Source organism: Streptococcus pacificus, from assembly GCF_016481305.1.
GTDB lineage: Bacteria > Bacillota > Bacilli > Lactobacillales > Streptococcaceae > Streptococcus > Streptococcus pacificus.
On sequence record NZ_JAENBO010000008.1, the window covers coordinates 1 to 57,671 of the forward strand.

The 57,671-nt window shown below is 36.4% G+C and carries 64 protein-coding genes and 5 tRNA genes (1 of these 69 running past the window's edge); 2 read left to right on the forward strand and 67 right to left on the reverse strand.

All coding sequences use genetic code 11. From position 1 onward, the window contains the following. Nucleotides 1-498: 498 nt before the first annotated feature. From rplQ to rpsJ, 29 genes are all read right to left on the reverse strand, one after another. A complete protein-coding gene (rplQ, locus tag JHK62_RS07445) occupies nucleotides 499-885 on the reverse strand; it encodes a 50S ribosomal protein L17 (protein ID WP_199576140.1) in 387 nt (128 codons plus the stop codon). Between the two features lie 14 nt (nucleotides 886-899). Further along, complete coding sequence (locus tag JHK62_RS07450; RefSeq protein WP_199576141.1) at nucleotides 900-1,838, reverse strand: DNA-directed RNA polymerase subunit alpha; 939 nt, start codon at nucleotides 1,836-1,838, stop codon at nucleotides 900-902. Nucleotides 1,839-1,889: 51 nt separating this feature from the next. Next, nucleotides 1,890-2,273 carry a 30S ribosomal protein S11 gene (rpsK, locus tag JHK62_RS07455; RefSeq protein ID WP_199568284.1) on the reverse strand — a complete coding sequence of 128 codons (384 nt, stop codon included), beginning with the start codon at nucleotides 2,271-2,273 and terminating at the stop codon, nucleotides 1,890-1,892. Nucleotides 2,274-2,297: 24 nt separating this feature from the next. After that, nucleotides 2,298-2,663: a 30S ribosomal protein S13 gene (gene rpsM, locus JHK62_RS07460; RefSeq protein WP_199568283.1), complete on the reverse strand. Its 366-nt coding sequence runs from the start codon at nucleotides 2,661-2,663 to the stop codon at nucleotides 2,298-2,300. Nucleotides 2,664-2,683: 20 nt separating this feature from the next. Continuing rightward, nucleotides 2,684-2,800, reverse strand: coding sequence for a 50S ribosomal protein L36 (gene rpmJ / locus JHK62_RS07465; RefSeq protein ID WP_000868345.1), 117 nt, complete (start codon nucleotides 2,798-2,800; stop codon nucleotides 2,684-2,686). Between the two features lie 24 nt (nucleotides 2,801-2,824). Further along, a complete protein-coding gene (gene infA, locus JHK62_RS07470; RefSeq protein ID WP_001040189.1) occupies nucleotides 2,825-3,043 on the reverse strand; it encodes a translation initiation factor IF-1 in 219 nt (72 codons plus the stop codon). Nucleotides 3,044-3,161: 118 nt separating this feature from the next. After that, nucleotides 3,162-3,800 (reverse strand): adenylate kinase, encoded by a 639-nt coding sequence (locus JHK62_RS07475; protein WP_199576142.1) that lies wholly within the window; start codon nucleotides 3,798-3,800, stop codon nucleotides 3,162-3,164. A 76-nt stretch (nucleotides 3,801-3,876) separates the two neighbouring features. Next, nucleotides 3,877-5,184, reverse strand: a complete 1,308-nt coding sequence (secY, locus tag JHK62_RS07480) for a preprotein translocase subunit SecY (protein ID WP_199576143.1) — start codon at nucleotides 5,182-5,184, stop codon at nucleotides 3,877-3,879. Between the two features lie 16 nt (nucleotides 5,185-5,200). Further along, entirely contained in the window at nucleotides 5,201-5,641 is a 441-nt protein-coding gene (rplO, locus tag JHK62_RS07485; RefSeq protein WP_199576144.1) for a 50S ribosomal protein L15, read from the reverse strand. A gap of 123 nt (nucleotides 5,642-5,764) precedes the next feature. Then, a complete protein-coding gene (rpmD, locus tag JHK62_RS07490) occupies nucleotides 5,765-5,947 on the reverse strand; it encodes a 50S ribosomal protein L30 (protein ID WP_199576145.1) in 183 nt (60 codons plus the stop codon). A 13-nt stretch (nucleotides 5,948-5,960) separates the two neighbouring features. Beyond that, entirely contained in the window at nucleotides 5,961-6,455 is a 495-nt protein-coding gene (rpsE, locus tag JHK62_RS07495) for a 30S ribosomal protein S5 (RefSeq protein WP_199576146.1), read from the reverse strand. Between the two features lie 18 nt (nucleotides 6,456-6,473). Next, nucleotides 6,474-6,830 (reverse strand): 50S ribosomal protein L18, encoded by a 357-nt coding sequence (gene rplR, locus JHK62_RS07500; RefSeq protein ID WP_199576147.1) that lies wholly within the window; start codon nucleotides 6,828-6,830, stop codon nucleotides 6,474-6,476. A gap of 96 nt (nucleotides 6,831-6,926) precedes the next feature. Continuing rightward, the gene (rplF, locus tag JHK62_RS07505; RefSeq protein ID WP_199576148.1) at nucleotides 6,927-7,463 is read right to left on the reverse strand and encodes a 50S ribosomal protein L6; all 537 of its coding nucleotides are present in this window, start codon (nucleotides 7,461-7,463) and stop codon (nucleotides 6,927-6,929) included. Nucleotides 7,464-7,532: 69 nt separating this feature from the next. Next, complete coding sequence (gene rpsH / locus JHK62_RS07510; RefSeq protein WP_199576149.1) at nucleotides 7,533-7,931, reverse strand: 30S ribosomal protein S8; 399 nt, start codon at nucleotides 7,929-7,931, stop codon at nucleotides 7,533-7,535. A gap of 66 nt (nucleotides 7,932-7,997) precedes the next feature. Continuing rightward, nucleotides 7,998-8,183 (reverse strand): type Z 30S ribosomal protein S14, encoded by a 186-nt coding sequence (locus JHK62_RS07515; protein WP_001085699.1) that lies wholly within the window; start codon nucleotides 8,181-8,183, stop codon nucleotides 7,998-8,000. Nucleotides 8,184-8,200: 17 nt separating this feature from the next. Continuing rightward, nucleotides 8,201-8,743, reverse strand: a complete 543-nt coding sequence (gene rplE, locus JHK62_RS07520; protein ID WP_018369830.1) for a 50S ribosomal protein L5 — start codon at nucleotides 8,741-8,743, stop codon at nucleotides 8,201-8,203. A gap of 23 nt (nucleotides 8,744-8,766) precedes the next feature. Next, the gene (rplX, locus tag JHK62_RS07525) at nucleotides 8,767-9,072 is read right to left on the reverse strand and encodes a 50S ribosomal protein L24 (RefSeq protein ID WP_199576150.1); all 306 of its coding nucleotides are present in this window, start codon (nucleotides 9,070-9,072) and stop codon (nucleotides 8,767-8,769) included. Between the two features lie 74 nt (nucleotides 9,073-9,146). Beyond that, nucleotides 9,147-9,515 (reverse strand): 50S ribosomal protein L14, encoded by a 369-nt coding sequence (rplN, locus tag JHK62_RS07530; RefSeq protein WP_199568274.1) that lies wholly within the window; start codon nucleotides 9,513-9,515, stop codon nucleotides 9,147-9,149. 24 nt (nucleotides 9,516-9,539) lie between these two features. Continuing rightward, nucleotides 9,540-9,800: a 30S ribosomal protein S17 gene (gene rpsQ / locus JHK62_RS07535; protein WP_018369827.1), complete on the reverse strand. Its 261-nt coding sequence runs from the start codon at nucleotides 9,798-9,800 to the stop codon at nucleotides 9,540-9,542. Between the two features lie 27 nt (nucleotides 9,801-9,827). Further along, entirely contained in the window at nucleotides 9,828-10,034 is a 207-nt protein-coding gene (gene rpmC, locus JHK62_RS07540; protein WP_199568273.1) for a 50S ribosomal protein L29, read from the reverse strand. 9 nt (nucleotides 10,035-10,043) lie between these two features. Then, nucleotides 10,044-10,457, reverse strand: coding sequence for a 50S ribosomal protein L16 (gene rplP / locus JHK62_RS07545; protein ID WP_199568272.1), 414 nt, complete (start codon nucleotides 10,455-10,457; stop codon nucleotides 10,044-10,046). A 3-nt stretch (nucleotides 10,458-10,460) separates the two neighbouring features. Then, a complete protein-coding gene (gene rpsC, locus JHK62_RS07550; RefSeq protein ID WP_199576151.1) occupies nucleotides 10,461-11,114 on the reverse strand; it encodes a 30S ribosomal protein S3 in 654 nt (217 codons plus the stop codon). A 12-nt stretch (nucleotides 11,115-11,126) separates the two neighbouring features. Then, entirely contained in the window at nucleotides 11,127-11,471 is a 345-nt protein-coding gene (rplV, locus tag JHK62_RS07555) for a 50S ribosomal protein L22 (RefSeq protein ID WP_199568270.1), read from the reverse strand. A gap of 15 nt (nucleotides 11,472-11,486) precedes the next feature. Then, nucleotides 11,487-11,768: a 30S ribosomal protein S19 gene (gene rpsS, locus JHK62_RS07560; RefSeq protein ID WP_000533766.1), complete on the reverse strand. Its 282-nt coding sequence runs from the start codon at nucleotides 11,766-11,768 to the stop codon at nucleotides 11,487-11,489. A gap of 83 nt (nucleotides 11,769-11,851) precedes the next feature. After that, nucleotides 11,852-12,685 carry a 50S ribosomal protein L2 gene (rplB, locus tag JHK62_RS07565; RefSeq protein ID WP_199576152.1) on the reverse strand — a complete coding sequence of 278 codons (834 nt, stop codon included), beginning with the start codon at nucleotides 12,683-12,685 and terminating at the stop codon, nucleotides 11,852-11,854. Nucleotides 12,686-12,702: 17 nt separating this feature from the next. Then, nucleotides 12,703-12,999: a 50S ribosomal protein L23 gene (locus JHK62_RS07570; protein ID WP_199568268.1), complete on the reverse strand. Its 297-nt coding sequence runs from the start codon at nucleotides 12,997-12,999 to the stop codon at nucleotides 12,703-12,705. Next, complete coding sequence (gene rplD, locus JHK62_RS07575; RefSeq protein ID WP_199576153.1) at nucleotides 12,999-13,622, reverse strand: 50S ribosomal protein L4; 624 nt, start codon at nucleotides 13,620-13,622, stop codon at nucleotides 12,999-13,001. The genes JHK62_RS07570 and rplD overlap by 1 nt, the downstream gene beginning before the upstream one ends. Before the next feature lie 25 nt (nucleotides 13,623-13,647). Next, nucleotides 13,648-14,274 (reverse strand): 50S ribosomal protein L3, encoded by a 627-nt coding sequence (gene rplC, locus JHK62_RS07580; protein ID WP_199576154.1) that lies wholly within the window; start codon nucleotides 14,272-14,274, stop codon nucleotides 13,648-13,650. 75 nt (nucleotides 14,275-14,349) lie between these two features. Continuing rightward, nucleotides 14,350-14,658 carry a 30S ribosomal protein S10 gene (rpsJ, locus tag JHK62_RS07585; RefSeq protein WP_018369818.1) on the reverse strand — a complete coding sequence of 103 codons (309 nt, stop codon included), beginning with the start codon at nucleotides 14,656-14,658 and terminating at the stop codon, nucleotides 14,350-14,352. Between the two features lie 506 nt (nucleotides 14,659-15,164). Here rpsJ and JHK62_RS07590 point away from each other — a divergent pair. Further along, on the forward strand, nucleotides 15,165-15,701 hold the full coding sequence (locus tag JHK62_RS07590) for a hypothetical protein (protein WP_199576155.1): 537 nt from the start codon (nucleotides 15,165-15,167) through the stop codon (nucleotides 15,699-15,701). A 5-nt stretch (nucleotides 15,702-15,706) separates the two neighbouring features. Beyond that, entirely contained in the window at nucleotides 15,707-16,252 is a 546-nt protein-coding gene (locus tag JHK62_RS07595; RefSeq protein WP_199576156.1) for a hypothetical protein, read from the forward strand. 168 nt (nucleotides 16,253-16,420) lie between these two features. Here the strand turns inward: JHK62_RS07595 and JHK62_RS07600 are convergent, their stop codons facing one another. The 38 genes from JHK62_RS07600 to JHK62_RS07785 all read right to left on the reverse strand — a co-directional run. Next, nucleotides 16,421-17,716 (reverse strand): MATE family efflux transporter, encoded by a 1,296-nt coding sequence (locus JHK62_RS07600; protein WP_199576157.1) that lies wholly within the window; start codon nucleotides 17,714-17,716, stop codon nucleotides 16,421-16,423. Nucleotides 17,717-17,736: 20 nt separating this feature from the next. After that, entirely contained in the window at nucleotides 17,737-19,221 is a 1,485-nt protein-coding gene (gene thrC / locus JHK62_RS07605) for a threonine synthase (protein WP_199576158.1), read from the reverse strand. Between the two features lie 138 nt (nucleotides 19,222-19,359). Further along, a complete protein-coding gene (gene adhE / locus JHK62_RS07610) occupies nucleotides 19,360-21,942 on the reverse strand; it encodes a bifunctional acetaldehyde-CoA/alcohol dehydrogenase (protein ID WP_199576159.1) in 2,583 nt (860 codons plus the stop codon). Nucleotides 21,943-22,378: 436 nt separating this feature from the next. After that, nucleotides 22,379-24,415: an extracellular solute-binding protein gene (locus JHK62_RS07615; RefSeq protein ID WP_199576160.1), complete on the reverse strand. Its 2,037-nt coding sequence runs from the start codon at nucleotides 24,413-24,415 to the stop codon at nucleotides 22,379-22,381. A 243-nt stretch (nucleotides 24,416-24,658) separates the two neighbouring features. Beyond that, nucleotides 24,659-25,363: an MgtC/SapB family protein gene (locus tag JHK62_RS07620; protein ID WP_199576161.1), complete on the reverse strand. Its 705-nt coding sequence runs from the start codon at nucleotides 25,361-25,363 to the stop codon at nucleotides 24,659-24,661. Beyond that, nucleotides 25,363-27,057 (reverse strand): ABC transporter permease, encoded by a 1,695-nt coding sequence (locus JHK62_RS07625; RefSeq protein WP_199576162.1) that lies wholly within the window; start codon nucleotides 27,055-27,057, stop codon nucleotides 25,363-25,365. Before JHK62_RS07625 ends, JHK62_RS07620 begins: the two co-directional genes overlap by 1 nt. A 2-nt stretch (nucleotides 27,058-27,059) precedes the next feature. Next, complete coding sequence (locus JHK62_RS07630; protein WP_199576163.1) at nucleotides 27,060-28,073, reverse strand: ABC transporter ATP-binding protein; 1,014 nt, start codon at nucleotides 28,071-28,073, stop codon at nucleotides 27,060-27,062. Between the two features lie 26 nt (nucleotides 28,074-28,099). After that, the gene (locus tag JHK62_RS07635) at nucleotides 28,100-29,161 is read right to left on the reverse strand and encodes an extracellular solute-binding protein (RefSeq protein ID WP_199576164.1); all 1,062 of its coding nucleotides are present in this window, start codon (nucleotides 29,159-29,161) and stop codon (nucleotides 28,100-28,102) included. Nucleotides 29,162-29,174: 13 nt separating this feature from the next. Continuing rightward, complete coding sequence (locus JHK62_RS07640; protein WP_199576165.1) at nucleotides 29,175-30,005, reverse strand: glycerophosphodiester phosphodiesterase family protein; 831 nt, start codon at nucleotides 30,003-30,005, stop codon at nucleotides 29,175-29,177. Between the two features lie 457 nt (nucleotides 30,006-30,462). After that, nucleotides 30,463-32,238 (reverse strand): acyltransferase family protein, encoded by a 1,776-nt coding sequence (locus JHK62_RS07645; protein WP_199576166.1) that lies wholly within the window; start codon nucleotides 32,236-32,238, stop codon nucleotides 30,463-30,465. Further along, nucleotides 32,235-32,624 carry an MORN repeat-containing protein gene (locus tag JHK62_RS07650; protein ID WP_199576167.1) on the reverse strand — a complete coding sequence of 130 codons (390 nt, stop codon included), beginning with the start codon at nucleotides 32,622-32,624 and terminating at the stop codon, nucleotides 32,235-32,237. The genes JHK62_RS07645 and JHK62_RS07650 overlap by 4 nt, the downstream gene beginning before the upstream one ends. Nucleotides 32,625-32,647: 23 nt before the next feature. Continuing rightward, nucleotides 32,648-33,082, reverse strand: a complete 435-nt coding sequence (locus tag JHK62_RS07655) for an arsenate reductase/protein-tyrosine-phosphatase family protein (RefSeq protein WP_199576187.1) — start codon at nucleotides 33,080-33,082, stop codon at nucleotides 32,648-32,650. 136 nt (nucleotides 33,083-33,218) lie between these two features. Then, nucleotides 33,219-34,217, reverse strand: a complete 999-nt coding sequence (gene ruvB / locus JHK62_RS07660; RefSeq protein ID WP_199576188.1) for a Holliday junction branch migration DNA helicase RuvB — start codon at nucleotides 34,215-34,217, stop codon at nucleotides 33,219-33,221. A gap of 194 nt (nucleotides 34,218-34,411) precedes the next feature. Beyond that, nucleotides 34,412-35,314 (reverse strand): helix-turn-helix domain-containing protein, encoded by a 903-nt coding sequence (locus tag JHK62_RS07665; RefSeq protein ID WP_199576168.1) that lies wholly within the window; start codon nucleotides 35,312-35,314, stop codon nucleotides 34,412-34,414. A gap of 84 nt (nucleotides 35,315-35,398) precedes the next feature. Beyond that, nucleotides 35,399-36,694: an adenylosuccinate lyase gene (purB, locus tag JHK62_RS07670; protein ID WP_199576169.1), complete on the reverse strand. Its 1,296-nt coding sequence runs from the start codon at nucleotides 36,692-36,694 to the stop codon at nucleotides 35,399-35,401. Further along, on the reverse strand, nucleotides 36,691-38,007 hold the full coding sequence (locus JHK62_RS07675) for a hypothetical protein (RefSeq protein WP_199576170.1): 1,317 nt from the start codon (nucleotides 38,005-38,007) through the stop codon (nucleotides 36,691-36,693). The genes purB and JHK62_RS07675 overlap by 4 nt, the downstream gene beginning before the upstream one ends. A gap of 16 nt (nucleotides 38,008-38,023) precedes the next feature. Further along, complete coding sequence (gene purK / locus JHK62_RS07680; protein ID WP_199576171.1) at nucleotides 38,024-39,106, reverse strand: 5-(carboxyamino)imidazole ribonucleotide synthase; 1,083 nt, start codon at nucleotides 39,104-39,106, stop codon at nucleotides 38,024-38,026. Then, nucleotides 39,093-39,581: a 5-(carboxyamino)imidazole ribonucleotide mutase gene (gene purE / locus JHK62_RS07685; RefSeq protein ID WP_199576172.1), complete on the reverse strand. Its 489-nt coding sequence runs from the start codon at nucleotides 39,579-39,581 to the stop codon at nucleotides 39,093-39,095. The genes purK and purE overlap by 14 nt, the downstream gene beginning before the upstream one ends. Then, the gene (gene purD / locus JHK62_RS07690) at nucleotides 39,578-40,831 is read right to left on the reverse strand and encodes a phosphoribosylamine--glycine ligase (RefSeq protein WP_199576173.1); all 1,254 of its coding nucleotides are present in this window, start codon (nucleotides 40,829-40,831) and stop codon (nucleotides 39,578-39,580) included. The genes purE and purD overlap by 4 nt, the downstream gene beginning before the upstream one ends. 140 nt (nucleotides 40,832-40,971) lie before the next feature. Continuing rightward, complete coding sequence (purH, locus tag JHK62_RS07695) at nucleotides 40,972-42,516, reverse strand: bifunctional phosphoribosylaminoimidazolecarboxamide formyltransferase/IMP cyclohydrolase (protein ID WP_199576174.1); 1,545 nt, start codon at nucleotides 42,514-42,516, stop codon at nucleotides 40,972-40,974. Nucleotide 42,517: 1 nt separating this feature from the next. After that, on the reverse strand, nucleotides 42,518-43,069 hold the full coding sequence (gene purN / locus JHK62_RS07700; protein ID WP_199576175.1) for a phosphoribosylglycinamide formyltransferase: 552 nt from the start codon (nucleotides 43,067-43,069) through the stop codon (nucleotides 42,518-42,520). Further along, complete coding sequence (gene purM, locus JHK62_RS07705; protein WP_199576176.1) at nucleotides 43,066-44,085, reverse strand: phosphoribosylformylglycinamidine cyclo-ligase; 1,020 nt, start codon at nucleotides 44,083-44,085, stop codon at nucleotides 43,066-43,068. Before purM ends, purN begins: the two co-directional genes overlap by 4 nt. Before the next feature lie 12 nt (nucleotides 44,086-44,097). Next, a complete protein-coding gene (gene purF, locus JHK62_RS07710; protein WP_199576177.1) occupies nucleotides 44,098-45,543 on the reverse strand; it encodes an amidophosphoribosyltransferase in 1,446 nt (481 codons plus the stop codon). 9 nt (nucleotides 45,544-45,552) lie between these two features. Next, nucleotides 45,553-49,284, reverse strand: a complete 3,732-nt coding sequence (locus tag JHK62_RS07715; protein WP_199576178.1) for a phosphoribosylformylglycinamidine synthase — start codon at nucleotides 49,282-49,284, stop codon at nucleotides 45,553-45,555. Nucleotides 49,285-49,293: 9 nt separating this feature from the next. Further along, complete coding sequence (gene purC / locus JHK62_RS07720) at nucleotides 49,294-50,001, reverse strand: phosphoribosylaminoimidazolesuccinocarboxamide synthase (protein ID WP_199576179.1); 708 nt, start codon at nucleotides 49,999-50,001, stop codon at nucleotides 49,294-49,296. A 107-nt stretch (nucleotides 50,002-50,108) separates the two neighbouring features. After that, the gene (locus JHK62_RS07725; RefSeq protein WP_199576180.1) at nucleotides 50,109-50,351 is read right to left on the reverse strand and encodes an acyl carrier protein; all 243 of its coding nucleotides are present in this window, start codon (nucleotides 50,349-50,351) and stop codon (nucleotides 50,109-50,111) included. Beyond that, entirely contained in the window at nucleotides 50,344-51,351 is a 1,008-nt protein-coding gene (gene plsX / locus JHK62_RS07730; protein ID WP_199576181.1) for a phosphate acyltransferase PlsX, read from the reverse strand. Before plsX ends, JHK62_RS07725 begins: the two co-directional genes overlap by 8 nt. A gap of 86 nt (nucleotides 51,352-51,437) precedes the next feature. Then, complete coding sequence (gene recO, locus JHK62_RS07735) at nucleotides 51,438-52,199, reverse strand: DNA repair protein RecO (protein ID WP_199576182.1); 762 nt, start codon at nucleotides 52,197-52,199, stop codon at nucleotides 51,438-51,440. Then, complete coding sequence (locus tag JHK62_RS07740; protein WP_199576183.1) at nucleotides 52,189-53,364, reverse strand: pyridoxal phosphate-dependent aminotransferase; 1,176 nt, start codon at nucleotides 53,362-53,364, stop codon at nucleotides 52,189-52,191. Before JHK62_RS07740 ends, recO begins: the two co-directional genes overlap by 11 nt. Nucleotides 53,365-53,468: 104 nt before the next feature. Next, nucleotides 53,469-54,431, reverse strand: a complete 963-nt coding sequence (locus JHK62_RS07745; protein WP_199576184.1) for a ribose-phosphate diphosphokinase — start codon at nucleotides 54,429-54,431, stop codon at nucleotides 53,469-53,471. Nucleotides 54,432-54,556: 125 nt separating this feature from the next. Beyond that, the gene (gene pcsB / locus JHK62_RS07750; protein ID WP_199576185.1) at nucleotides 54,557-55,792 is read right to left on the reverse strand and encodes a peptidoglycan hydrolase PcsB; all 1,236 of its coding nucleotides are present in this window, start codon (nucleotides 55,790-55,792) and stop codon (nucleotides 54,557-54,559) included. 100 nt (nucleotides 55,793-55,892) lie between these two features. After that, on the reverse strand, nucleotides 55,893-56,393 hold the full coding sequence (gene mreD / locus JHK62_RS08005) for a rod shape-determining protein MreD (RefSeq protein ID WP_199576186.1): 501 nt from the start codon (nucleotides 56,391-56,393) through the stop codon (nucleotides 55,893-55,895). Between the two features lies 1 nt (nucleotide 56,394). Next, nucleotides 56,395-57,207, reverse strand: coding sequence for a rod shape-determining protein MreC (gene mreC, locus JHK62_RS07760; protein ID WP_199576189.1), 813 nt, complete (start codon nucleotides 57,205-57,207; stop codon nucleotides 56,395-56,397). A 76-nt stretch (nucleotides 57,208-57,283) separates the two neighbouring features. Further along, nucleotides 57,284-57,371: transfer RNA gene (locus JHK62_RS07765), tRNA-Ser, on the reverse strand. 9 nt (nucleotides 57,372-57,380) lie between these two features. Further along, nucleotides 57,381-57,454: transfer RNA gene (locus JHK62_RS07770), tRNA-Ile, on the reverse strand. 35 nt (nucleotides 57,455-57,489) lie between these two features. Further along, nucleotides 57,490-57,560, reverse strand: a tRNA-Gly gene (locus JHK62_RS07775). A gap of 5 nt (nucleotides 57,561-57,565) precedes the next feature. Beyond that, nucleotides 57,566-57,638: transfer RNA gene (locus JHK62_RS07780), tRNA-Phe, on the reverse strand. An 11-nt stretch (nucleotides 57,639-57,649) separates the two neighbouring features. Beyond that, nucleotides 57,650-57,671, reverse strand: a tRNA-Met gene (locus JHK62_RS07785) (it continues 52 nt past the right edge of the window).

The following is a 57,671-nucleotide window of genomic DNA, read 5'->3' on the forward strand; positions in this document are numbered from 1 at the left end:
GACAGATTTATTGCTTTTTTACTTTTTGACAGGTTACTTTCATAACCCTGCACGTTTGGTTTCTTGTCTTGTTCAGTTTTCAAAGGTCAAGCCTCTTTCGAGACAACTATTATATTCTAGCACCTCAACTTTAATTTGTCAATAACTTTTTCTTAAAAATTATAGTTTTATTTCTACCCGACCAACAGTAATAGCTGAGTCGTCAAAAACAGTGCACTTTTACGATGATTGACATTATAAAAGGTGACACTTAACATTATACTATAAACAAACGATTATTAACACTAAAACAATTATTTAAGTTTAATAAGACGCCTGCTTACGACATTCTTTTATATATTGATAAAAAAATGACGTAAACAAGCGTAAGCGCTATGTAAGAGTATAGCTTTTTTTACAATATGATGAGTGTTACCGCCGAAAAATCGGCGGTAGACCAGAGCTAGACTAAGAATACTATTATTCCATCATCATAACACTCAACAAAATTGATAAAAATTATACTAATTCAATAATTGCCATTGGTGCAGCATCCCCACGGCGTGGTTCAGTTTTAAGAATACGAGTGTATCCTCCATTACGTTCTGCATAACGTGGTGCAATTTCATTGAATAATTTTTGCAAAGCAGAAGTAGATGTATACTTTTCAGTTGATTCATCAAAGTTTTCTGATGCAATTTCGTTGCGAACAAATGCAGCTGCCTGGCGACGAGCGTGTAAATCACCACGTTTACCAAGAGTAATCATTTTTTCAACGGTTTTACGAATTTCTTTTGCACGTGCTTCTGTTGTCACAATAGATTCATTGATGAGAAGATCTGTCGTCAAATCACGAAGCATTGCTTTACGTTGTGAGCTAGTGCGTCCTAGTTTACGGTAAGCCATTTTTTCCTCCTGTTTTATTTATCGTTTTTTAATCCTAGACCAAGTTCAGACAGTTTTAATTTCACTTCTTCCAAACTCTTACGACCAAGATTTCTAACTTTCATCATTTCTGGTTCAGTTTTTTCTGTTAAATCATAGACGGTATTAATACCAGCGCGTTTTAAACAGTTATATGAACGAACAGATAAATCAAGTTCTTCAATGGTACGATCGAATACTTTTTCATTAGATGCTTTTTCTGTTTCTTTCATGACTTCAGTTGTTTTTGCAATTTCGGTTAAGTCAGTGAAAAGGTTTAAGTGTTCAATCAAAACACGAGCCGATAAGCCTAAAGCATCTTCAGGTATAATTGTCCCATTTGTCATAATTTCAATCGTTAATTTATCAAAGCCATCATTACTACCGACACGGGCAGGTTCAACTTGATAGTTAACTTTTTTAACAGGCGTATAGATTGAATCTACTGCCAATGTTCCAACAGGTGCATTTTCTTTTTTATTCTCTTCAGCAGCAACGTAACCTCTGTTAGTTTCAACGGTTAGGCTCGCTCTAAAACTCGCCCCTTCGAGAATAGTAAATAAATAATGATCTGGATTAATAATTTCAATATCACTATCTGTTAAAATGTCTCCTGCGGTAACTTCCATAGGTCCTTGAACATCAAGTTCAATTGTCTTTTCGTCTTCAACGTGAGATTTTACAGCAAGTCCTTTAATATTAAGAATAATTTGCATCACATCTTCACGCACACCAGGAATAGTATCAAATTCATGGAGTACTCCATCAATTTTAATTGATGTTACTGCTGCACCTGGAAGTGAAGATAAAAGAACTCGACGAAGTGAATTACCTAGAGTTGTTCCATAACCACGTTCAAGTGGTTCGATTACAAATCTGCCGTAATCTTTATTTTCATCAATTTTTGTTATTTTTGGTTTTTCAAACTCAATCATGTCGTTACTCCCTTTTAAACGAAAAGTTGTGTACTAAGTTGTTTTTTACGATTATACACGACGACGTTTTGGAGGGCGAGCACCATTGTGTGGTACAGGTGTCACGTCACGAATAGCTGTCACTTCTAGTCCTGCAGCCGCAAGAGCACGAATAGCAGATTCACGACCTGAACCAGGGCCTTTAACAGTTACTTCAACTGTTTTTACGCCATGTTCTTGTGCTGACTTTGCCGCTGCTTCTGCAGCCATTTGTGCAGCAAATGGTGTTGATTTACGAGAACCTTTAAAACCAAGTGCACCAGCTGATGACCATGCAAGAGCATTACCATGCACATCAGTAATCATAACAATTGTATTGTTAAACGTTGCATGAATATGAGCGATACCAGATTCGATATTCTTTTTCACACGACGCTTACGTGTTGGTTTAGCCAATTTCTTTACCTCCTATTTTATTTCTTATTTTTTCTTACCAGCAATCGCAACGGCTTTACCTTTACGAGTACGAGCATTATTTTTTGTGTTTTGTCCACGGACAGGCAATCCACGACGATGGCGGATACCACGATATGATCCAATTTCCATCAAACGTTTGATGTTCAAGTTCACTTCACGACGAAGGTCACCTTCAATTTTGATTTTATCCACTTCACGACGGATAGCATCTTCTTGATCTGATGTTAAATCTTTAACACGAACATCTTCTGAAACACCTGCAGCTTCTAAAACTTTTTTAGAGGTTTGCAAACCAATGCCATAAATGTATGTTAATGAAATGACAACACGTTTATCATTTGGTATATCAACTCCAGCTATACGAGCCATTTTGTCTCCTTTCTATTTTTTTATCCTTGACGTTGTTTGTGTTTTGGATTTGTAGGACAAATTACCATAACACGGCCATTACGGCGAATAACTTTACAGTATTCGCAAATTGGTTTAACCGATGGTCTTACCTTCATTTTTAATCCCTCCAATTATTTCGATTATTTAAAGCGGTATGTGATACGTCCTCTTGTTAAATCATACGGACTCATCTCTACAGTAACTCTATCACCTACTAAAATACGAATATAATTCTTTCGGATTTTTCCTGATACAGTTGCTAGAATTTGATGCCCATTCTCCAATTCAACAGTGAACATTGCATTAGGCATTGTTTCAACAACTTTACCTTCAATTTCAATCACATCTTCTTTTGCCATGCAAAAGCACCCCCTAAATTTCGATTTGATTCCCTCTGAAATAGAGGTAACAGTTATAAGTCAGACTAGCCTATTATATCACGTCTTAAGGTCTTATGCAAGTATGTTTAATCATTTGTTACAAAGATGAAACAACCTCTACGATGTCTTTGAAAACAAGATCAATTTCATTGTTTCCTGCAATATCATAGACAAGATCTTTTTGGCGATAGTGCTCAATAATTGGCGCCCCTTGTTCAATATTAATGTCTAAGCGACGCTTAACAGTTTCTGGCTTGTCATCTTCACGTTGGTAATAATCGTTTTCATCATATCCAGCTGCTGGAGGATTGAACACTTTATGGAAAGTTTCTCCAGTTTCTTTGTGGATAATACGACCACTTAAACGTTCTAACAATAATGATGGATCAACATCAATGTTAATAACTCCATCTAACACCATGTTTAAGTCTGTCAAAATATCATCTAAAGCATTCGCTTGTTCAATTGTTCTTGGGTAACCGTCAAGCAGAAAACCTTTTTCAGAAACATCAGCTTGTGCTAGTCGTTCTTTGACAATGCCATTAGTTACTTCATCAGGAACTAACTCTCCCTTGTCCATATACGATTTAGCCAAGATCCCCATTTTAGTCTGGTTAGCAATAGCTGATCTAAACATATCTCCTGTTGAAATATGAATAATACCAAACTCTTCAACAATTTTAGCTGCTTGTGTCCCTTTTCCGGCACCCGGAAGTCCCATAATTAAAAGATTCATTGTTTTCTCCATCTATTTTGTCATTCACTAGTGACCTATTAAATAAAATAGAAGGTTGACAAAGTCAACCTGTATTTTATTCAGTTATGTTAATGAAACCAACATATTTCTTCTTCAAAAGATAGCCCTCAAGTTGTTTCATGCCTTCAATACCTGTTGAAATGAGGATTAACAAACTTGTTCCTCCTAAAGCAACAGTTGACGAAAGGCCTAAAAGTTGTTGAGCGGCAATTGGTGTTAACGCAACGAACGCTAAGAACAGCGAACCTACTGTAGCCAATTTTTTGAGTAAAGAAGTCATGTAATCTTGAGTCTCACGTCCAGGTCTAACACTTGGTATATAAGACGCCCCTTTTTGTAAGTTCTCCGCTGTTTTTTCAGGATTGACCTGAACAAAAGTATAAAAGAACGAGAATAACACAATCAAGATCGCATAAACAACCATACCAGCTGGGTTTTGGAAGTTTAGCGCTTGACTAAGGGTGTTTAACCAAGGAATATCTTGGTTTCCTGTTTGTAGGAATTGGACCAAGGTTCCTGGAATAGTTGTGATAGAACTCGCAAAAATGACTGGAATCACACCTGCTGGATTAACCTTTAAAGGCAGGTATGAACTAGTTGGTGCTCCTTGAGCTCTTTTGGTATATTGTATCGGAATCTTATACTCTGCTTGTTGTACAAACGTTGTAAAGAAAACAATTGCAAGTACAGCTAAGATAAAGATACTGATAAATATTATAGAGTTCGTCAATTCGCTAGGACGAATATTGACAAAGTAATCTTCGTAGATAGTTGAGATGGACCCGGGGATGGCAGAGATAATCCCTGAAAAGATTATCATTGAAACGCCATTACCAAATCCTTTATCTGAGATTTGTTCTCCCAACCAAGTAACAATTAAGCTTCCTGTCGTTAATATGCATCCAATAAGAATATATGTTTGTGCGTTAGGTGTTTCTACTAAAGCAACCGATGACAGGGCACTAAAGCCCGCAGTGATTCCCACGGATTGAAAGAAAGCAAGAAACAAGGAAATATAACGGGTGGCTTGATTTAATTTTCTTCTTCCAACCTCTCCTTGTTTGCCCCATTCAACAAACTTAGGTAAAATATCCATTTGAAGCAACTGCACCACAATCGAAGCGGTAATATAAGGACTCACTCCAAGTGCAAACACAGAAAAGTTTCTCATGGCATTACCACTCACAAGATTAAGCATATTTAAGAAAGGTAAATCGCTCAACTGTTCAAGGCTTTTAGCGTTAATTCCTGGTACTGTAATATGAGTACCAACTCGGAAAACAAAGATAATAAAGATAGTAAAAAGAATTTTTTTCCTAACATTTTTTATCTTTAAAGCATCTTTCAGTAATTTAAAAAACATAATGAGCTACCTCTCATTAGATGACTTCAACAGAACCACCTTTAGCAACAATCGCAGCTTCAGCACTCTTAGAAAACTTAGAGGCTTTAACTGTCAATTTTTTAGTTAATTCGCCATTACCAAGAATTTTAATTCCTGATTTTTCAGCTTTTACAAGCCCTGATTCAACTAGAACCACTGGTGTTACTTCTGTACCATCTTCAAAAACATTCAATTGGTCAAGATTAACTAACGCATACTCTTTTGAATTAATGTTAGTAAATCCACGTTTTGGCATACGACGGAACAATGGTGTTTGTCCACCTTCAAAACCTAAACGCACTTTACCACCACTACGAGCTTTTTGACCTTTTTGACCACGTCCAGATGTTTTACCATTACCAGATGATGAACCACGTCCAACGCGGTTACGGACTTTACGAGAACCTTCAGCAGGTTTCAATTCATGAATTTTCATTTTTTCTCCTTTTTGTAAAATGCTAACGCCTTTGTAGAAATAAGGTTCTCTCTACAAAAACTCGCCTATACTTTAATTCAGTTCAAGACACTATGAAAAATCAAAGTGTCTTGGTTACTATTTTTAGTTTGCTTCTTCTACAGTGACTAAATGAGATACTGCGTTGACCATACCGCGAATAGCAGGTGTGTCTTCTTTAACAACAGAACTATTTAGTTTGCTAAGTCCAAGAGCAACAACTGTTTTACGTTGTGCTGGAAGGCGTCCGATTGGAGACTTAGTCAAAGTAATTTTAATTTGAGCCATGATATCTCCTTTCTTATCCTAACTCTGATACAGGAAGACCACGAAGCGCGGCAACCTCTTCAGCGCGTTTTAATTGTTTTAATCCTTCAACAGTTGCACGAACAATGTTGATAGGAGTATTAGAACCTAATGATTTAGAAGTAACGTCAGCAACTCCAGCCAACTCGACAACGGCACGAACCGCACCACCTGCAGCCACACCGGCACCTTCAATAGCTGGTTTTAACAATACACGAGCGCCACTGTAATTAGAGCGAACCTCATGTGGAATTGTTGTGCCAACCATTGGTACTTCAATCATATTTTTCTTAGCAGCTTCTACTGCTTTACGAATAGCTTCAGGCACTTCTTGGGCTTTCCCTGTACCAAAACCTACGTGACCATTACGATCACCGACAACTACTAGAGCAGCAAAGCGAAGACGACGTCCACCTTTTACAACTTTTGTAACACGGTTAATTGCAACAACGCGTTCTTCAAGTTCTACTGCATTATCTTTAAATGCCATTATTAAGTGTCCTCCCTATTAGAATTTCAATCCGTTTTCACGAGCTGCATCAGCTAAAGCTTTAACACGGCCGTGATAGAGATATCCACCGCGGTCAAACACCACTTCAGAAATACCTTTAGCTACTGCGCGTTCAGCAATCAGTTTACCAACAACAACGGCTTGTTCAGTTTTAGTTCCTTTTGAAACGTCTTTATCAAGAGTTGAAGCGCTTGCGAGCGTGACACCCGCTACGTCATCAATCAATTGAGCGTAGATGCCTGTATTAGAACGAAATACGTTCAAACGTGGGCGATCCGCAGTTCCAGAAACTTTACCGCGTACGCGACGACGGCGTTTTTGGCGGATTTTATTTTTATCTGGTTTCGAAATCACAATTTTCACCTCTTATTTTTTTATGATAGAAAACAGTAATCATAATCAGGTGGCAAGACCTTTGTAAACCAATGTTTACAAAGATACCACACCTCATTATTTACCTGTTTTACCTTCTTTAAGTCGAACAAATTCTCCAACGTAACGAATCCCTTTACCTTTATAAGGTTCTGGTGTACGAAGGCTACGGATGTAAGCCGCAGTTTGTCCAACAACTTCTTTGTTAATTCCACTAACAAGAATTGATGTTGCTGAAGGAACTTCAAATGTAATACCTTCTGGAGCAACAACCTCATCTTGGTGAGATTTACCAACTGAAAGAACTAATTTATTCCCTTGAAGTTGAGCACGATAACCGACACCACGCATCTCAAGAGCTTTTTTAAATCCTTCTGAAACACCGACAACCATATTATTTAGGTTAGCGCGAGTAGTTCCATGGATAGTTTTCATTTCTTTTGAGTCATTTGGACGATGAAGTGACACTTCACTGCCATCAATCTTAATTTCAATGTTTTTGTTGAACTCACGAGTAAGTTCGCCTTTTGGGCCTTTGACAGTTACAACATTATCTTTGTTGGTGATTTCAACACCAGCAGGTAATGTAATAACTTTATTACCAATACGTGACATATTTATTTTCTCCTGTTAGATTGTCAAGTCATAAGATGACTAGTTTTCACGGGGTAGTAAGATTAATTCTTACCAAACGTATGCAAGCACTTCTCCACCAACATTTTTTTGGCGTGCTTCTTTGTCAGTCAAAAGACCTTCTGAAGTAGAGATGATTGCAATTCCAAGTCCATTAAGAACTTTTGGAACATCTTCACGTTTTGTGTAAACACGAAGACCAGGTTTTGAAATACGTTTTAAGTTAGTGATAACACGTTCACCATTTTGTCCATATTTAAGGAACACACGGATCACGCCTTGTTTGTCATCTTCAATATATTCAACGTTTTTTACAAAACCTTCACGTTTTAGGATTTCAGCAATCCCTTTTTTAATGTTTGATGCAGGCACTTCAAGAACACTATGTTTTGCTTGATTAGCATTACGAATACGTGTTAAAAAGTCTGCAATAGGGTCAGTCATAACCATTTTTTATTCTCCTCTTACTAGTAGTTTGAATACTCACTTGCTAGTTAATGTTAAATTAAGTTCAGATTACCAAGATGCTTTAGTAACACCTGGAATTTGTCCTTTGTATGCTAACTCACGGAAGCAAACACGGCAAAGTTTAAATTTGCGGTATACCGAATGTGGACGACCACATCTTTCGCAACGAGTGTAAGCTTGCGTTGAGAACTTAGCAGGGCGTTTGTTCTTAGCAATCATTGATTTTTTAGCCATAATATTTACCTCCTATGTTATTTCGCAAAAGGCATTCCTAAGCCTTTAAGCAATTCACGTGATTCTTCATCTGTATTTGCTGTTGTTACAATAACAATATCTAAACCACGAACTTTATCAACATCATCAAAATTAATTTCTGGGAAAATCAATTGTTCTTTAACACCAAGTGTGTAGTTCCCACGTCCATCAAATGATTTCGTTGGAACACCGTGGAAGTCACGGACACGAGGTAGTGATACTGATACTAATTTATCTAAAAACTCATACATGCGTTCACCACGAAGAGTTACTTTAGCACCGATAGCAACACCCTCACGAAGACGGAAGCCGGCGATTGATTTTTTAGCTTTAGTGATAAGTGGTTTTTGTCCTGAGATAAGTGCTAATTCAGCTGCAGCTTTTTCTAAGTTTTTAGCATTTGAAACTGCATCTCCAACACCCATGTTAAGAACAATTTTCTCAACTTTTGGTACAGCCATAACTGATGAATAGTTAAATTTTTCAGTTAATGCTGGGATAACTTCTTTAAGATATTTTTCTTTTAAGCGATTTGCCATTATACTTCTCCTTTCCTTCGTGATTAATCAAGCACTTCGCCTGATTTTTTGTTGTAACGAACTTTTTTGCCGTCAATAACTTTGTAGCCAACTCGTCCAGCCACACCATTTTTATCTAATACTTGAACATTAGAAACATGGATTGGTGCTTCTTTTTCGATAATAGCCCCTTGAGGGTTGTCGTTATTTGGACGTTGATGTTTTTTAACCATTGCAACGCCTTCGACAATAACTTTATTAACTTTTGGTAAGGCAGTAAGAACAACAGCTTCAACACCCTTGTCTTTACCTGCAATAACGCGAACTTTGTCGCCTTTTTTTACAAACATTGAGTTTTTCTCCTTAAAATTTCTTACGCCCTAATGGGCACCCTAGTAAAACTAGGGGACTAGTTTGTTTTTGATTAAAGTACTTCTGGTGCAAGTGACACGATCTTCATGTAGCCACCTTCACGTAATTCACGTGCAACTGGGCCAAAGATACGTGTTCCACGAGGTGTTTTATCATCGCGGATAATAACTGCAGCATTGTCATCGAATTTAATGTATGAACCATCTGGACGACGAGCTCCTGATTTAGTGCGCACAATAACTGCTTTGACAACATCACCTTTTTTAACAGCGCCACCAGGAGTAGCTTGTTTTACAGATGCAACGATAACGTCACCAATGCTTGCGAACTTACGTCCTGAACCACCAAGAACTTTAATGGTCAAGATTTCACGTGCGCCACTGTTATCAGCAACTTTCAAACGAGATTCTTGTTGAATCATTCTAATTTTCTCCTTTCAGGCTTATTAAATAATTATAGCTTCTTCAACTACTTCTACAAGACGAAAACGTTTTGTAGCTGATAGTCGACGAGTTTCCATGATACGAACTTTGTCGCCAGTCTTAGCGATGTTGTTTTCGTCATGTGCTTTGTACTTTTTAGAATAGTTGATACGTTTACCATAGACTGGGTGGTTACGTTTTGTTTCAACTACAACTGTGATTGTTTTATCCATCTTGTCAGACACGACACGTCCAACTAGGGTTTTACGTTGATTACGTTCCATAATTAGAATTTCTCCTTTCCCAATCTATTATTTCATTTCAGATTGCACTGTTTTAACACGTGCAATTTGCTTTTTCACTTCGTGTAAACGGGCAGTTTGATCAAGTTGACCTGCTGCAGCTTGAAAACGAAGATCAAATAATTCTTTTTTGAGTTCGCTTTCTTTTTTAGCAAGTTCTTCTTGAGATAAGCCACGAAGTTCTTTTACAAAATCTTTAATTTCTTGAAGTTTCATGTCTTCTCCTTATTCTGCTTCACGTTTTACGAATTTGCATTTAACTGGTAATTTGTGGCTTGCAAGACGAAGTGCTTCACGAGCGATTTCTTCAGAAACCCCACCTAATTCAAACATCACTTTGCCACGTTTTACTGGAGCTACCCAACCTTCAGGAGCACCTTTACCAGATCCCATACGTACACCGATAGCTTTTGCGGTGTATGATTTATGAGGGAAAATTTTAATCCAAACTTTACCGCCACGTTTCATGTAACGCGTCATAGCGATACGAGCAGCTTCTATTTGACGGTTTGTTACCCAGTGGCTTGTTGTTGCTTGAAGACCATATTCTCCAAATGCTACAGTTTTACCACCTTTTGCTTCACCACGCATTTTCCCACGGAACTCACGACGGTGTTTAACACGTTTAGGTACTAACATTTGTTATTTACCTCCTTTAGTGTTTTTACGAGCTGGAAGCACTTCACCACGATAAATCCAGACTTTAACACCTAATTTACCATAAGTTGTATCTGCTTCTTCCCAAGCATAATCAATATCGGCACGAAGAGTATGAAGTGGAACTGTCCCTTCTGAATATCCTTCACTACGAGCAATATCAGCACCATTTAAACGACCTGATACTTGTGTTTTAATTCCTTTGGCACCAGCACGCATAGTACGTTGAATAGCTTGTTTTTGTGCACGACGGAAAGCGACGCGTTGCTCAAGTTGACGTGCAATCCCTTCACCGACTAGATGAGCATCTAAATCAGGTGATTTAATTTCAATAATGTTGATATGTACTTGTTTACCTGTCAATTTGTTAAGTTTTGCGCGTAAAACATCAACGTTTGAACCACCTTTACCGATAACCATACCTGGTTTAGCAGTGTGTAGTGAAACAATAACCTTGTTAACTGCACGTTCAATCTCAATTGTAGAAACTGAAGCATCAGCTAATTGTTTTTGAATGAATTTACGGATTGCAAGATCTTCATGAAGGTAATCCGCGTATTCTTTTTCAGCATACCATTTCGCATCCCAGTCACGGATGATTCCGACACGCATACCAATTGGATGTACTTTTTGACCCACGATTTTACCTCCTTATTTTTCTGCCACAACTACTGTGATATGAGTAGTGCGTTTGTTGATTGGTGACGCTGATCCTTTTGCACGTGGACGGAAACGTTTCATTGTTGGTCCTTCGTTTGCAAATGTCTCAGAGACAACCAAATTAGCTTTTTCCAAACCAAAGTTGTTTTCTGCGTTAGCGATTGCTGAGTTTAACACTTTTTCAATCACTGTAGCAGCTTTGTTTGGAGTGAATTTCAAGATTGCGATTGCGTCAGCAACGCTTTTCCCACGAATGAGATCAAGAACAAGTCGTGTTTTACGAGGTGAAACACGGACTGTTCGAGCCATTGCTTTAGCTGAAGTAATTTCTGCCATTGTGTCCTCCTCCTATTATTTACGACGTGTTTTCTTGTCGTCTGCTGCGTGACCTTTGTAAGTACGAGTTGGTGCGAATTCACCAAGTTTGTGCCCTACCATGTCTTCTTGAATATATACTGGTACATGCTTGCGTCCATCATAGACAGCAATTGTGTATCCAATGAAACTTGGGAAAATCGTTGAACGACGTGACCAAGTTTTAATAACTTTTTTCTTTTCGTCATTAGCTTGAGCTTCTACTTTTTTCATTAAATGCTCATCGACGAAAGGTCCTTTTTTAAGACTGCGTCCCATTTTTGTTGTTCTCCTTTAAATAGTGTACCACAACGGCTTGTGTCAAATTAAACACTACCGAGCTGGCGGATTAAGCGACTTTATTATTTTTCGTTACGACGACGAATAATAAGTTTATCTGACTTAGCTTTCTTATTACGAGTTTTAAGACCAAGTGCAGGTTTGCCCCATGGTGTAGATGGTGATTTACGACCAACTGGTGCTTTACCTTCACCACCACCGTGTGGGTGGTCGTTAGGGTTCATAACAGAACCACGAACTGTAGGACGAATACCTTTCCATCTGCTACGGCCAGCTTTACCAAGATTTACAAGTCCTTGTTGTTCGTTTCCGACAACACCGATTGTTGCACGGCAAGTTGAAAGAATCATGCGAACTTCACCAGATTGTAAACGAACCAAAGTGTATTTTCCTTCAGTTCCTAATACTTGAGCAGAAGCTCCAGCAGCACGAACTAAGGCACCACCTTTTCCAGGTTTTAACTCGATGTTATGAACAACCGTACCAACAGGAATGTTAGCTAACGGAAGAGCATTTCCTACTTTGATATCTGCATCAGGTCCAGAAACAATACGTTGACCAACTTCAAGTCCTTTTGGAGCAATGATATAGGCTTTCACACCATCTACATAGTGTACAAGCGCAATGTTTGCTGAACGATTTGGATCATATTCGATTGTTTTAACAACTGCCTCAACACCGTCTTTATTACGTTTGAAGTCAACTAAACGGTAGTGACGTTTGTGTCCGCCACCGTGATGACGAACGGTAATACGACCTTTGTTGTTACGGCCTGCTTTTTTCTTTAAAGATACAAGCAATGATTTCTCAGGAGTGTTTGTTGTAATTTCAGCAAAATCCAAAGAAGTCATGTTACGACGGCCATTTGTCGTTGGTTTATAAACTTTAATACCCACGTTAATTCCTCCTTAGATTATTCTGCTTCTGCCGCAAACAACTCAATAGCTTTAGAGTCAGCTGTGAGTGTCACGATTGCTTTTTTAGTTTTGCTTGTGAAGCCTGTGTAGCGACCCACACGTTTTGCTTTAGGTTTAACGTTAACAGTGCTAATGCTAGCTACTTTAACGCCTTCAAACACAGCTTCAACAGCTTGTTTGATTAAAAGTTTGTGAGCACGTGTGTCGACTTCAAATGTGTACTTGCCTTGTTCAAGAGCAAGCATAGATTTTTCAGTAATAACTGGTTTTTTGATTACATCGTACAAATTCATTATGCAAGAACCTCCTCAATTGCAGAGATTGCTTCTTTAGTTACAAGAAGTTTATCGCTATTCACGATATCAAGAACACTTGCAGTTGTTGCTGTTGCAACTTTTACGTTTGGAATATTGCGAGCTGAAAGTGCTGCAAATTTGTTTTCCTCTTCAGTAATAACAAGTACTTTTGAATCGACATTCAACGCCGAAAGAACTTTTGCGAAGTCAGCTGTTTTTGGTGCTGCAAATGAAAGAGCATCTACAGCTACAAATTTTTCTTCAGCTACTTTAGCTGAGTAAACTGATTTCAAAGCAAGACGACGAACTTTTTGCGGAAGTTTGTAGCCATAAGAACGAGGTGTTGGTCCAAAGACGACACCACCACCACGCCATTGTGGTGAACGGATAGAACCTTGACGGGCACGTCCAGTTCCTTTTTGACGCCATGGTTTACGACCGCCACCAGAGACAGCTGAGCGATTTTTAACTGCATGAGTCCCTTGGCGTAGACTAGCACGTTGGCTAATAACAACATCAAAAACAACTGATTCATTTGGCTCAATACCAAAGACAGCGTCATTAAGAACAACTTCGCTAACTTCTTTACCAGCTTGGTCAAATAGTTTTACTTTTGCCATTTTAACTGTTTTCCCCTTTCTTTAATTATTTAGCAGCTTTAACTGCTGATTTGATAGTGATAAGAGATTTCTTAGCACCTGGTACATTACCTTTAACAAGGATAGCGTTCTTTTCTGGGATAACTTGAACAATTTCAAGGTTTTGAATTGTCACACGTTTACCACCCATACGTCCAGCCAAACGTTTGTTTTTGAACACGCGGTTTGGAGCAACAGGTCCCATAGAACCTGGGCGACGATGGTAACGAGAACCATGAGCCATTGGACCTCTAGATTGTCCGTGACGTTTGATAACACCTTGGAAACCTTTACCCTTAGTAGTACCAGTAACATCAACAACATCTCCAGCTGCGAATGTTTCTACAGTAATTTCTGAACCAACTTCTAAGCCTTCAATGTTTTTAAATTCACGAATGAAGCGCTTAGGAGTCGTATTAGCTTTTGCTACGTGACCTTTGGCAGGTTTGTTACTCAATACATCACGTTTGTCATCAAAACCAACTTGAACAGCTTCATAGCCATCAGTTTCAACAGTTTTCACTTGAAGAACAACGTTTGGAGTTGCTTCAATGACAGTAACAGGGATAAATTCACCAGATTCAGTGAAGATTTGAGTCATTCCCACTTTTTTCCCTAAGATTCCTTTTGTCATGAGAAAATATTTCCTTTTCTTTTTTTATAGTGAAAAGTTTTTTACGAGCGCTTTTCATGCTCCTTTGAAATCAAATTAAAGTTTGATTTCGACGTTAACACCACTTGGAAGATCTAACTTCATAAGTGCATCAACAGTTTTTTGCGTTGGGTTCACAATGTCGATAAGACGTTTGTGAGTACGCATTTCAAATTGTTCACGCGAATCTTTGTATTTGTGAGTCGCACGAATAACTGTATAGAGACTACGTTCAGTTGGTAATGGTACAGGACCAGCAACTGTTGCACCTGTGCGTGTCGCAGTTTCTACGATTTTTTCTGCCGCTGTATCAAGTGTACGGTGTTCGTACGCTTTCAAACGGATACGGATTTTTTTATTTGCCATCTTTTCTCCTCTCGTCTATTTAAGATAATAGGCTAGCTCCACAAGAAAACCGACAGGTGGTTGCGTGGCAATGCAACCAAGCGTGTCGCAACCTCTTGCATCAAAGCTAAGGCTGTTTTTTTACAGCACTAGAATATAATAACAAATTAACGATGTGATTGCAAGGGGTTTAGCAATAAAAATTGAATCTTCTTTTGGTAAATAAGAGACTCGTCAAAAATAAAACTTATTTTAAAAATTAATACTTCCTTATTTTGTTCATTATAATAGTAGAAAGATAACACCAATGCTCTTTTTGTTTTAAACAAGATTATAAGAAACAAATCCGCTTCTATTTTTCCAGTTGATTCTATCTATTTAAAATCTGTTGAAGTGGAAATTAAGCCAATCTGCCATCTTGCTTACAACTCTTCAATGAAATGATATAATACTTAAATAACGATGTTTTCATTTAAATAGAATTGACTGACATTAAGAAAAACAAAGCAATAAAGAATGAGGAAAAAGTGTTACTAGACAAAACAAAGTTACCCCTAGTTAGAAACAAAAATTCTTTTATTTATGTAGATCTAACAGACGACCAATTTTATGAAATGACTGAGCCTCAAAATATTATTTCAGAAAATAAGTATCTATTAATTGTTTATATTGCTGGTGGTAGTCTCATCAAACAACTTGATCAATTCTATCTTCCAATATCTCATTTTCAATTTAATTTGATATTATTGTTATTCTTTTTATTTCTAATAAGCATGTACTCTAGAAAACAACTAACAATTTGGGCTAAAAAATTATCAGCCACACCTTTAACAGTTTCGTTAGCACGTAAAAAGAAAATAATGGCAGAGGCCAAAAAAGATGTAAGGATTAATCAGTATATCTTTTTGACATTAATTGCTTTATGGGCACTATCTGTTTTCTTATTTTTGTTTTTCTCGATGACTTTGTTCTTCATCAGCAGTCTAGTATTCTGGTATGTACTAAACTTACTTCGTCCCACCCTTAAATTAAAAGAAAGAAAACACTATTTAGCTCTTAGGTAAAAACGATGAAAAAAACATTAATTGCTTTAGGAACATTTAAACAAGATGATATTTTTTACGATACTGACTTAAAAAAGATTTTTTCAAGTCCAACTAATCCTAAAAAATCAAGAGGATATTCAATCAATGTATTAGCAACCTTGATATCTCTACCAATTATAAATTGGTTAAACAAGCACTTTGTTTCTTTTCAAATAATTGGAAATGTTGTCGTCATCCTTATCTTTTGTCTGATAGCATTGTACTTTTCAAAACAATATGTCATAAAACTATATGACAATATAGAAGTAAGAGAGCATTTTTTCTCCTCTTTGGAGTATAAGGAATTTTTAACTCAGGGAACCAAGAATTCTAAAATTGTTGTTATCCTGTGGTGGTGCCTCATCGTTCTCTCGGCATTTCTACTCTTGCTTTTTATCGTAACAGCTATATTTACATTTTTATTCCTCGGAGTTATGTTGTTCTTTGCCACTTCTCTACTGACTTATTCAAACGTTATTGAGCGTTACAAAATTATAAAACAATTAAATAAAGAGCTGACTAATGCCTAAGCTGTCAATTTAGCTATTGGTAGGCAATAAACCAATTATTGATAGCATTTGTTTAAACGAAAGTGATCACTAGATAATCTTTCTATAAATGTCGTCTCAATTTCTTGCTATCCTTAAATACCCTCTTCTTTTAAAAGAAGAGGGTATTTTTTGTGTTAAGAACTCTAGTTAGTATGTAGCACTTTGTTTCTTATTAAAGTTATTTTTGTAAACAATCCATAAAAACAGGCCTCGAAAGAGATTGTCTAAAACGGTTGCTAACCAAACACCAGATAGACCCATTTTTAAAACAATGCTCAAGAGATAGGCAAAACCAATGCGGATAACCCACATCCCAATACTCGTAGCGTAAAAAGGGATTTTTGAGCGTCCCAACCCCTGCCAAACTGCTGTCATAATGAGGGTTGCAGAAGTTGCCGGACTGCCAATTAATGAATAGAAAATTACAATTAAACTGGCTGAAATAGCGACTTGATCACTAGTAAACATCAGCGATAAGTGGCGACCAAACAAAAAGACTAAGACGCTTAGACAAAGCATCACAGCTGTCGAAAGGAGATAAGACTCCTTTACAATCCGATTGATCGCTTTTTGATTGTTTTGACCTAAATGATCGGCGACTAGAATAATAGTTGCAGTAGCAACGGCAGCTCCCGGCATATAATTGAACTGGGTTAGGGTTTCTCCTATGGCATTGCCTGCCACCGCCTTAGTCCCTAATTGAACAATAATCGCTATAATGACCACATCACCCAATCTCATCATCAAGCGCTCAGCTGTTGCTGGTAAAGCAAGAGACAACAAGGATTTGTTCTTATGCCATTTAAACTGAAACTCTTGTTTTAATGCTCCCAATTGCTGCCATAAGACTAAGCTGCCAATGATGCGTGCCAACACTGTTGCACTAGCAACACCGATAATGCCTAGGTGAAAAACGTAGATAGCAATAACAGAAAAAACGACGTTTAAAAAATTAACAAATAAGGTTACATAAAGAGACACTTTGGGACGATTGTCAGCTCTTAGAACACTTGAAAAAACAATCATCAACCCTAAAAAGAGGCTCCCACCACCAACAATAGACAGATAAGTGGCTCCCGCTTGACTAACACTCAAAGAGGTTCCTAAAGCCAAAAGAGCACGCCTACCGCCAACAATAGAAAACAGCGCCAAAACCAGGCTTAAAAGACCTGTCAACATGACCGTATCTCGAATCAAGCGTTGACTTTCCTCACGATTCTTTTTCCCCAGACTTCTGGCAACAAGACTAGCAGCGCTAGAGCCAAAAGCAATAAAAATGGCTTGGTAAATACTAATAATATTATTTGCTACTGAGACACCAGAAACAGCTATTAAGCCGATTTGAGCAATCAGATAACTATCCACAAAGCCCATCGTCATTTGTAATATGTTTTCCATCATCGCCGGAAGAGCAATAGACAGTATTTTTTTAGTGTGTTGCATAGAGATTAACAGACCTCCAATTAGAGCCCTAGATACCTTTCTACTGTTTCTTTCATGTCTTTGGTTGCAATAGTTGTTTGATGACGGATCGGTTCGTTTTCAATCCCATCGACAGCCTTAGGAATGACCACTTGCGAGCGTTTTTCAAGCTCATTTACGGCAACAAAATCATCCGTTGTTTTCGTTTCTAAAAGAGCGTTGACAACAACTGTGGGAAATTTATACGGACTAGCCGTTGAGATAACAACTGTTTTTGTATTATCATTTGTGCTTTCTTGATAAGCCTTATAAACACTTGAAGCAACCGCTGTGTGAGGATCTTCAACGTAATGGTTTTCCAGATAAACACGCGCAATATCCTGACTCGTTTGCTTTTCATTAGCAAATCCTGCAGCAAAAAGCTCTAAAATAGCCGTGTCTTTGACAGTTAACTGATAACTTCCTATACTCGTTAATTGCTCCATTAAGTCACGCGTTTTTTCTGCGTCATTGCCCACTAAATGAAAAACTAAGCGCTCAAGATTAGATGAAACAAGGATATCCATAGAAGGACTTGAGGTAACTTTAAAGGGTCTATTTTTATCATAAGTGGCTGTCTTAAAGAAATCTGTTAAAACATTGTTTTCATTAGAAGCACAAATCAGTTTCCCAACAGGAACACCAATCTTAGTTGCATAAAATGCTGCTAGGATATTACCAAAATTACCAGTTGGTACAGAGAAATTGATCAATTCTCCATTTTCAATCTCCCCTTTTTTAAGGAGTTGTGCATAAGCATAGACATAGTAAACGATTTGAGGAACTAGGCGTCCAATATTCATCGAGTTGGCTGATGATAATTGCATCCCTTTTTCCAGTAAAGTTGCCCTTAACGTTTTATCGTTGAACATCTCTTTCACACTGGTTTGAGCATCATCAAAGTTCCCATCAATTGCAAGAACGTGTGTGTTTTCTCCTTTTTGGGTGATCATTTGTAGCTCTTGGATACGACTAACACCATTTTTAGGATAAAAAACAATGATTTCTGTTCCAGGAACATCAGCAAATCCTGCCATGGCTGCTTTTCCTGTGTCTCCAGAAGTGGCAGTTAAAATCACAATTTTATGGTCCACTCCTTGTTTTTTAGCAGCAGTTATCATCAAATAAGGTAGAATCGATAAGGCCATGTCTTTAAAGGCAATGGTTGAACCATGAAAAAGCTCCAAATGATATTGGCCATGTAACTTAACAATTGGTGCAATCAACTCAGTATCAAACTTGTCATCGTAGGCATTGTCAACACAATAGGCGATTTCTTCTGGCGTAAAATCATCCAAAAAGGCTGCTAGGATTTTTTTAGCAATGTCTTGGTAGCTTAAGTCTTTTAATTGGTTAAAATCCAAGGTAATGTCTGGAAAATCTGTGGGTGTATAGAGGCCACCATCTGTTGCTAATCCTTTTAAAATAGCTTGGCTTGCTGTTACTGTGTTTTTAGCATCTCTTGTTGATTGGTAAATTAGAGTCATTGCACTCTCCCTTGTTTCTTAAAGTCTTTTTCTTATCATATCATATTTTTAAATGATTTGCTTAGACAATTTTTTTGCAGTACCTGCAATCAAATATATAAAAAAACACCAATCCTCAAAGAGAATTGGTGTTAAGGATTACCCTTCATAATCAAAGGCGATTTCAATAATTTCTTTTAATTCTGAAATTAGTGGTTCTTTTGGATTTGCAGTTGTACATTGGTCTTCATAAGCTTTTTCAGCTAAACGATCAGCATCTGCTTTTAATTGTGTTTTAGTCACTCCTTGTGACTTAAAGTTCATTTTAATACCAACTGATTGGCCAAGTTCATAAACCTTACGAGCAAGTGTTTCTGCTAATTCTGCATCTGACTCACCTTCAAATCCCATGAAGCGAGCGATATCAGCATAGTCTTTTTCAGCACGGAAGTAATCATATTTAGGGAACATGGCATGTTTTTGCGGATCTTTCGCATTGTATCTGATGATATGTGGTAGTAAGATGGCATTGGTGCGACCATGAGGAACGCCCCATTCACCACCAACTTTGTGAGCGATAGAGTGGCAAATTCCTAGGAAAGCATTAGCAAAAGCCATTCCCGCCATAGTTGAAGCGTTATGCATTTTTTCACGCGATTCTTCATCTGGTGTGTTAACTGATTTTTCAAGGTAGTCAAAGACTAATTTGATAGCTTGAAGAGATAAGCCACGTGTGTAATCACTTGCCATCACTGAGACATATGATTCAATCGCATGAGTCAAGACATCCATTCCTGTATCGGCTGTGACACTGGCAGGAACACTCATAACAAGAGCTGGGTCAATGATAGCAACATCTGGTGTCAATGCATAGTCAGCAAGAGGGTATTTAGTGTGGTCATCGCTATCGGTAATAACGGCAAATGGTGTCACTTCTGACCCTGTTCCTGATGTTGTTGGGATACAGATAAAGGTTGTTTTTTCTGCATAAGGAATTTTATAAGTACGTTTACGAATATCTAAGAATTTTTGTTTTGCGCCAAAGAAGCTAACATCTGGGTTTTCAAAGAACATCCACATTGCTTTAGCGGCATCCATCGCAGACCCACCACCTAGAGCGATAATGGTGTCTGGTTGGAACTCGTTAAACATTTCAAGCCCTTTATAGACTGTGTTTGTTGATGGGTTTGGCTCTACTTCTGAGAAGACTTTAACAGATGGATTGTTTTTGTTTAATTGCAATTGTTTTTTCACTAAATCAGCATAGCCAAATTTAACCATTCCTGGATCACAGACAATCATCACTTTTTCTGCTTGGATTTTACGAAGGTACATGATGGAATTTTTTTCAAAGTAAATTTTTGGCGGTAATTTAAACCATTGCATGTTATTACGGCGCTTTGCTAATGTTTTAACGTTAATCAAATCGATTGCCCCCACATTATGTGATACTGAGTTACGTCCATGAGATCCACAACCAAGTGTTAATGATGGAATCATTTCATTGTAGATATTTCCGATACCACCTTCTGCTGATGGTGAGTTAACAAGAACACGGCAAGCTTTCATGCGAAGACCAAAACGAATTTGAAGGTCTTCGTCTTCTGTGTGGATGACTGCCGTATGTCCTAAACCACCAAGATTCAACATTTTATCACATTTTTCTAAGGCATCTTCCACATCAGTTGCTTTGATAAGGGCAAGTACTGGAGACAGTTTTTCAAGAGCCAATGGGTGTTCCATAGTAGCATCTGGGATTTCTGCCAAAATAATTTTAGTGCCTTTTGGTACCTTGATACCGGCTAATTCAGCAATGAATTCTGCTGAATAACCAACAATTTTAGGATTAACAGCTGTTTTTGCTTCATTAAGAACCGCTTTTTCTAATTTTTTAATATCTGCTTTTTTAGAAACAATAAAACAGTTATGCGCTTCAAACTCTGCTTTAACCTCATCATAAACAGAAGCATCCACAATCGCAGCTTGTTCAGAAGCACAGATCATTCCATTATCAAAGGTTTTTGAAACAATCAAATCATTAACAGCACGTTTAATTTTAGCATCTGCCGCAATATAACTTGGCACATTACCAGGCCCTACACCAAGAGCCGGTTTACCACTTGAGTAAGCTGCCTTAACCATGCCTGGGCCACCTGTTGCAAGAATTGTTGCAATTAAAGGATGGTTCATCAAAGCACCTGTTGCTTCAATACTAGGGTGTTCAATCCATTGCACACAATCTTCTGGTGCACCTGCTTCAATAGCCGCATCACGCACAATACGAGCTGCTTCTGCAGAACATTTTTGTGCTGATGGGTGAAAAGCAAAGATGATTGGATTTCTTGTTTTCAAAGCAATCAAGGCTTTAAAAATGGTAGTTGATGTTGGGTTAGTTGTTGGAGTAACCCCGCAAATGACACCAATAGGTTCAGCAATAGAAATCAAGCCAGCTTCTTTATCTTCTGCGATAACACCGACTGTTTTATCATACTTAATCGCATTCCAGATATATTCTGAAGCATACATATTTTTAATTGCTTTATCTTCATAGATGCCTCGACCAGTCTCTTCAACGGCCATTTTTGCTAAAGGCATATGCTTATCTAAGGCTGCCATACTAGCATGGTGAACAATATGATCAACTTGTTCTTGTGTGAAATCTTCCATAGCGTGTAAAGCTTTTGTCGCTTTTTGAGCTAGTTCATCAATCATTGCTTGTGCATCAATAGTTTTAGTTGCCATAAGTTATTTTCCTCCAACATTGTTAAATGTTTCACAATTTTTATGATTTTATTATAGCTTATTTTAAAAAGTTTGTAAATAGTTTCACAATATTTTTTTCAATTTTTTTTGAAAGTTTTTTCTGTTTCTCTGAAAAAAAGATGAAATCCCCTTGATGTATCAGTTTTTTTCGTTATCTCAACTTCACTTGAATCAACAAAAAAACACTTTCTAATTTTTAAAATTAGTAAAGTGTTTGTTAGCCATTTTATTTTGCTTGTTTTCTAGCAATGGTTTCATTTCCTCATTTGTCAAATTAAGCGAAACAGAAAAAAGACATCTATGTTAGACTCAGATAAACAGCCACATTTGTCTGAAAGGTGAGTCAATTTAGATATTTTGGGTAAAAGGAATCCTGCTAAATACAGAATTAAAATATAAATTTGAAACTAAATTTTTATTGATCATTTTTCATTTTCTTAATAAGTTCTTCACCCAACAATTTTTCAAATTGTAAATCAGTTTCAAAATCAAACCATTTTATTCTACTTCCAACACTGAAAGTCTTGTCAAATTGTTCTAACCAAGGGAAATTTTTATTTAAATTAGTATCATTGACAACATATTTTGATGGTAAAAAACCTCCTAGAAGAGCTAAAGCAACAGAAATTTCTTCGCTGAATAACCAATCAATATATTCAAGTGCTTCATTAACCATTTTAGATGACTTCAAAATTCCAATCGCTCCACCTCCTATAACAGGTTGATTTCCTGGTATAGGAGCATAACCAAATGTAAATTCTGTATCAATAGAATCATCGTTGAATAGTGGACTAGCATAATTAGAAAACAGAATTTCCATAAATGTTTCCCCCATTTTTAGACTATTTACAAAGTCTTCCCACCAATCAGAACTACTTTTTTTTGTATAGTTAATACTATTTTGATAATCTAAAAAAACAGTTTCTATAACGCTTAAATTCATATTATTTTTCAAAAGACTTTCTCTCAAGCGAGGAATAAAATCACAAGCAGCAACAATTGGAGATTTTAAGCCTCTACTATGCCCAAAAAGAGTAGGTGACTCATTATTGATATTTTTAGTAAAAAACTCAGACATTTTATCAAATTCAATATAGCTCTGAGGTATTTCTAATGACTTTTTATTTTTTTCAAAATATTGTCGCTGTATCAATGTATTCTCAAAAATATCTTTCCTATATACCAAAATCTGACTACTTATATCCAGTGGAAATGCATATTGACATCCATTAACGTGTGTGTATTCTTTAGAAACTGATTTGGCAATTTTATCATTGATCGTCTCTGTTATACTCTCATTAGAAATGTTTTTAAAAATTAACTCAGCGTAAGTCGGCAACCAAGCCATGTCAACTCTGATGATATCAATATCAACTAATAATTCGGGATTAGATAATAAATCCAATATTTCTTCATATTCTCTCTCGACGATAACTATATCTCTCCCACTCAAAAATTTATATCTATCTGATAATATTGATAAAGCTTGGCTAATTGGAGATTTTAGAGTAAGAATTTTAATTGAGTTAGTGTTTCCTTTTAGAAAACTAAACTTCCTAGACATTGATTCATAGGGTAATAAATTATATAAAGTCTTATTTTCTATCTTTAAAATACAATTTTGTGCTAACTTGCGATAATCTAATTTTAAAGTATAAACACTATCTTGTTGAATAAAATCTGAAGAACCAACGAGATAAAATATCGGTAAATCTTTTTTTCCGAACCATTTAAACATATCTTTTAAACGATTAAGCAGGAATTTATCTGTCAAAAAAATAACATCAAAATTTGTTAATAATTTTAGACTAGGATAAAGTTTCAATACATAGTCATAATCATTAAGATAATAGTGTTTAGAGGAATAGTTTTGGATAATACTTTCACTAACATAACTTGAAAGACTATAATCACCCTCAAAACCAAATGATAAAAAAGTAACAGTATTTATAGTATTCTTATAAAGAAATTCTTTAAAATTCTCTAAAACAGATGAAATTTGAAAGCTCAATTCATTTTTTTCAGGATAAGTGTCAATTTCGTATACTTTAACTGAGTGAAACCTACTTACCTTAAATTTTTTTACAGAGAAACCTAGACAAAAAATGGCATGCGGTAGTTGTCCTAAACAATCATAAAAAACGTGAGATATATTTGACTTACTCCTTATGTTCACTATCTCGATATCAAAACTTGAACTACTTGCCATAATCTCATCCAAAAAATCAGTATATTGATTTCTCATTGTAGATAACACTAAAATATAACACTTATTAGATAACCCTCTCCTTAAAAATTGAGCTTGAGTATTGATACGGTAACCTAATTTTTTAGCTGCTTCTTCAACAAGTTTAATTTTATCCGCTCTAACATTCCCTCTTTTATTTAGAACATTCGAGGCTGTGCCATGTGAAACTCCTGCCTCTTTAGCAATATCATTTATCGTAACCAATATAATTCAACTCCTAAAAACTAGAATAAAACCCTTTATTTATCTTTTAATTTATTATTATTTTGAATATGAAAAGTGTGATGATTATTTTTCAAAAGAATTTAACATTCCCTTAAATATAAAAAATCGATGAACATTTTTCTAATCGATATTTAACTACTATATAATCTGTAGATTTTGTGATTTTTATTTTTTAATATTTCAATTATACCATATAAAAAAAGATAAAGAGATTGTAACTCTTTATCTGATTTCTTCCACATAAATAACGCCTACAATCTCTGACATGTTTTCCATTAATTTTAGATGATCAAATTTTTCATTTAATTGCAACTCCATATAACAAGATATTTTTGTAGAGTTAATACTTGTTAGTTTTCTTTCTTCATCTAAATTACCAATACCATTTTGCATATCTATTATTTTTATTCCAGACGTGCTCAAATAAATTAATAATCGATTGTAAGCTTCCATAGAACTGAACACTATATAATACTCACCAATTTTTGTTTTTGAATTTAAATATTTTTTTACAGGAGTAAATATAGTCATAATAGCTATTAGAAGAGTTGCTGCAACAATAGCCCCTTTATAAAAACCTATTCCTATAGCTAATCCAATACATGCTGACGACCACAACCCGGCAGCAGTTGTCAATCCCTTTATTTTGTTTCTATTTGTTATTAAAATAGTTCCAGCTCCTAGGAAACCAAGTCCACTAATCACCTGAGCCCCCATTCTGCTAGGATCTCCTGTGCCGTATTCATGAACTATAAATTGATTAGTCATCATTACAATACTAGCTCCAAGACAAACTAAAATATAAGTTCTTAACCCTGCCGCTTGATTTTTTACTCCACGTTCGTAACCTACAATACCTCCTAATACAATTGACATAATACATCTTAGGAAAATTTCATCTATGTTTAATCCTCCTGAAGTTAACATTATCGTTTGCCTTTCTGTGTTTGAAAACGGTTAGCAATATAAAGTGCAGCACTTGACATAACCATTAATACCACTGAGTATACTAACATCATTGCTTGTGCATTTATAGTAGCAGTCTCATCAGTAGATTGTTTAATAACAATACCTAGGGGTTGAAATAGTGGATGATACAGGAAAACTGATAAGTCATAATCAGAAAGTAATGAGTTGAAATTCAATACAACTACTGACAAAACTACTGGCATTATTAAAGGAATAATCACCTTTGTCATTGTGCGTAAAGTTGATGCACCCATACTTCTAGCAGCTTCTTCCATATCATTATCAATACTAAAAAAAGCAGCACGAATCATTCGATAAGAGAATGGTAATTTTTGAATAATATAAGCAATTAACATAATGGCCAATGTACCTACTAGTACAATATTAAATATCATTAATTTAGGCTCATTATACGTAAACATTAATCCTAATGCAATTAATGTACTTGGAAGAATCCAAGGGATTAAAGCGCCATATTCAAAAAATTGATCTATTTTAAACTTATTCTTATGAACAATTCTTGAGATAACAATAGCAATGATAGTTACAATTATAGCTGCTAACAATGAATAGACCAAACTGACTAAATAGGGTTTGAAAGCTTGACTATTCGAAAATAGTTGAGCATAGTTTTCAATGGTGAAACTGCTCAATTTTAAATTACCTGTTTTGATTGTCAAAGCATCAGTAAATGAATAGACAATAATTAATAGAATAGGAAGCATATAAATGCCAAACAAAACATAAGCTACTATATGAGCCAAAATATTCCAAAATGGAGAATTAATTTTTTGTTTTTTAAGTCCAGCTTTTGTTTTTGAAACAGAAACATAATTGCCTCCACTTTCAATCCTATTTAACAATGTTAGTAGTAAAATGGTTGCCAACCCTAAAATCAATGCTAATAACGCGGCTAAATCTCTAGAAGATGTCGTTTTAGCAAATGTAATTATCAAGGGGTTAATTGTCTGAAAATTTTCCCCCCCAACAATTAGTGGTGCAGAAACCGCTGATAATCCTGTTAAAAAAGTCAAAATAGTTAATGCAAAAAGTGTTGGTTTAAACGTAGGAAAGACAACTCGGAAAAATACAGTGATTGGATTAGCTCCCATATTTCTTGAAGCCTCAATAGTATGATAATCAACACTTCTCACAGCACTGGTCAAAAACATAATATGGTTAGAGGTACAAGCAAATGTCATAATAAACAAAACAGCACCGTATCCTTGAAACCAATTTAATGATAAATTAGGAAATATATTTGTTAAAAGTTGAGTAACAACACCATTACTACCATACACAAATTTATATCCTGTTGCCAAAACGATTCCGCCATAAACCAATGATGTCATATAGCCAAGTTTTAATATTTTTGATCCTTTTATTTCCCAGTACTCTGTAAAAAGAACCACTAATGTCCCTACAACATTAACTGTTAAGACCATTGAAACAGCTAGAATAAAACTATTAGATATACTACTTAAAGCTCTTTCTGATCTTAAAATTTTAGTAACAGCATCTAATGTAAATGTACCATCTTTAAAAAATACATCAGTAAGTAAACCTATATTAGGATAGATTACAAAAGCAACAATTAGCCAGAAAACACCAATTCTAATAATCCAATCTCGCCATTTAAATTCTTTTTTCATAGCTAATCTCCTTTGAATTGCATGATATCCTTTGGATTGAAATATAAATTCACTTTATCACCAACAACATGACGAGAACGTCCATCATTTTTTTCAATGATATGTATGATTTCATCGTTTAAAAGTTTAACAGTGTATTTGATTAGAATACCATTAAATTCTAAATCAGTGATTGTACCAATTAATTCTAAATCATTTTGATCACTATTTGTTAGTTTAATTCTCTCTAAACGGATATAACCTTCTGTGTCTTCGAAAATCTTCTCTTGACCTTGTAATTCTTGTAAAGTTTTAGCATTGATTTTATTTATAGAGCCGATAAATTCACACACAAACTCTGTTTTAGATTGGTTATAAATTTCATATGGTGTCCCAACTTGCTCTATAAAACCATTATTAAACACTGCAATGCGATCTGACAGAGTGAGTGCTTCTTCTTGATCATGTGTGACATACAATGTCGTAATACCAAGTTCTTTTTGCAAGCGCTTAAGCTCTTTTCTCAAAGAAACTCGTAATTTAGCATCCAAATTTGATAAAGGCTCATCTAAACACAAAATTTTTGGTTCTAAAACTAGTGCACGTGCAAGGGCAACACGTTGTTGCTGTCCACCGGAAAGTTCAGAAATATTTCTATGTAATTGTTCTTCGGAAATATTAATCTTCTTTGAAATTTCACTAACCTTTGCTTTAATGATTTCAGGAGAGACTTTTTTAACTTTTAATCCAAATGCTATATTTTCAAATACTGACATTGTTGGGAAAAGTGCATAGCTTTGAAATACAATTCCAATCCCCCTTCCCTCAGGCTCTATCTTTGTGATATCTTTACCTTCAACATAAATATTACCAGCCGACGGTTCAATAAATCCAACTAACGTTCTTAATGTCGTAGATTTCCCACATCCACTAGGTCCAAGAAATGTGAAAAATTCTCCTTCATTAATGTTTAAATTTAAGTTATCGATGGCAATAAAATCACCGTACTTAATTTGAATATTGTTAAAATTAATCATGTTATCTCCTAAATAAATTTGAAATGTTACTGAATAAATTCTAATTGAGCTTTCTCAATCCAACTATCTACATTATTTCCAATAAATTCCCAATCAAGCTTTTGAGGTTTAACACTATCAACGAATTCTTTTATCTCTGGTTTAACTTCCGCTAGAGCATCTTTATTTGCTGGAATAGAACCAAATTCATCGCTCCATGCTTTTTGAACTTCTGCTGAACCAAACCAGTCAACAAATTCTTTTAATAGAGCTTGTTTTTCACTTGTATTCAAAATACCAATTTGTTCTGTAACATATGGAACTCCCACCTCTGGGCTCATAACTTGAAATTTATAATCTCTTTCTGATTCATTTTGAAGAACTCCGGATCCCCAAATCATACTGTAATTTAAATCATTTTCATCATCAATTATTGCGGAAATAAAATCCTCACCATCAGCATAAATATGTGCATTTTGTAGATAATCTTTCGCTACCTTCCATCCTTCTTTGGATATGCCTAATTCACCATCTTTATCTGGGTAGCGACTCACAATGCTAGCAAAAATAATTTTTGAAGTCCCTGAACCTAAATTCAAAATGCCATATTTATCTTTATATGAACTCTTTGTAAGATCAACCCAATCTGATGGCATTTCAACTGTTTTATTTCCAATTAAAACTAATGGCTGAACAACTAGTGAATGATAGTAACCCTCTTTATCACCTAAAGAACTATCAACCTTGTCAGCCCATTCAGGTGAATATTTTACAAGTAGCTCTTCCTTCTTAATACGATCAAATTCTAATGTGTTTGGACCAAAAACAAGATCAGCAACCGCATTATTTTTTTCGGCGATAAGCCTATCGGCAATTTCGCTACCTGCAATATCAACAATCTGTAGTTTATAACCAGCTTCTTCTGCCTTTTCTTGTAGATACTCTGCTCGACCATTTGAGGCAGAATTGGTATATACTACAATTGTTTGTGATCTATCTATTTCTCCTGAATTACCATCAGTTTTAGATCCATCATTGCTTGAATTTGAACATGCTGCGAGTAGTAGCATTGAAGCCACTAGGGAAAGTTTTTTGATTTGTTTGAACATTTATATGTCCTCCTTAATTATTTTTTAAATTATTTGCAGTTAAATAGCTGTATAGTAGATAAGGCCAATCTGTTTGAATAATGTCAAATCCTAATTTGACTAGTCTCCCCCAAGATTGTCCATCATTTTCTATAGCAGAATCGTCATCTAAACCAGCTGATAAAACAATAGTATCACTTAAAGTAAGAGCATTTCCCCAAATTAGAAGTCCTTTATTTTTCAATAACTGAATTGTTTTTGGAGATACTAAATCAGTGTCCAAAGTTTCAAAAATCAACTCGATAGCAACAATATTTAAACCCTTAAAATTTAAAACTAAATCTAATTCTTCCATTGTTTTTACTATAGGCATATACATAACATCTAGACCAGAATCTCTTAATTTTTCTAAGAGATGTCGTTCTACTGGAGATTTTAGTAAAATTTGTTCTAATGATTTATATCCTTTAAGTTTATCGAGGAACGTATCCCAATAGAACCAACTTCTATCAATATTAATAAAAACCTGTCCTTCAAATGTATCTAAAATCTGCTCAATTGTTTCTATTTTCTGATTAATTGGTTCATGTACAGAATTAAAACATGTCTTAGAAGTAATTTCTTTAGCATTTAATGTTCTAATATCAAAATTATCATTAAACACTAAAGGTTCCTGACCATCATGAAATGCAAAAAAGTCACCATCTTGAGAACGAACAACATCAACTTCGAACATATCGGCCTTGTGTCGAATGGCATTATAATAAGCTTTTGAAGTATTTTGAAGAATATTTCCTCCATTAGTACCTCTATGAGCCGCAATTATTATCCCATTTTTCTCTCGAAACTCTTGTAATTGATTCATAGTTTCCTCCAAAAAATTATTACAGTATTATTGTAACCGTTTTCTTGGAACGTGTCAAGTTTTCTGGTGTATTTAATTTTTTAGAGTAGAACAAGAGCAATTTTATTAAAAGGATGGGTACAGGTTACTTCTCTTAACCTATATATTCTATAGTTAAAGATAATGATTTTACAGACAAAATTAACTCTGTCTTAATTAAAATATCTATGTTATCTAAAATCCATATTTGAGGGAGTTATTGATTAAGCTGATATGATATTATTTAGCAATAATAACTACACTGAAGTCTATAAAAACGGCATTCCAAAAATATAAAATGATATTCGTCATTTAAGTCATACCTACTAAAAAAATTCTGTATCCATAATATAACCCTGGATAAATTGATAACAACATTCAAAAACACTTCCCTATCTTAAAAGATTAAGGAAGTGCTCGCTATTTATAATTCATTTATTTATTTTGCTTGTTTTCTAGCAACTGTTTCAATGGCTTCTTTTATTGTTTTGGCATAAAGGTCAGAACCAGATGATTCAGAGATAGAAAAATGAACGCCATCTGTTCCAGCCCAGATATTTGGATTATCTACTGAAGCTTGGTACCAATCTGCTACTTCAATATAGTCGTACTGCTTAGCCAATTCTAATTCATAATTTCGCACATTCTCAATAGTGCCGTCTTTGACATTGTATGGTGTTACTAAAACTAAGCGATGACCCTCTGGTAAATTGTCCACAAACTGCATGATTTCAGCTTGATAATTATAGGGGGAATTAACACCAACTGCTAAGACGACTGTTTTTGACAGAGTGTTATTGTCAATATGATTCTTATAAATCTCAAAGGCTAGCGGAAAATTGCGGCTAATGGCGGCGTCTAACTGCGCCTCTGGTAGTTGCTGATTAATCGTGTCACTAGCACGCAAGGTCACTGAATCACCAATAATCATAATATCACTGATCGCAGAAGCATCTCCTGCTGCTAACATGTGCGTTCTATCCATATTGGTATCAGCTTGTTTAAGTGAGTTAACCAAAAGATCTGTCTCAAAAGCACCAACGCGAGGTGATCTTACAATCACAAACAAACTGATAATAACAAGTGTACCAAGACTTCCTAACAGCCATTTTGAATAATCTTTGACCTTGATTGATAGTCCTAAAACAACTGGTTCTCTCCCAGCAATGATTGGCTCAATCACATAAAATGAAAGAGAAGAAAAAGCAATGGACAATAATGTGGTTAAAATAACCGCAGACCAGTTTCCCATTAGTTGCGTAAAAATAATATAAAGGGGCCAATGGAAAAGGTAAATGCTATAACTAATATCTGATAAAAAAGTAATTGCCTTTGGTTCCTTGATATCCGGTGTTTTTTCATGTAACACGCGACTGGCATATATCATTACTGCTGTGAAAAGACCAGTCAAAATAAAACCAAATAAATAGGTAAAGATATGGTTGAAATCAAGCAGACGTGACAACAATAGAATCAATGCAAGACTCAGACCAAAAACAATTAGAACTGCTTTTAGTTGCCATGAACGAACGTTGATTTTAAATTGTTTTGTTGTCTCACGAATACCCGTCATTGTGGCAAAGATAGCTCCCAAAAAGAAACCATAACTATGCGATAAGCTTGAGAAGTACACTGTTGAAAACTGATCAACAAAAAATGACCTAACAAACATACTTAAAAAACTTGCCACGAAAAAAACTGTTGATAATAAAAAGATAAACCGACGAAAATCTGTACTTTTTTTAACTGTTTTAGCCAATAACCAGGTCAAAACACCCCAGACAATATAAAAATGAACTTCAATTGCCAAACTCCAAGTATGTAAGAACAAATGGGGGATAAACTGACTTTCATAATTACCACCAATCAACAGTTCATAGATATTAGTCGTAAAGCCAAGCGTTGCTGCAACTTGTCGACCTATGTCTGCCACAAAATCTTGTTTGACTAACAAAGTTAGGGGTAAAACAATTAAAATCAATAACACAAGAGGTGGGAAAATCCGATAAAAACGTCGTCTAAAAAAGCGCAACAAATCAATCGATTGTTTTTGACTAAACTCATCGATTAAAAGCGCTGTGATTAAATAGCCTGAAAAGGTGAAAAAGATATCAACCCCAATAAAGCCACCTGGAAAAGCATTCCTAAAAAAGTGATAGAGTAGCACCAAGAGTAAACCGGTGATACGAATAACAGAAAACCATTTTATTCTCATTTTTGATAAATTCCTTGTTTAAAAGTCCCTTCATAGACTTTTTTATCCTTGGCAATTAATTTGCCTTTCCCATCTGCCTGGCCGTCTTTAAAATCCCCTTCATAGGACCAGCCTAAGTTTGAGGTGAACACTCCTTTACCATCAAAAACGCCATTAACAAAATTGCCTTCATAGACATCACCATTTTCAAAGGTTAATTTTCCCTGACCATTCATTCGATAGTTGACAACATAGCCAGTGTAATGGATTTTACCTTTATCATAAGTTAAAGCCGTCTTTGTTTTTAAGGGAATCAAAAAGACACTCATTCCTAGAATAAGAATGAGAAAAACAGTAATTAGTTCTATTTTTCCTCTTGAAAAGGTCATATTTTTTAATTTATCCATTATTTCTGACTTTCTGTGTGAGTTTAAAGATTATTAAAATAATCCAACCAGTCTAGACACCCTTGTGAGATAAGACGATAAGTTTCTTCAAAATCTCCAGTGTACCAAGGATCGGGAACGCCTTTTTTGGCAAACATAAAAATCTTTTTCTTTAGTTTCCCTTTTGCTAACTTTTTCAAATCAGCGACATTATTCTCATCCATTCCGATAATATAATCAAATTCTTGAAGATCTTCTACACGAATGGGTTGAGAGCCTTTCATATAATTGAAATCAATATGATGTTGCTCTAACATTTGTTGTGTTCCAGTATGAATGGGTTTTCCTTTTTCCCAACGAGAGGTTGCTCGACTTTCAATATAAAAACGGTCATCATCCTTAACCAAATCCTTCATAATAAATTCAGCCATGGGACTACGACAAATATTTCCATAACAGACAAAACAAATTTTCATGATTTTCATCTCCTTAAGACTATTATAACAAAAAAACAAATACTCTTAGTTAAAACAAATGATTCTTTTTTAAAATTTATTATTTTCAAAGTGATTAAAAGAACCCTCATTATCTTGAGTAGAGAGTTCTTGTTGAAAACTATTTTTCGAGATAGGGATAGCCTAAATGCTCGTAGGCTTTTTGAGTTGCCACGCGCCCTGATCTGGTTCGCATCAAGAAACCTTTTTGAATGAGATAAGGTTCATACATATCCTCAACCGTTTCACGTTCTTCAGCAATATTAACCGATAGAGTGCCCAGTCCAACAGGACCTCCTTGATACATCTCAATCATGGTTTTAAGAATTTTTTGATCGACATAGTCAAGCCCCTCGCGGTCAACATCAAGCATCGCCAAAGCCTCATCTGTCATTTGCTGAGTGATGGTCCCGTCTCCTTTGATTTGGGCATAATCCCGCACGCGTTTTAAAAGACGATTGGCAATACGTGGAGTCCCGCGACTACGTTTAGCAAGTTCAATAGCCGCTTCATGGACAATTGTCATCTCAAAAATAGTAGCGGTTCGTTCAACAATTTCTGTCAAATCATCCGTTTCATAATACTCCATATGTCCTGTAATACCAAAACGTGCTCTTAAGGGATTACTGAGCATACCCGCACGGGTAGTAGCTCCAATCAAGGTAAAAGGTGGCAAATCAAGATGAACACTGCGACTAGCTTCACCATTACCAATCATGATATCGATGTAAAAATCTTCCATGGCACTATAAAGTACCTCTTCAATCGCCATGGGCATACGGTGGATTTCATCAATAAAGAGAACATCGCCCGGTTCTAGTTCATTCAAAATAGCGACCAAATCACCTGATTTTTCAATGGCTGGTCCACTCGTTTGCTTTAAATGAACGCCGAGTTCGTTGGCAATAACAAAAGCCATGGTCGTTTTCCCAAGCCCTGGAGGCCCAAACAATAACACATGATCAAGTGCCTCATCACGTCCTTTAGCGGCATCAATAAAAATACTCAGCTGATTTTTAACCTTATCTTGTCCAATATATTCTTTTAAAAATTGCGGTCTAAGGGTGCGCTCAACCACTTCTTCGTCACCCATTAATTCATTATCTAAGATTCTATTCATAGCCATATTATAGCAAAAAAGCCTTATCTTGTCTGCCAATAGCTTATCAATTGAATAAGATTGACGACTATATTCCCCACCAATCATACTCAGAAAAAACAAGACTGTTATCATTGTTCATGTGCTATCCTCCTTACTTTATTTAAGTAACTTTAGTATAGCCGAAGATAAAAAAATAATACACGACATGAATGTCAGGTATTATCTTTAGCCCATTCTTTTTTAATTTTTTCTTTAAGATGCTTATCCTCAATCAAATCAGAAAATGAGAGTGCTTCTTGATAAGCTTTTTCTGCATTTGAATGATTGTTGTGATAGTCTAAATAATATTTCCACTGCAACATTTTCAAGATAGGCATCTTTTGAAAATCTTGAATGGTCATCATAATCTCATAACTTGTCTCTAAAATAGCTTCAATATGGTTTTGGTGTCCTAACTTTAAAGCAACCCCAAAATTGTTAAGCAAGACATTATTTAAAACATATAAATTGTCAACAGGTAAGTGGTCCACTTGTGAAAAAATATTAGCCATTAACAAATGGTAGGATTCTTCATGATAGAGTCGTTTTGAAAAGCGATCTGTCGAAATACAAATAAAATAGAGCTCGATTAAAATCAAATCATTAATCGTATAGTGTTTCTTTAACAATAATTGCTCAAAATAATCATTTAAAATCGTAATGCCAAAATTAATGTTCTCGCTCATATGAACATCTAGTTTTGACTGGAGACAATCAATCACCAGCTGCTCTTCTTCTGGCAACTGTTCATAATAGTCAACATAAATTTCTTCTAAATAAGCTTCACGATTTAAAAGACGTTTAGTTTCAGAATAGGTTTGGGTGCGTAATAATAGATACTTTAATGTCTGATAACGTTCTGGTAAAACAAAAAAGTTAGTCTCAGCCAAGTCATCAATGGACACTTGTAACTGTGAGGCAATATACTGAATCGTATAAAGAGTAGGAGTGGATTCCCCCGACTCAATCCTTGATAACTGCCGAACAGATAATTTATCAGCTTCAGCACAAAGGTCTTCTTGGGTCTTGCCCATCTTTAATCGCTGTCTTTTAACATTTTCCCCGAACCTATACATAGCACCTCCAAAAACTTATTTATAGCATCTTTCTTGACTGATTTAAACGAAAAGAGCAACTCTTGTGTTGCTCTCTTTAAAGGATTATTCTAAACCAATGCGTTTAAAAATATCATCCACACGTTTGGTGTAATAAACTGGATTAAACAACTCATCAATCTCATCTTGTGTTAAACGAGAGGTGACTTCGCTGTCAGCTTCTAAAAGCGGTTTAAAGGCCACTTGATTGTCCCAAGCATAAGCGGTTTTGGGTTGAACCAAGTCATAAGCCTCTTCTCTTGTCATTCCTTTTTCAATCAAGGTCAACATGACACGTTGGCTATAAATCAAGCCAAAGGTAGACTGCATGTTGCGAAGCATATTTTCAGGGAAAACGGTCAAGTTTTTAACGATATTACCAAAACGGTTTAGCATATAGTTGATTAAAATGGTGGTGTCTGGTGTGATAATACGCTCTGCAGAAGAATGAGAAATGTCACGTTCATGCCAGAGTGGCACATTTTCATAGGCTGTTAACATGTGACCACGAATCACACGTGCTAGTCCTGTCATGTTTTCAGAGCCAATTGGATTACGCTTATGAGGCATGGCTGAACTTCCTTTTTGTCCTTTTGCGAAAAACTCTTCCACTTCACGTTGCTCAGATTTTTGCAATCCACGAATTTCTGTTGCCATGCGTTCAATAGACGTTGCAATCCCTGCCAAGGTAGCAAAATACTCTGCATGCAAGTCACGAGGTAGCACTTGCGTTGAAATTTCTTGTGGGCGAATACCTAGTTTACCACAGACATATTCTTCTACAAATGGAGGAATGTTGGCGAAGTTACCGACTGCTCCAGAGATTTTTCCAGCTTCAACACCTTTTGCGGCACGTTCAAAATGCTCTTGATGACGTTTCATCTCACTATACCATGTGGCTAATTTTAGACCAAAAGTTGTTGGCTCAGCATGAACACCGTGTGTGCGGCCCATCATAATAGTCATCTTATGCTCACGCGCCTTATCAGCGACAATATTTGTGAAGTTTTCTAAATCGCGACGAATAATGTCGTTAGCTTGTTTGTAAAGATAACCATATGCCGTATCAACCACATCCGTTGAGGTTAAACCGTAGTGAACCCACTTGCGTTCTTCACCAAGCGTCTCAGAAACAGCACGCGTGAAAGCGACAACATCATGTCTCGTTTCTTGCTCGATTTCAAGAATGCGGTTAATATCAAAATCAGCGTTTTCACGAATTTTTGCCACATCTTCTTTAGGAATTTCACCCAACTCTGCCCAAGCTTCATCGGCTAAAATTTCAACTTCTAACCAAGCACGGTACTTGTTTTCTTCACTCCAAATGGCCGCCATTTCAGGACGGGAATAACGTTCAATCATTTTTTCTCCTCAATAATTTTATATTTCAAATTATATTCTCTAATTTTTTCTTGTACTTCTAATAATAATTCGTCTTCACTATCGAATAATACTTTTTCGCATCGTTGAATAAAATCAGAGAAATCTTGTTCATCTTTCAACTTCTCTTCATTTGATATCCTATACATGACATACCTAACAAAATGAGCATTCCTAGAGAATTTACTATAATCAAAAGTAGATGTTTTATGTTTTTTATCTCCTGTTCTATTCATGGTGTAGTAATATAAAGTTTCTACCTTTATTTTTGCTTGTTCTAATAACACACCACTGGATGATAGTATACTAAATTTTTTAAAATCGGTATCTTTAAGAATTTCATGTGCCATGTTTAAATAATCCATAATGAGTTGTGTTAGTTCTTTTTCATTTGATTGTGGATACAAATAATCTATTAATCTCCAAAAATGATTTGAGTAATCAGCACATAAATCAATAAACAATGAGTCTTTTTTCAATTCTTTTAATAACTCTATAATATCATATATATCTCCTTTAATTTCAAATTTTTCTAGAACAATTGATAGAAAAATTTGACTTGTTAAAGATAAATCATTGACTAAATTATGTTGTTTTTTAGAAAAATATTCATTCAAAAAATGTATAACTAGCTTTGGGATTTTTTCAAGAAATTCTAACTCTAAAATATATTTTTTTATAATTTCTTCTAATATTTTTAATTGATTATCTATTGAAAGATTTTGTAAATTCTTCTGTAGTTCCTTAATAGAATCTTTAGAGTTTTCTCCCGCATATGTGACAATCTGATCAAATCTAGAAAGCCAATTTTCTCGAGTACCATTAATTACAAAATAAGGATATGTATAAACAATATCATTCCATAATTCCTGTACAGTTGACTCCGTAATTTTTCTTTCCTTTGCATGTGCTGAAACATTCCTTAAACTTCTCATCTCCGAAATTCGATCTTTAACTCCTTTTGGAAGTTCAAAAATATTTCCAGTTTTTTGGGGGTCGGACTGAATTAAATCATTCAATGTACTTTCCCACTTATCTTCACTTTTTAAAAGCTTAACCTCTTTTTTCCATTTTTTAATTCTTTCATTTTTTTGAGGGATATTTTTTTTAAAACTAGCTGGAATACCTTTATAATTAATTGCTAACTCGCTGATATATTTATGATTAGCCAAATAAGAAAACATATAAGCCGCTTTATAGGCCTCTACTTGATAACATTTAATAGATTCAATATATAATTCATTTTCATCTAAACCTTTATCTAAAAGCCAATGTTTAAATTCTCTCAATTCCATATTATATTTCTCCTCATTAAAAATCAATCCCCTTGCCAAACTCTTCGGCATCTTTTTCTAAGAGAGTGACATGTCCCATTTTACGATTGTGTTTGGCTTCTTGTTTACCATACAGATGGAGATGGGCATTAGGATTTTCTAAGACATAGTTTTTTGCTTTTTCTAGATGTTGTCCCAAGACATTTAACATGACTGCTGGTTGATGCAAGTGAATGTTTGGCAAAGGTTGTCCTAACACACCTAAAATATGTGTGTCAAACTGGGAAAAATTACAAGCCTCAATCGAATAGTGTCCGGAATTATGAGGACGTGGAGCAATTTCATTGACCAAAATAACATCACCAGCCACAAACATTTCAACACAGAGAGTGCCTGACAGCTCCAACTGCTTGGCAATCTTAATCGCCATGTCCTGTGCTTTTTCAGCTAAGACTTCTGGGATGTGAGCTGGCACAATTGTTTTTGACAGAATGTTATTGCGATGATTATTCTCTTGAACAGGAAAGACAGTCACTTCTTTACCATTCCCCGAAATAATCACAGAAATTTCCTTGTCAAAGCTGACAAATTCTTCTAAAACACAGGCTGAGGAGTCAGCTAGTTTTCTTGCTTTTGGCAGGTCTTCTGGTGATGTGATAACGATTTGTCCATGACCATCATAGCCACCTGTTGCTGTTTTGAGGACATATTTCTTAGCAAAATCAATGACATCTAAATCACGACTACTCTTAATCACCTGATAAGGAGCAACGGATACGCCAGCTTTTTGAGTGAGAAAGTCTTTTTCAAAAATACGGTTTTGTGAAATGCGAAGCAGGTCGGTTCCTTGAGGGAGTTGACCTGTTTTCACCACTGCATCAAGACCATCTGCATCCACATTTTCAAATTCATAGGTTAAGACATCACAACGATTAGCCAACTCTTGTAGTGCCTCCACATCATCATAAGGTGCAACAATCACTTCACTGACACGCGAGGCTGGACAATCAGCAACTGGATCAAGAGTTATCACCTTGTGCCCCATATAAATGGCGGCAATAGCCATCATTTGTCCTAGTTGACCACCGCCAATAATTCCAATTGTTTTAGATAAGTTCATCTGTAGAGGCCTCCGCTAATGCACCTTGTTCTTTGGCATAGTCGCTTAATTTTTCAGCAAGTGCTTCATTGGTTGTTGCTAAAATTCTGAGTGCTGTTAAGGCGGCATTTGTCGCTCCTGCTTCCCCAATCGCCATTGTTGCGACTGGCACACCACCTGGCATTTGCACAATCGAGTAAAGTGAGTCAACACCACTTAGGGCGCGTGATTTAACCGGCACACCAATAACTGGCAAGGTGGTTTTGGCTGCCACCATTCCTGGTAGATGGGCGGCACCACCTGCTCCAGCAATAATCACTTTGATGCCACGCTTACGTGCATTTTCGGCAAAATCAAACATCAAATCCGGTGTTCGATGGGCAGAAACCACTTTTTTCTCATAAGCGACACCAAATTTATCAAGCAATTCAGCAGTTCTCACCATGGTTGACCAGTCTGATTTGCTTCCCATAATAATTGAAATTTCTGTTGTCATAGTGCTTTACTCCCAATATCTTTCCTGTAGAAGAACCCTTCAGTGTTTTCATTTTCTAAGGCATCATAGATGACATCTTGTGCTTCTTTGACAGTATTTTGCGTGGTAACAAGCATGTAGACACGACCACCACTTGATACCAAGTGATTATCTTTATTGGTCACCCCTGCAAAGTAAGTGATGAGGGCCTTATTATCTGTCATCGGCACTTTAACACCCTTGTCATAGCTAAGAGGGTAGCCGTTACTTGCAACAACAACTCCAAGCGTTACCCCATCTTGAAGCCATATTAGTGTAGCTGGTTTATTATTTAAAATATCATCGATCGCTTGTGCGAAATCTGAAGTCAAGCGAGGTAAGATAACTTGTGTTTCTGGGTCACCAAAGCGTGCGTTAAATTCAATCACCTTGGGACCATCTGCTGTTAAAATCAAGCCGGCATATAAAACACCAAGGTAAGAACGCCCTTCTTTAACCATTGCTTCTAGTGTTGGTTTAATAATCTGATCAACGGCCTGATCAATGACTTTTTGAGAGAGATGAGGAACTGGTGAATAAGCACCCATTCCACCAGTATTTGGCCCTTTGTCACCGTCGTAGGCACGCTTGTGGTCCTGAGCACTCGGTAAAAGATAGAAGGTTTCACCGTTTGCAAAGGCAAACAAGGAGAACTCTTCACCTGCTAAAAATTCTTCGATGACAACGCGAGCACCCGAGTCACCGAATTTATTATCTAGTAACATTTCTCTAGCTGCCTCAATGGCATCATCTACAGTTTCAGCAACAACGACACCTTTTCCAAGCGCTAAACCATCAGCCTTAACAACGATTGGCGCACCTTTTGATTGAATATAGGCTTTTGCGTCTTCAAAATCGGTGAAAGTCTGGTAGTCTGCCGTTGGAATCTGGTATTTAGCCATGATGGTTTTGGCAAAATCCTTTGACCATTCTAGCTCAGAGGCTTTTTGTGATGGCCCAAACGCCTTTAAACCCGCTTTTTCAAAATCATCTACAATTCCAGCAGCCAAAGCATCGTCAGGTCCAACAAAGGTCCAGTCAATGCCCTTTTCCTTAGCAAAGGCAATAAGTGCTTCATGTTCGGAAATTGCTATATCGACCAATTCCAAACCATCACGTGTCATGCCATCATTTCCCGGTGCCACATAGACTGTCTCAACTTTTTCTGAGTGTAACAATTGTTTGGCGATAGCGTGCTCCCTACCACCCGAACCAATAACCAGTAATTTCACATCTTCACCTCAATAAACGGATTTTATAAGACTATTATATCAAAAATGTTCGGTTTTTTATATAAGATAATGTTTTTTTAAGTGAAAAAATAAAAAGAAGACAAACTTAGCTTCTCAATTTGTCTTCTTTTTATTTTAAATTAATGTCTAAAATGTCTCACATCAGTGAATAACATGGTCATGCCATACTTGTCAGCTGCTGCAATCACTTCTTCATCACGGATAGAGCCTCCCGGTTGGATGATGGCTTTAATACCTGCTTTGGCGATTTCTTCAACGTTGTCAGCAAATGGGAAGAAGGCATCGCTCGCTAAAACAGCACCTTCAAGACGATCTTGTGCTTGTTCGATAGCGATTTTGACAGCCCCCACACGGTTGGTTTGACCTGGCCCAACACCAAGAGTCATCTTATCATTTGAAATTAAGATACCATTTGATTTGACGTACTTAATCGCTTTCCAAGCAAATTCTAGAGCGACTTTTTCTTGCTCGCTTGGTTGACGTTTAGTCACTACTTTCCATGATGTTGGATCTTCTTTAATCACATCTTGGTTTTGTGATAACATGCCACCAACAATACCAGTGTATTCTTTTTCAATTTCACTGTCAGCTTGTGCATCAAATGGCAATTCTAAAACGCGTAAGTTTTTCTTAGCAGATAAAATAGCCAGTGCTTCTGGGCTGTAACTTGGCGCAATAATGATTTCAAGGAAAATCTTACTCATTTTCGCAGCTGTTTTTTCATCAACTTCTCTATTTAAGACAACAATGCCACCAAAAATAGAAACCGAGTCTGCTTCATAGGCATAATCCCACGCTTCTTCAATCGTTTCAGCTTGACCAATACCACATGGGTTCATGTGTTTCAAACCTACCACTGTTGGCTTATCTGTGAAATCACGGATGATACGAATAGCAGCATCAGCATCTCTAATATTGTTAAATGAGAGAGCTTTTCCATTTAATTGCTTACTTGATGCAATAGAATAGGCTGTTGGAAGAGCATTTTGATAAAAGTCTGCTTCTTGTTGTGGGTTTTCACCATAACGCATGGTTTGGTTTAAATCATAAGTTAAGGTCAACTTTTCAGGTGTTGTTTCACCCACTTCTTTGGTCAAGTAGTCAGCAATAAGAGCATCGTAGGCTGCTGTGTGTCTAAAGACTTTAGCTGCCAAACGTTTACGCACATCAAGACTAGTCTCACCAGCTTTAGAGAATTCTTCTAAAACAAGCTCATAGTCAGAAGGATCTACTACAACAGTCACACTGGCATGGTTTTTGGCTGCAGAGCGAAGCATGCTAGGGCCACCAATGTCAATGTTTTCAACGGCATCTGCGTAGGTCACATCCGGTTTTAAAATCGTTTCTTTAAAAGGGTATAAATTGACAACCACCAAATCAATTAAAGAAATAGCATTGTCTTTAGCCGCTTGTAAGTGCGTGTCCAAATCACGTCTAGCAAGAAGTCCACCATGAATCTTTGGATGTAGCGTTTTAACACGACCATCCATCATTTCAGGAAAGCCAGTGACTTCATCAATGGCAATGGTTGAAACACCTTCTTGATCTAGCATCTTTTTAGTACCGCCAGTTGAGATGATTTCCCAACCCAAGTCTTTTAGGGCTTTGGCAAAAGTAACAATACCTGTTTTATCTGAAACACTGATTAGTGCACGTTTTGTCATTTTAGTTCTCCTCTTTTAATAAGCTTTCCACAACTTGTGGATAAAGTCGGTGTTCACAAGCATGAATTCTCTCTTCAAAACTGTCAATCGTATCAGTCTCAAGACGTTCCACGCGCTCTTGTCTAATAATTTCTCCTGTGTCAATACCTGAGTCCACCCAATGAATAGTGACTCCTGATGATGCCACACCTGCTTCCCATGCGTCTTTAATACTATGAGCCCCAGGAAATTCCGGTAAGTAAGACGGATGGATGTTGATGATTTTCCTTTCATATTTTGAAAGAAGGGTCGGACCGATAATTTTCATATACCCAGCCAACACCACCAAGTCAATCTGATGCGAATCAAGTAAGTCTACAACGGCATTTTCATAAGCTTCTTTCGATTCAAATCCTTTTAACTCAAAAGCGTAAGCTTTGACGTTTAATTGGTTTGCCCTGTCTAGGACAAAGGCATCCAGGTGATCTGAAAACACAAAAGTGACAGGAAATTTTTCAGCAATGGCTTGAAAATTGGAGCCATTTCCTGATGCAAAAACGGCTATATTTTTCATTTGATAACCACACTTTGATCTTCTTTTTTGACAACATGACCAATGTCATAGACAGGTTCATCAATGAGTGCTTTAATCTCAGCAACATGTTCTGGTTTAACAGCAAGCACTAAACCAATTCCCATGTTGAAAATTTCAAACATTTCTGCATGTTTAATCTGACCATGTTTTTCAATCGCTTTAAAGATAGGTAAAACAGGGATTTTATCTTCTTCAATCACTGCAGCCAAGTCATCTGAAAACATTCTTGGCACATTTTCAACAAAGCCGCCACCAGTAATATGAGCAATCCCATTCACCAATCCTTTTTTAACCAAAGGAAGGACACTTTTAACATAAATACGTGTTGGCTCTAATAAGACATCTTTTAAAGCTTTTCCTTCTAGTTCTTCTAATTTTTCATCACCACTATAATCTTTGAAGACACGGCGAACCAAAGAATAGCCATTGGAGTGAATCCCACTGGAAGCAAGTCCCAATAAGACATCCCCGTCAGAGACCTTACTGCCATCAATCAATTCTGATTTTTCAGCAATACCAACAGCAAAACCGGCCAAGTCATAATCGTCATCGTCGTACATGCCAGGCATTTCAGCCGTCTCTCCACCAATTAAGGCAGCGCCGGCTAAAACACAACCATCAGCAACGCCGGCAATGACTTGTTCTAGTTTTGCAGGCTTATTTTTACCTGTCGCAATATAATCTAAAAAGTAAAGTGGTTCTGCCCCTGCTGCAATAATATCATTGACACACATAGCCACACAATCTTGACCAATCGTGTCATGTTTATCATATTTAATGGCAAGCATGAGTTTTGTACCAACACCATCTGTCCCACTGACAAGCACAGGTTCTTTGACATTTAATTGGGATAAATCAAACAAACCACCAAAGCCACCCAAGGCACCCATTGCTCCCAAGCGTTTCGTTTTAGCCACATGTTTCTTGATGCGCTCAACCACTTCATAACCTGCTTCAACATCAACACCTGACTTTGCATAAGCATTTTCTGACATGTTTCCCTCCTTTTATTGTGTTCTAAAGTCGACTTTTTGATGGAGATTTCTGAGGTATTCTTCCTCATAATCGTAAAGTTCTGTTGGGTAGTTACCATCAAAGTAGGCAACACACAGGCCGCCATTAGGGGCATCTGTTTCTAAACCAATCGACTCGATTAAGCCATCAATTGATAAAAATGATAAGCTATCAGCCCCAATAATCTCACGCACTTCCTCAATAGAATGATTGGCCGAGATGAGTTCACGTTTGGTTTGAATGTCAATCCCGTAGAAACAAGGATGTTTTAATTCTGGACTAGCAATGGCCACATGCACTTCTTTTGCACCCGCCTCTCTTAACAAGCTGACAATCCGTCTACTAGTTGTGCCACGAACGATAGAATCATCAACCATAACCACGCGCTTGCCTTTAACGACACTTGAAACAGCCGATAATTTCATCCTTACCCCTTGTTCTCTCAATTCTTGAGTCGGTTGAATAAAGGTTCTTTGAATGTATTGATTTTTAATCAAGCCCATTTCATAAGGGAGACCTGACTCTTCAGCATAGCCAGAAGCCGCTGATAAGGAGGAATTAGGAACACCAACAACGATGTCTGCATCAATTTTAGCTTCTTGAGCGAGACGTTTGCCTAAATTTTTACGAGCAGTGTGAACATTTATGCCATGAATAACACTATCTGGGCGCGCAAAATAAATGTACTCCATAGAACAAATAGCCATTTGCGTATCAGTTGTAAACTGATCAAAAGCTAAACCAGAATCATCAATAATCACGATTTCACCTGGTTTTACATCTCTCACCCACTTGGCACCAATCACTTCAAAGGCACATGTTTCACTAGAAATCACCCAAGACCCATTGGCAAATTGACCAATAGAAAGAGGTCTAAAGCCATTAGGGTCTAAAGCAGCATAAATTTTATCCTCTGTCATCATAAGATAGGCAAAGCCACCTTTGACTTGATTGAGGGCATCCTTAAATTGCTCAATAAAAGTTTCTTTTGGACTACGACGAATTAGGTGCATGAGAATTTCTGTATCAGAAGAACTGGCAAAAATAGCACCCTTTTTCTCCAATTCAGCACGTAGTGACTTGGCATTAGTCAAATTACCATTATGAGCTAAAGCAATTTGACCATCTGAAAAATCAAATAAGAAGGGTTGAATGTTGTTAATAGAAGCTGTGCCTGCTGTCGCATAACGCACATGACCAATTGCCGCTTTACCAGCTAATTTGGCAAGATTACTTGGTCTTTTAAAGACTTCTGAAATTAGTCCTGTATTGCGATGACGAAGGAGTTTCCCATCATCATTTGAAACAATCCCTGCACCTTCTTGTCCTCTATGTTGGAGACTATGAAGACCATAATAAGTGACTTCTGCCGCTTGCTCATGCCCCCATATTCCAAAAATACCACACTCTTCATTGAGTGATTTTACTTCGTAAGTCATTTTTTCCCCTTAGTTGTTTTTAAAATAATTAACAGCACTAGCAAAGAGATGCTGGTCTTTATGACCTGGAATGTTTTTAAAGTTTCCTTCTTCGAAACGCTCTGAATGTCCCATTTTACCAATGATTTGACCATTTCGACTAGTAATGCCTTCAATCGCATGGCTAGAGCCGTTTGGATTGAAACGAGAATCCATACTTGGTTTGCCATCAAAATCAACGTATTGACTAAAGATTTGTCCATGTTTTTGCAGCTCTAAAAATTCTTGTTCAGAAACCACAAATTTTCCTTCTCCATGAGACACTGGAATCACATGAATATCACCCACAGCCACACCAGCTAACCAAGGTGAATTGGTGTTGGCAATTCTTGTTTCAACCATCTTAGCAACGTGTTGGTTGGCATCATTATAAAACAGTGTTGGACTGTCCTTGTGACTGTCTTCAAAATTACCATAAGGAAGTAAGCCAGATTTAACAAGGGCTTGGAAACCATTACAGATTCCAATGATTAATCCGCCCCTTGCTATAAAGGCGTCAATCGCTGTTTTAACCTTTTTGTTTAATAAAATATTAACAATAAATTTAGCAGAACCATCTGGCTCATCTGCAGCTGAGAAACCACCTGCAAAGAAAATAATATTAGCCTTTTCAATCATTTCAACCATTTCAACAATAGACGCAGCAATCAAGTCCTGAGTCAAAGTTCTAAATGGTACCAAGGCAACCTTCGCACCAACCTGTTCAAATGCCTTAGCAGAATCGTATTCTGAGTTTGTGCCAGGAAAGACTGGAATATAAACCAGAGGTTCTTCTGTTTTTTCAGGAATCGTTATCGTTTCCTCAACTGAAACAACTGGAACATCAGATAAGTTCTCTTTTTGCTCAAAGAGAGTTGGATAAACATCTTCTAGTTTGCCTTCAAAAGCACTTAAAAGCACTTGGCCTGCTATGTTTAAATCATTAATAACTATAGAGAAATCTTTTGTCGTTGTTCCAAGCTTAACCACACCAGGAATCTCTTCTTTACTAGTGAAAACAAAGCCACCTAGCTGTCCTTGAAGCAGCGTTGACATGATCTTATCATCAAGTGATAACTTAGCTCCCAAACGATTACCAAAACTCATTAGAGAAAGTGTCTCACCAAGACCACCATATTTAATGGCTGCACTTGCTGTTATTTGATGTTCTTCTTGAAGACGACTAAATTGTTCAAAATTAGCAAGAATTTGTTTAAAGTCTATTCCCTCAGAAATGGCTTGACCCGCAATATAATAGATGTTTTCATCAAACGCTTTAAATTCAGGGGATAAGACTTTATCCACTTTAGAGGTGGTGACCCCAAAAGCCACAAGCGTTGGCGGTACCGTTAATTCCTCAAAAGTACCACTCATTGAATCCTTCCCACCAATAGAGGGTAGGCCTAATTGGATTTGTGCTTCAATAGCCCCTAAAAGGGCAGACACAGGTTTTCCAAAACGTTCTGCCTGTTTATCTAAACGCTCAAAGTATTCTTGATAAGAAAAACGTGCTTGTTGCCATTGAGAGCCAGTTGCGACTAAACGACTAGTTGCCTCAATAATAGCATAGGCAGCACCGTGAAAAGGTGACCATTCGGCAATGTATGGGTTATAACCTTGTGCCATAACAGAAACAGTACTTGTTTTCCCTTTTTGAACAGGCAACTTTTGAACTGAACTTTCTGTAGGCGTCACTTGATAACGACCACCTAGAGGATGATTAATGGTTGAGCGACCAACTGAACTATCAAAGAGGGTTTGAAGTCCTTTTTGACTAGCATGATTAAGATTAGACAGCACTGTGACTAACTCTTGCTCAACGTTTTCTAACGAGGTTGTTTTTTGGTAAGGAAGCTCCTTATTACTATCAGTCACATCAACATCAACAACTACACGAACACCATTGGTGTCTAGAAAAGCACGTTCAAGATCAACGATTTTTTCACCATTCCAAGTCATCACAAGATTTGCTTCTTTAGTCACCTCAGCCACCACAACCGCTAAGATATCTTCTTTTTCAGAAGCAGCAATAAAGGCATCTGCATCTTCTTTAGACACAACAACCGCCATACGTTCTTGACTTTCAGAAATAGCAATTTCAGTTCCATTAAGTCCTTGATATTTTAAAGGCACTTTATTTAAATCAATCAAGACACCATCAGCCAATTCCCCAATAGCAACACAGACCCCGCCTGCACCAAAGTCATTGGACTTTTTAATCAATTGACTAACTTCTGGCTTTCTAAAGAGACGTTGAATTTTTCTTTCTTCAATAGCATTCCCTTTTTGAACTTCTGCACCAGCTGTCTCAACTGTTTCAACGGTTTGTACCTTTGAAGAACCAGTGGCACCACCAATACCATCACGACCGGTTTTCCCACCTAACAAAATAATCACATCACCAGGTTCTGGCTTTTCACGACGAACATTTTCTTTAGGCGTCGCACCAACAACTGCACCAAGCTCCATACGTTTAGCAACAAAACCAGGGTGGAAGTACTCTCTCACATAAGTTGTTGCCAAACCAATTTGGTTCCCGTAAGAAGAGTAGCCATGTGCTGCTTTTTTCGAAATGACCTGTTGAGGTAATTTCCCTTGACGTGTCTCTGCCACATTTTGTGTGATATCACCAGCTCCTGAAATTCTCATTGCTTGATAAACAAAACTACGTCCTGATAATGGGTCACGAATAGCGCCACCAATACAAGTTGCTGCACCACCAAATGGTTCAATTTCTGTCGGATGATTATGGGTTTCATTTTTAAACATTAATAGCCAAGTTTCATCCTTGCCATCAACATCAACAGAGATTTCAACAGAGCAAGCATTAATTTCATCAGAGACTTCCATGTCGTCCAAACGACCATTGGCACGTTCATAACGCCCAAAAATAGTAGCCATATCCATTAACGTCTGTGGTTTAGCCTCACGACCAAGTTCTTTTCTCATTGACAAGTACTTGTCATAAGTCGCTTGTAATTGCTCTTCAAAATGAGAATGGGAAAAATTAATGGTTTTTAATTCTGTTTCAAAAGTGGTATGACGACAATGATCAGACCAGTAAGTGTCCAATACCTTTAATTCCGTTTCAGTAGGTACTCTACCGATGGTTTTAAAATGGTCCTGAATCAAGAGTAAATCAGCCACTTCCATCGCTAAATGTTGTTCTTGTTTGAAACCTACAAATTGAGCTTCTGAATAAGAATTAAAGAAATCAAGTTTAGGAATAAACCTATTTGCTTTTTCAAAAACATCTTCTCTAACAGGTTTAGTAATATCTTTAAAACGTGAATCAACCGGATTTAAAAGATAAGTTTTAATGCGTTCTAGCTCCTTTGGAGCAATGTCAATATTCACCAAGTAGAGTTGGGCAGTTTTTACAATGACATCTGTTGTTGCACCCAAAAGAAACAAAGCTTCTTGAGCACTCGCAGCACGTTGATCAAATTGACCAGGTAAGGCTTCTATGGCAAAAAAATGATAGTCATTAAGAAACTCAGAAATTTCTGTTTCCGTCATCAAATCATCAGTCACCTGTTCTGAAAAAATGTGTTTCTCAGCTTTTTCAGTTAAATCAGATGATAAATGAAACACATCATATACTTGCAAGAGACGTAGCTCTTTTAAGGTCTCGATTTGCAAATGATGTTGTAATTCAGCAAGCAAAGACTTTTCTTTTACTCTAAAATTAACCTTTTTTTCAACAAAAATACGTTTATTCATCCTATCACCCTACTTATTTTTTAAGAGTTGCTCCAAAACAACAGTGTAAACATCAATGATGGAACCAATATTACGACGAAAGACATCTTTATCCATATGATTTCCTTCTTTATCCCATAAACGACTGGTATCAGGTGAGATTTCATCGGAAAGAATGATGTCGCCATTACCATCACGACCAAATTCTAGTTTATAATCAATCAAGGTTAAGCCGACCTCAGCAAAAATAGCTGTTAAAACCTCATTAATTCTTCGTGTTTCCTCTTTTATAAATGCTATTTCTTCTGCTGTTGCAATATCTAAGAATAAAACATGCTCATCATTGATAAAAGGATCATCTAGCTCATCATTTTTATAATAAAATTCGATGATTGGTGTCTCAAACTTGATTCCCTCCTCAAGCCCAAAACGCTTAGCAAATGACCCTGCTGAGTAATTACGAAGGACAACCTCAAGAGGAATGATAGCTACCTTCTTATTAAGTTGATCTGTTTCAGATAATTGCTTAATGAAATGTGTCTTAATCCCTTTTTGATTTAAGCGCTCAAAAATAAGCGACGAAATCTGATTGTTAAGTCTTCCTTTACCTGCTACAATTTCCTTTCGTAGACCATTTAACGCCGTTGCCTGGTCTTTATAGCTAGCAATAATTTCCTCTGGATGACTTGTTGCATAGATATCTTTCGCTTTTCCTGAATAAATTAATTGTTTTTCCATTTAATTGTTCGCCTTTTTAAGTTTTTTATAGCTTAATAGTAGCACAAATAAAGAAATTTAACAATAAAAAATGAACAATAAAAAAGATATTCGATAAAATCGAATACCTATTTTATTTTTTCATATAAATAATCAACCATTTGACCCATGGTTCTCACATCCTCAACTTCTTCGTCAAGGATTTCTAAGTCAAATTCATCTTCTACGTTAATAACGAACTCTGTTAAAGTGATAGAATCAGCTCCCAAATCATCCTTGAAGTTGGTTGCCATAGTGACATCAATGTCTTCTTCTCCAAGTTGATCAGCAATCATTTCTTTCATTTTAGATAAAATTTCTTCTTTAGTCATTTGATTCAGTCTCCTTTGAAAATTCATTTGTTAATTGGTCCATAAGACCACTCTCTAACATACGACTAATTTGTTTAATAGCATTATACACTGCTTTAGCATCACTTGCGCCATGACATTTCACAACAGGGGCTTTAAGACCAAATAAAACAGCTCCCCCAGCAGATGAATAGTCTAGGCTCTCTTTTAATTGATATAAGCTATCTTTTAAAAGAAGTGCACCCATTTTGGCAGAAAAACCACCTTCTTGAATAGTTTTTTTCAATTGTCCCATAATAGAAATGGCTGTTCCTTCAATTGATTTTAACACGGCATTACCAGTGAAACCATCAGCCACGACCACATCACAAACACCAGCTAGAAGATCTCTTGCTTCGACGTTTCCAATAAAGTTAAGCGAGTCATCATTAGAAAGACGATCAAAGGTTTCCTTTCTTAAGGTGTCTCCTTTAGTTTCTTCGGTCCCATTATTTAACAAACCAACACGAGGAGAATTAATGCCTCGAACATTCTTAGCATAAAAAGACCCTAAGACCGCAAATTGATGTAAATGCTTTGCTGTATTTTCAGCATTGGCCCCTAAATCCAACATATCAAAACCTTGCCCATCCATGGTTGGTATTGTTGACATCAAGCCTGGACGATCAATATTTTTAATACGACCAACAACAAACAAACCCGATGCCAATAAGGCTCCTGTATTCCCCGCAGATAAAACGGCATCCGCACGTCCTTCTTTTACGGCTTGGGTCGCAAGAACCATTGATGCTTGTTTTTTCTTTCTGATGGCTTTGACAGGCTCATCCTCAGAATCAATTTTTTCAAGGGTATGACTAATCGTAACTCGTTTAGTGTGTGTTAAATAGGGAGTGATTTTTTCTCTATCACCATAGAGTTGAATTTCAATATCTGAAAAATCATCTAATGCTTTATTTACACCTTCAATAATTGCTTGGGGAGCATTGTCGCCACCCATCGCATCAATTGCTATTTTTTTCATTTTGAAACTCCTTTTTATAAACATTGACTTGTCTATTATAGCATGATTCGGCTATTTTATCATCTTATGAAAACGTCCTTTATCTCTCAATCTTGTTTCATAATATTGCCCCATTTCCCCAAATCATCAATAAAGGACTTGCTTTTTAATTTGATACCAACATAATCATCATAAAGGCTATCAATAAAAAGACGCAGTTCCTTCTTTAAAGAATCATTAATTGAAATGGTTTTTAGTTCATCAAACTGGATAGTCTGAAATTTGTTTATTAAATAAGGAATATTAGGATTCAAATGACTCCTGTGTGGATCTTTGTCATAATGATCTGGACAAAGGAGTCCAGAAAAACGATGAGAAAAATCAAAAGCAAGATTCTTACGATGACAAAAATGACAATCGTTAAAATTTAGTGAGACACCAAAACGATCTAAGAGTTGTATTTCGAAAATATTGGTCAAAACCTCATAGTCTAACCCCTGATTTATTAGGGTTAATGTTTTGGTTAAAAAAGAAAATAACGATGGATCTTCAATAGCATCTAAAAGAACACTATCAGCCAAAGCCACAATATAGCTCGCATAAGCTAGTTTAAAAATATCAGCGTTGATGTTTTTAAACCACTCAACTTCTTTATAATCTTCAATATAACTCAATCCTGATTCGTTGATTTTTAAAATAAACTGAGCCATTGTCAAGGGTTGAATGACTGGTGTCACTCTTGATTTTCTAGCTCGCTTAACAAAGAACATTCTTTTGCCATCAGATTCAGTAAAAATCTTAACTAATTTATCTTCTTCACGAAAATCTTTATTATAAAGAACAAGTCCCTTAGTTTCCTTAGTTTCCATATTCCTTCATAAATTCTTTCAATCGGTTTAGTGCTTCTTTAATAGTCTCCATGCTGGCAGCATAAGAAATTCTGATATAACCTTCACCGTATTTCCCAAAAGCGACACCCGGAATTAAAGCGACAGCTTTCTTTTTAGCCAGTGCTTTTAAAAACCCAAATGAATCAGAGGCTGCTTCTCCTGGAATTTTAGCAAAAATGTAAAAAGCACCATCTGGTTTAATCACTTCAAAACCAAGGGTTTCAAGTTTTTCAATAATGTAATCACGACGCTCTATATAAGCTTTTTTCATCGGCTCAGCATCATTTTTTCCAACCGTTAAGGCTTCAATAGCTGCGTATTGAGCACTTGTGGTTGCAGCAGTTACCAAATATTGATGACTTTTAATTAACTGACTAGCCAGTTCTTTTTTCGCGAAAATAAAACCTATGCGCCAACCCGTCATAGCATGTGACTTAGATAACCCATTAATTAAAATCGTTTGTTCTGGAAGGTACTCAGCAATGGAAACATGAGGTTCTTTGGTATAAGTTAATTCAGAATATATCTCATCACTAATCACAAAGACATCATATTTTTTAAGAACAGCGGCTAAATCCTTAATTTGCTGACAAGTGTAAGTCACACCTGTAGGATTAGCAGGATAGTTTAAAAGCACAGCTTTAAGCTTTTCACCTTGTTCTAAAATTGCTTTTTCAAGCATTTCAGGGGTTAAGATAAATCGATTTTCTGTTGTATCAATCTCAACAATATTAGCCCCAACTAATTTTACAATTGGCTCATAACCAGGATAGGCTGGAGCTGGTAACAAGACAGTATCTCCTGGTTCTAGAACAGCTGTTAGACTAGCTGAAAGGGCTTCTGTTGCTCCAACTGTTACCAAAACTTCATTTTCAGGATGATAAGATAAATGGTACTTTTCTTTCACAAAATCACTAGCTGCTTGTCTTAACTCCAATAAGCCAGCCATACCTGTATAATAACTTTTATCATTATCAATAGCTCTTTTAGCAGCCTCTTTAACGTGATCTGGTGTTGTGAAATCGGGTTCCCCTAAGGTTAACCTTAAAATACCTGGAATTGATGAAATCGTTTGATCAAACTGACGAATCAACGATATTTCAATTCTGTCTAGGTTCTTATTAAATCGTTTGCTTAAATCCATAGTGCCCTCCAGCTTGTATTGTATTCCTATTATACACTAGTTATCAGTAAAAAACACCTCTAAAGTGAGGTGTTTAGTGCTTAAATAACTGATGATAACGTTTTTTACTTGCCAACTTCAAATAATGGAGACAAAGGACGTTTTTCATGGATTCTTAAAATAGCTTCTGCAATTAATTGGGCAATTGAAATTTGTTCAATCTTATCGATGAGTCGTTCCTCAGGCAGATAGATGGTATCAAGTACTATCATCTTCTTAATGGCTGATTTTTGAATATTATCAAGAGCCGCTCCTGAAAGAATAGGATGAGTACCACTAGCGTAAACTGCTGTTGCACCTGCTTCAGCAAGAGCATCAGCTGCATGGCATATAGTCCCTGCGGTATCAATCATATCATCAATTAAAATACATGTCTTATCTTTAACATCACCAATGATATTCATCACTTCACTGGTATTCATTTTATCAACGCTTCGACGTTTATCAATAATAGCAATAGGTGTTTTTAAAAACTGTGCCAATTTACGAGCTCTAGTCACACCACCATGGTCAGGACTGACAACAACATAGTCATCTCCCATCATGCCACGACGTTGGAAATAATCAGCAATGAGAGGTGCTCCCATTAAATGATCAACAGGGATATCAAAGAATCCTTGGATTTGTGCTGCATGTAAATCAACCGTCAAAAGACGATCAACACCAGCCACTTCTAACATATTAGCTACTAATTTAGAAGTAATGGGTTCCCGTGAACGGGCTTTTCTATCTTGTCTAGCATAACCATAGTAAGGCATGACAACATTTACCGTTTCTGCACTGGCACGCTTTAAAGCATCAACCATAATTAACAACTCCATCAAATGGTTGTTAACTGGTGAGCTAGTTGATTGTAAAACAAACACATGGTGACCTCTGATTGATTCTTCAATATTAACTTGAATTTCACCATCTGAGAATTGTCTAACAGTTGATTTTCCTAAAGAAACTCCCATTGTTTTAGCAATATCATCTGCTAATTGCTGATTGGATGATAGTGCAAATAACTTTAAATTAGAATAAGACATGATTTCCTCCCAAAATTTTCTCCTCTATCATTTTAACCCTTTTCACCTATTTTTTCAATCCTTATACAACTGATATAACAATAAAAAAACAGAAAAACGATGTTTTTCTGTTTTATATTCAAATATTAATATGGATAAATGTAATAAACTGATTGAGTTGTTGGATTAAACCATCCACGATAGTTACCAATTGATTGGTTTCCAGCATAGTTAGATTCCATTACTTGGATATTTGTTGAGCTTTGAACACCTGTTACATATGCAACGTGTCCATAACCACCACCATCATATGGGAATACTGCAACTGAACCAACAACAGGTTCTGAACCGATTGTAAATCCTGCTGCTCTTGCACTTGCACCCCATTGATTTGCATTACCCCAGTAATTACCAACCCAAGGAGCTAGTGATTTAACACCCCATGTACATTGACCAACTGGATAAGTATTACCTGAATAGTTTACAGTTGGACTTGCTGTTTGAGTCGGTACAGATCTTGTTGCAGCTGTATTATTTGCTGGAGCTGGCGCTGGAGCAGGTGCTGGCGCTGGAGCTGCTGGTTGTGCTGGAGCAATAGTTGATACTACTTGCTGAGCTGTTTGAATAGATGCTTGTTGTTGTCTAGCAGTTTCTTGGGCTGCTGCTCTTGCAGCTGCTTCTTGGGCTGCTGCTTGGGCTGCTTTTTCTTCTGCCGCTGATTTAGCAGCAAGTAAATTACTTTTTTCATCTTGAGCTGTTGCCAATTCTGCTGCTAAATTTAATTGAGCAACTTCAAGCTCAGCTTTTTGTGTATTTAAAGCATTAGCATTTTCTGCTAAAGTGGCTTGGTTTTCTGCTACAGTATTGATAGCTTCTTGATTTTTAATTTGTTTTTCTTCAATAGCTTCTTTGTCAGTCTTTTGTTGCTCTAACATTCTTTCATTTGCAGAAACAACTTCACGCATAGCCACAATACGGCTAATCGCATCAGACAATGAATCAGAATCAACTAATGTACTGATATAAGATGTTGCGGTATTATTTTTTTGGGCACTTCTTGCTTGATTTTCTAATGATTTACTTCTCGCAACAATTTTGCCTGAAAGCACTTCAATATCTTTTGCTAACTGCTCAGATTCAGCTTCCAATTTTTTATTTTCTGCAGCTAATTTTTCTTGTTCAGCTTGGAGAGAATCTACTTGTTTTTGAACAGCTGTCACTTTTGCTTGAGCTTGAGCTTGTTCAGTTGTTAAATGATCAATGATATTCTCCTGATTAGCAATTTTACTATCGTAATCTGTTGCAGAAACAACTTGTAGGCCTGAAACAGCGTTTAATGTTAACCCACTAATTAATACTGCGGATAAAATTCTTTTTTTCATTTAGTAAATACTCCTTTTCGATAAGACATTACTATAATACCAAAAAAAAGTCCAGTTTATATTACGTGATTGTTACATTTTAAAGCGTTTTTGAAATATATTATATTAAATGTAACCTTTTTACAAAAAAATCTGAAAACAAGAAGAAAAAGAGGTTAACAATGAGGGTTGGCAATAAATGATAAGTCACAAAAATCCCAAAAGGATAAGAAGTCATTTGATAAAAAACTGCCAGAAAATAGCTACCAACATTAAACATAAACATGAGAATAAATAAACTAACACCTCTAATGAGTTTATTATCTCTTATTAAAGGTAACCATTTGTACCCCAATAGTATTAAAATAGGGAAAAGAAAGATTGAAATACCAATACTATGAAAATACAAGCTATCATAAACAAATGATAAACTAACAAAAAACAAGTAAACTAACCATTTTTGATAATGTAAGATAAAAAACAAAAGCATCATTAAAAAAAATTGACTAGAAATAACAAATTGGTTGTGAAACAAACCTGACATCAAATAAGTTAAGTGTCTATCTATAAAAAGACTAAGAAACAAAAATATAAAAGGGAAAAATCGACTAACTCTTTTCATATTACTCTCCAATTAGACTAACATAGGAAAGATGTGAGAAATCAACTGTTGGAACAACATAAATTTTGATATTCAAAGGTTCCTTGTCATCAATCATTTTTACCTTACCAACTGAAATATCAGACGGAGATTGACCATCTAAACCACTAGTGAAAACATCATCACCGCTCGCAATAGCTTCTCTAGTATTCAATTGCGAAATGATTAACAGATTTTCTTTGACATCATAATCTGTTAAAACGCCAAAAGCATCATCCTTATTCGTTTTAATTTTAACAGGAATACCATCTGTACTTGACAGATTGGTAATCAAACTAACATCTGTTGTCTCTTTATTTACTTTATCTACCTTACCAGCAAGACCGCCATTTGAAACTAAAAACATCTGTTCAAAAACACCGTCATTCTTACCAATATCAACAGTAACATTATCAAGCCAAGCAACAGGAGAACGCATAACAACCTTACCAGTTAATACAGATAGACCTAAAAAAGAATCTTTAATTTCAAGAGCAGATCGTAACTCTTTATTCTCCTCAAGTAATATCTGATACTCTTTTTCTTTGGTTTCAGATTCTGAAATTTGTTGACGAAGATTCTCATTTTCACTGTAAGTATTAAATAACTCATTAACACTGGAAAGTTGTTGACTAACAAAATAAATAGGAGTGTCAACAACTTCCTTAACAACATTAATTCCCTTATCAATAAAAGAGGTTGTGGCTACACGAAGAGATTTATTCTTAGAAATAAAAAAAATAAGAGAACCGGAAAATAAAAAAAAGCAATGAAAATAAAAATTAATCGTGAGAATCTAAATTTTTTCATAGTCTTGTACCTTCTATAATAAATAAAACGAGATATCATATTCATGATAACTCGTTTAACTACGGAGAATGGGGGATTCGAACCCCCGCGCCAGTTACCCGACCTAACGATTTAGCAAACCGTCCTCTTCAGCCTCTTGAGTAATTCTCCAAATATAAATGGGCACGAGTGGACTCGAACCACCGACCTCACGCTTATCAGGCGTGCGCTCTAACCACCTGAGCTACGCGCCCAAGCAAAATATAGTGCTTGGTTTACTTTAAAGTAAAGCGGGTGACGAGAATCGAACTCGCGACAACAGCTTGGAAGGCTGTAGTTTTACCACTAAACTACACCCGCTTATATGGCGCGAGACGGAATCGAACCGCCGACACATGGAGCTTCAATCCATTGCTCTACCAACTGAGCTACCGAGCCGTTTTTTTCTATTGCGGGAGCAGGATTTGAACC

Excerpts from the sequence above, each read along its gene's own strand:
- rplQ (WP_199576140.1), bottom strand. The coding sequence starts at position 885 with ATGGCTTACCGTAAACTAGGACGCACTAGCTCACAACGTAAAGCAATG.
- JHK62_RS07450 (WP_199576141.1), bottom strand. The coding sequence starts at position 1,838 with ATGATTGAGTTTGAAAAACCAAAAATAACAAAAATTGATGAAAATAAA.
- rpsM (WP_199568283.1), bottom strand. The coding sequence starts at position 2,663 with ATGGCTCGTATAGCTGGAGTTGATATACCAAATGATAAACGTGTTGTC.
- rpmJ (WP_000868345.1), bottom strand. The coding sequence starts at position 2,800 with ATGAAGGTAAGACCATCGGTTAAACCAATTTGCGAATACTGTAAAGTT.
- infA (WP_001040189.1), bottom strand. The coding sequence starts at position 3,043 with ATGGCAAAAGAAGATGTGATTGAAATTGAAGGTAAAGTTGTTGAAACA.
- JHK62_RS07475 (WP_199576142.1), bottom strand. The coding sequence starts at position 3,800 with ATGAATCTTTTAATTATGGGACTTCCGGGTGCCGGAAAAGGGACACAA.
- secY (WP_199576143.1), bottom strand. The coding sequence starts at position 5,184 with ATGTTTTTTAAATTACTGAAAGATGCTTTAAAGATAAAAAATGTTAGG.
- rplO (WP_199576144.1), bottom strand. The coding sequence starts at position 5,641 with ATGAAAATTCATGAATTGAAACCTGCTGAAGGTTCTCGTAAAGTCCGT.
- rpmD (WP_199576145.1), bottom strand. The coding sequence starts at position 5,947 with ATGGCTCAAATTAAAATTACTTTGACTAAGTCTCCAATCGGACGCCTT.
- rpsE (WP_199576146.1), bottom strand. The coding sequence starts at position 6,455 with ATGGCATTTAAAGATAATGCAGTAGAACTTGAAGAACGCGTTGTTGCA.
- rplF (WP_199576148.1), bottom strand. The coding sequence starts at position 7,463 with ATGTCACGTATTGGTAATAAAGTTATTACATTACCTGCTGGTGTTGAA.
- rpsH (WP_199576149.1), bottom strand. The coding sequence starts at position 7,931 with ATGGTTATGACTGACCCTATTGCAGACTTTTTAACACGTATTCGTAAT.
- JHK62_RS07515 (WP_001085699.1), bottom strand. The coding sequence starts at position 8,183 with ATGGCTAAAAAATCAATGATTGCTAAGAACAAACGCCCTGCTAAGTTC.
- rplE (WP_018369830.1), bottom strand. The coding sequence starts at position 8,743 with ATGGCAAATCGCTTAAAAGAAAAATATCTTAAAGAAGTTATCCCAGCA.
- rplX (WP_199576150.1), bottom strand. The coding sequence starts at position 9,072 with ATGTTTGTAAAAAAAGGCGACAAAGTTCGCGTTATTGCAGGTAAAGAC.
- rplN (WP_199568274.1), bottom strand. The coding sequence starts at position 9,515 with ATGATTCAACAAGAATCTCGTTTGAAAGTTGCTGATAACAGTGGCGCA.
- rpsQ (WP_018369827.1), bottom strand. The coding sequence starts at position 9,800 with ATGGAACGTAATCAACGTAAAACCCTAGTTGGACGTGTCGTGTCTGAC.
- rpmC (WP_199568273.1), bottom strand. The coding sequence starts at position 10,034 with ATGAAACTTCAAGAAATTAAAGATTTTGTAAAAGAACTTCGTGGCTTA.
- rplP (WP_199568272.1), bottom strand. The coding sequence starts at position 10,457 with ATGTTAGTACCTAAACGTGTTAAACACCGTCGTGAGTTCCGTGGGAAA.
- rplV (WP_199568270.1), bottom strand. The coding sequence starts at position 11,471 with ATGGCAGAAATTACTTCAGCTAAAGCAATGGCTCGAACAGTCCGTGTT.
- rpsS (WP_000533766.1), bottom strand. The coding sequence starts at position 11,768 with ATGGGACGCAGTCTTAAAAAAGGACCTTTCGTCGATGAGCATTTAATG.
- JHK62_RS07570 (WP_199568268.1), bottom strand. The coding sequence starts at position 12,999 with ATGAATTTGTACGATGTAATCAAAAAACCAGTTATTACTGAAAAATCT.
- rplD (WP_199576153.1), bottom strand. The coding sequence starts at position 13,622 with ATGGCAAAAGTAAAACTATTTGACCAAGCTGGTAAAGAAGTTAGCGAA.
- rplC (WP_199576154.1), bottom strand. The coding sequence starts at position 14,274 with ATGACAAAAGGAATCTTAGGGAAAAAAGTGGGAATGACTCAAATCTTC.
- rpsJ (WP_018369818.1), bottom strand. The coding sequence starts at position 14,658 with ATGGCAAATAAAAAAATCCGTATCCGTTTGAAAGCGTACGAACACCGT.
- JHK62_RS07595 (WP_199576156.1), top strand. The coding sequence starts at position 15,707 with ATGAAAAAAACATTAATTGCTTTAGGAACATTTAAACAAGATGATATT.
- JHK62_RS07600 (WP_199576157.1), bottom strand. The coding sequence starts at position 17,716 with ATGCAACACACTAAAAAAATACTGTCTATTGCTCTTCCGGCGATGATG.
- thrC (WP_199576158.1), bottom strand. The coding sequence starts at position 19,221 with ATGACTCTAATTTACCAATCAACAAGAGATGCTAAAAACACAGTAACA.
- adhE (WP_199576159.1), bottom strand. The coding sequence starts at position 21,942 with ATGGCAACTAAAACTATTGATGCACAAGCAATGATTGATGAACTAGCT.
- JHK62_RS07620 (WP_199576161.1), bottom strand. The coding sequence starts at position 25,363 with ATGTTAACTTCAGGAGGATTAAACATAGATGAAATTTTCCTAAGATGT.
- JHK62_RS07625 (WP_199576162.1), bottom strand. The coding sequence starts at position 27,057 with ATGAAAAAAGAATTTAAATGGCGAGATTGGATTATTAGAATTGGTGTT.
- JHK62_RS07630 (WP_199576163.1), bottom strand. The coding sequence starts at position 28,073 with ATGATTAATTTTAACAATATTCAAATTAAGTACGGTGATTTTATTGCC.
- JHK62_RS07635 (WP_199576164.1), bottom strand. The coding sequence starts at position 29,161 with ATGTTCAAACAAATCAAAAAACTTTCCCTAGTGGCTTCAATGCTACTA.
- JHK62_RS07640 (WP_199576165.1), bottom strand. The coding sequence starts at position 30,005 with ATGAATCAATTACAAGAGTTTCGAGAGAAAAATGGGATAATAATTGCG.
- JHK62_RS07645 (WP_199576166.1), bottom strand. The coding sequence starts at position 32,238 with ATGAGAATAAAATGGTTTTCTGTTATTCGTATCACCGGTTTACTCTTG.
- JHK62_RS07650 (WP_199576167.1), bottom strand. The coding sequence starts at position 32,624 with ATGGATAAATTAAAAAATATGACCTTTTCAAGAGGAAAAATAGAACTA.
- ruvB (WP_199576188.1), bottom strand. The coding sequence starts at position 34,217 with ATGAATAGAATCTTAGATAATGAATTAATGGGTGACGAAGAAGTGGTT.
- JHK62_RS07665 (WP_199576168.1), bottom strand. The coding sequence starts at position 35,314 with ATGTATAGGTTCGGGGAAAATGTTAAAAGACAGCGATTAAAGATGGGC.
- purB (WP_199576169.1), bottom strand. The coding sequence starts at position 36,694 with ATGATTGAACGTTATTCCCGTCCTGAAATGGCGGCCATTTGGAGTGAA.
- JHK62_RS07675 (WP_199576170.1), bottom strand. The coding sequence starts at position 38,007 with ATGGAATTGAGAGAATTTAAACATTGGCTTTTAGATAAAGGTTTAGAT.
- purK (WP_199576171.1), bottom strand. The coding sequence starts at position 39,106 with ATGAACTTATCTAAAACAATTGGAATTATTGGCGGTGGTCAACTAGGA.
- purE (WP_199576172.1), bottom strand. The coding sequence starts at position 39,581 with ATGACAACAGAAATTTCAATTATTATGGGAAGCAAATCAGACTGGTCA.
- purH (WP_199576174.1), bottom strand. The coding sequence starts at position 42,516 with ATGACAAAACGTGCACTAATCAGTGTTTCAGATAAAACAGGTATTGTT.
- purN (WP_199576175.1), bottom strand. The coding sequence starts at position 43,069 with ATGAAAAATATAGCCGTTTTTGCATCAGGAAATGGCTCCAATTTTCAA.
- purM (WP_199576176.1), bottom strand. The coding sequence starts at position 44,085 with ATGTCAGAAAATGCTTATGCAAAGTCAGGTGTTGATGTTGAAGCAGGT.
- purF (WP_199576177.1), bottom strand. The coding sequence starts at position 45,543 with ATGACTTACGAAGTAAAATCACTCAATGAAGAGTGTGGTATTTTTGGA.
- JHK62_RS07715 (WP_199576178.1), bottom strand. The coding sequence starts at position 49,284 with ATGAATAAACGTATTTTTGTTGAAAAAAAGGTTAATTTTAGAGTAAAA.
- purC (WP_199576179.1), bottom strand. The coding sequence starts at position 50,001 with ATGGAAAAACAATTAATTTATTCAGGAAAAGCGAAAGATATCTATGCA.
- JHK62_RS07725 (WP_199576180.1), bottom strand. The coding sequence starts at position 50,351 with ATGACTAAAGAAGAAATTTTATCTAAAATGAAAGAAATGATTGCTGAT.
- plsX (WP_199576181.1), bottom strand. The coding sequence starts at position 51,351 with ATGAAAAAAATAGCAATTGATGCGATGGGTGGCGACAATGCTCCCCAA.
- recO (WP_199576182.1), bottom strand. The coding sequence starts at position 52,199 with ATGGAAACTAAGGAAACTAAGGGACTTGTTCTTTATAATAAAGATTTT.
- JHK62_RS07740 (WP_199576183.1), bottom strand. The coding sequence starts at position 53,364 with ATGGATTTAAGCAAACGATTTAATAAGAACCTAGACAGAATTGAAATA.
- JHK62_RS07745 (WP_199576184.1), bottom strand. The coding sequence starts at position 54,431 with ATGTCTTATTCTAATTTAAAGTTATTTGCACTATCATCCAATCAGCAA.
- pcsB (WP_199576185.1), bottom strand. The coding sequence starts at position 55,792 with ATGAAAAAAAGAATTTTATCCGCAGTATTAATTAGTGGGTTAACATTA.
- mreD (WP_199576186.1), bottom strand. The coding sequence starts at position 56,393 with ATGAAAAGAGTTAGTCGATTTTTCCCTTTTATATTTTTGTTTCTTAGT.